The sequence below is a fragment of the Alitibacter langaaensis DSM 22999 genome (genome assembly GCF_003096995.1).
GTDB lineage: Bacteria > Pseudomonadota > Gammaproteobacteria > Enterobacterales > Pasteurellaceae > Exercitatus > Exercitatus langaaensis.
The window spans coordinates 1-57,671 of sequence record NZ_QENU01000001.1 but is presented as its reverse complement, the minus strand read 5'-3'; the positions used below and the strand labels follow the sequence as shown (position 1 = coordinate 57,671).

Annotated in this window: 57 protein-coding genes, 5 tRNA genes and 1 pseudogene (1 of these 63 running past the window's edge); 18 read left to right on the top strand and 45 right to left on the bottom strand. The window is 40.6% G+C overall.

The features are described 5' to 3' along the window. From C8D76_RS00315 to C8D76_RS00280, 8 genes are all read right to left on the bottom strand, one after another. Positions 1 to 715: the 5' portion of a serine hydrolase gene (locus C8D76_RS00315; protein ID WP_423802736.1), read on the bottom strand. Its footprint begins 413 nt before the window's first position; 715 of the gene's 1,128 nt are visible here — the first part of the coding sequence; it begins with the start codon at positions 713 to 715; its stop codon lies off the left edge, out of view. 97 nt (positions 716 to 812) lie between these two features. Then, complete coding sequence (locus C8D76_RS00310; protein ID WP_116630847.1) at positions 813 to 1,310, bottom strand: septal ring lytic transglycosylase RlpA family protein; 498 nt, start codon at positions 1,308 to 1,310, stop codon at positions 813 to 815. Between the two features lie 51 nt (positions 1,311 to 1,361). Continuing rightward, positions 1,362 to 2,480, bottom strand: coding sequence for a rod shape-determining protein RodA (gene rodA, locus C8D76_RS00305; protein WP_116630846.1), 1,119 nt, complete (start codon positions 2,478 to 2,480; stop codon positions 1,362 to 1,364). Next, entirely contained in the window at positions 2,477 to 4,480 is a 2,004-nt protein-coding gene (gene mrdA / locus C8D76_RS00300) for a penicillin-binding protein 2 (protein WP_116630845.1), read from the bottom strand. The genes rodA and mrdA overlap by 4 nt, the downstream gene beginning before the upstream one ends. A 6-nt stretch (positions 4,481 to 4,486) precedes the next feature. Next, the gene (gene rlmH / locus C8D76_RS00295) at positions 4,487 to 4,954 is read right to left on the bottom strand and encodes a 23S rRNA (pseudouridine(1915)-N(3))-methyltransferase RlmH (RefSeq protein ID WP_116630844.1); all 468 of its coding nucleotides are present in this window, start codon (positions 4,952 to 4,954) and stop codon (positions 4,487 to 4,489) included. Between the two features lie 32 nt (positions 4,955 to 4,986). Then, entirely contained in the window at positions 4,987 to 5,295 is a 309-nt protein-coding gene (gene rsfS / locus C8D76_RS00290; RefSeq protein WP_116630843.1) for a ribosome silencing factor, read from the bottom strand. A 74-nt stretch (positions 5,296 to 5,369) separates the two neighbouring features. Next, positions 5,370 to 6,215, bottom strand: a complete 846-nt coding sequence (locus C8D76_RS00285; protein WP_116630842.1) for a 23S rRNA (adenine(2030)-N(6))-methyltransferase RlmJ — start codon at positions 6,213 to 6,215, stop codon at positions 5,370 to 5,372. A 77-nt stretch (positions 6,216 to 6,292) separates the two neighbouring features. Beyond that, positions 6,293 to 8,896 carry a penicillin-binding protein 1A gene (locus C8D76_RS00280; RefSeq protein ID WP_116630841.1) on the bottom strand — a complete coding sequence of 868 codons (2,604 nt, stop codon included), beginning with the start codon at positions 8,894 to 8,896 and terminating at the stop codon, positions 6,293 to 6,295. Positions 8,897 to 9,014: 118 nt separating this feature from the next. On the opposite strand from C8D76_RS00280, the gene C8D76_RS00275 reads away from it, so the two are divergent. The 6 genes from C8D76_RS00275 (at position 9,015) to pfkA (ending at position 13,758) form a co-directional block, all read left to right on the top strand. Next, positions 9,015 to 9,830 (top strand): pilus assembly protein PilM, encoded by an 816-nt coding sequence (locus C8D76_RS00275; RefSeq protein ID WP_116630840.1) that lies wholly within the window; start codon positions 9,015 to 9,017, stop codon positions 9,828 to 9,830. 16 nt (positions 9,831 to 9,846) lie between these two features. Beyond that, complete coding sequence (locus C8D76_RS00270) at positions 9,847 to 10,344, top strand: hypothetical protein (RefSeq protein WP_116630839.1); 498 nt, start codon at positions 9,847 to 9,849, stop codon at positions 10,342 to 10,344. Beyond that, positions 10,341 to 10,871, top strand: coding sequence for a competence protein (locus tag C8D76_RS00265; RefSeq protein ID WP_116630838.1), 531 nt, complete (start codon positions 10,341 to 10,343; stop codon positions 10,869 to 10,871). Before C8D76_RS00270 ends, C8D76_RS00265 begins: the two co-directional genes overlap by 4 nt. Further along, a complete protein-coding gene (locus C8D76_RS00260; RefSeq protein ID WP_116630837.1) occupies positions 10,871 to 11,248 on the top strand; it encodes a pilus assembly protein PilP in 378 nt (125 codons plus the stop codon). The genes C8D76_RS00265 and C8D76_RS00260 overlap by 1 nt, the downstream gene beginning before the upstream one ends. 8 nt (positions 11,249 to 11,256) lie before the next feature. Beyond that, on the top strand, positions 11,257 to 12,675 hold the full coding sequence (locus C8D76_RS00255) for a type IV pilus secretin PilQ (protein WP_116630836.1): 1,419 nt from the start codon (positions 11,257 to 11,259) through the stop codon (positions 12,673 to 12,675). 117 nt (positions 12,676 to 12,792) lie between these two features. Next, a complete protein-coding gene (gene pfkA, locus C8D76_RS00250; protein WP_116630835.1) occupies positions 12,793 to 13,758 on the top strand; it encodes a 6-phosphofructokinase in 966 nt (321 codons plus the stop codon). 139 nt (positions 13,759 to 13,897) lie between these two features. Here the strand turns inward: pfkA and sodA are convergent, their stop codons facing one another. The 11 genes from sodA to C8D76_RS00195 form a co-directional block, all read right to left on the bottom strand. Continuing rightward, complete coding sequence (gene sodA, locus C8D76_RS00245) at positions 13,898 to 14,560, bottom strand: superoxide dismutase [Mn] (protein WP_116630834.1); 663 nt, start codon at positions 14,558 to 14,560, stop codon at positions 13,898 to 13,900. 107 nt (positions 14,561 to 14,667) lie between these two features. After that, positions 14,668 to 15,837 (bottom strand): tRNA 2-thiouridine(34) synthase MnmA, encoded by a 1,170-nt coding sequence (gene mnmA / locus C8D76_RS00240; protein ID WP_116630833.1) that lies wholly within the window; start codon positions 15,835 to 15,837, stop codon positions 14,668 to 14,670. Positions 15,838 to 15,945: 108 nt separating this feature from the next. Next, positions 15,946 to 16,194: a (Na+)-NQR maturation NqrM gene (nqrM, locus tag C8D76_RS00235; RefSeq protein ID WP_116630832.1), complete on the bottom strand. Its 249-nt coding sequence runs from the start codon at positions 16,192 to 16,194 to the stop codon at positions 15,946 to 15,948. 9 nt (positions 16,195 to 16,203) lie between these two features. Further along, positions 16,204 to 17,232 carry an FAD:protein FMN transferase gene (locus tag C8D76_RS00230; protein ID WP_116630831.1) on the bottom strand — a complete coding sequence of 343 codons (1,029 nt, stop codon included), beginning with the start codon at positions 17,230 to 17,232 and terminating at the stop codon, positions 16,204 to 16,206. 155 nt (positions 17,233 to 17,387) lie between these two features. Continuing rightward, on the bottom strand, positions 17,388 to 18,617 hold the full coding sequence (nqrF, locus tag C8D76_RS00225; RefSeq protein WP_116630830.1) for an NADH:ubiquinone reductase (Na(+)-transporting) subunit F: 1,230 nt from the start codon (positions 18,615 to 18,617) through the stop codon (positions 17,388 to 17,390). 10 nt (positions 18,618 to 18,627) lie between these two features. Then, positions 18,628 to 19,224, bottom strand: coding sequence for an NADH:ubiquinone reductase (Na(+)-transporting) subunit E (gene nqrE, locus C8D76_RS00220; protein WP_116630829.1), 597 nt, complete (start codon positions 19,222 to 19,224; stop codon positions 18,628 to 18,630). 3 nt (positions 19,225 to 19,227) lie between these two features. After that, positions 19,228 to 19,851, bottom strand: a complete 624-nt coding sequence (locus C8D76_RS00215) for an NADH:ubiquinone reductase (Na(+)-transporting) subunit D (protein WP_116630828.1) — start codon at positions 19,849 to 19,851, stop codon at positions 19,228 to 19,230. Continuing rightward, positions 19,851 to 20,624 (bottom strand): Na(+)-translocating NADH-quinone reductase subunit C, encoded by a 774-nt coding sequence (locus tag C8D76_RS00210; protein ID WP_116630827.1) that lies wholly within the window; start codon positions 20,622 to 20,624, stop codon positions 19,851 to 19,853. The genes C8D76_RS00215 and C8D76_RS00210 overlap by 1 nt, the downstream gene beginning before the upstream one ends. Next, positions 20,624 to 21,853 carry an NADH:ubiquinone reductase (Na(+)-transporting) subunit B gene (locus C8D76_RS00205; RefSeq protein WP_116630826.1) on the bottom strand — a complete coding sequence of 410 codons (1,230 nt, stop codon included), beginning with the start codon at positions 21,851 to 21,853 and terminating at the stop codon, positions 20,624 to 20,626. Before C8D76_RS00205 ends, C8D76_RS00210 begins: the two co-directional genes overlap by 1 nt. A 2-nt stretch (positions 21,854 to 21,855) precedes the next feature. Further along, positions 21,856 to 23,205 (bottom strand): Na(+)-translocating NADH-quinone reductase subunit A, encoded by a 1,350-nt coding sequence (locus C8D76_RS00200; RefSeq protein WP_116631089.1) that lies wholly within the window; start codon positions 23,203 to 23,205, stop codon positions 21,856 to 21,858. 275 nt (positions 23,206 to 23,480) lie between these two features. Beyond that, positions 23,481 to 23,792, bottom strand: coding sequence for a BolA family protein (locus C8D76_RS00195; RefSeq protein ID WP_116630825.1), 312 nt, complete (start codon positions 23,790 to 23,792; stop codon positions 23,481 to 23,483). Positions 23,793 to 23,904: 112 nt separating this feature from the next. On the opposite strand from C8D76_RS00195, the gene C8D76_RS00190 reads away from it, so the two are divergent. Beyond that, positions 23,905 to 24,498 carry a YajG family lipoprotein gene (locus tag C8D76_RS00190; protein ID WP_116630824.1) on the top strand — a complete coding sequence of 198 codons (594 nt, stop codon included), beginning with the start codon at positions 23,905 to 23,907 and terminating at the stop codon, positions 24,496 to 24,498. Between the two features lie 150 nt (positions 24,499 to 24,648). On the opposite strand, the gene C8D76_RS00185 is transcribed toward C8D76_RS00190, so the two are convergent. The 5 genes from C8D76_RS00185 to mutY all read right to left on the bottom strand — a co-directional run bounded on the left by C8D76_RS00185 (position 24,649) and on the right by mutY (position 27,520). After that, positions 24,649 to 24,724: transfer RNA gene (locus C8D76_RS00185), tRNA-Asn, on the bottom strand. Between the two features lie 2 nt (positions 24,725 to 24,726). Next, a tRNA-Phe gene (locus C8D76_RS00180) sits at positions 24,727 to 24,802 on the bottom strand. 240 nt (positions 24,803 to 25,042) lie between these two features. Next, positions 25,043 to 26,119, bottom strand: coding sequence for a membrane-bound lytic murein transglycosylase MltC (gene mltC, locus C8D76_RS00175; protein WP_116630823.1), 1,077 nt, complete (start codon positions 26,117 to 26,119; stop codon positions 25,043 to 25,045). 14 nt (positions 26,120 to 26,133) lie between these two features. After that, on the bottom strand, positions 26,134 to 26,406 hold the full coding sequence (locus C8D76_RS00170; protein ID WP_116630822.1) for an oxidative damage protection protein: 273 nt from the start codon (positions 26,404 to 26,406) through the stop codon (positions 26,134 to 26,136). Continuing rightward, complete coding sequence (mutY, locus tag C8D76_RS00165; RefSeq protein WP_116630821.1) at positions 26,399 to 27,520, bottom strand: A/G-specific adenine glycosylase; 1,122 nt, start codon at positions 27,518 to 27,520, stop codon at positions 26,399 to 26,401. Before mutY ends, C8D76_RS00170 begins: the two co-directional genes overlap by 8 nt. 100 nt (positions 27,521 to 27,620) lie before the next feature. Between mutY and trmB the strand changes: the two genes are divergently transcribed. Together trmB and C8D76_RS00155 are read left to right on the top strand one after the other, a co-directional pair. Further along, positions 27,621 to 28,379 carry a tRNA (guanosine(46)-N7)-methyltransferase TrmB gene (gene trmB / locus C8D76_RS00160; protein ID WP_116630820.1) on the top strand — a complete coding sequence of 253 codons (759 nt, stop codon included), beginning with the start codon at positions 27,621 to 27,623 and terminating at the stop codon, positions 28,377 to 28,379. A gap of 50 nt (positions 28,380 to 28,429) precedes the next feature. Next, complete coding sequence (locus C8D76_RS00155; protein ID WP_116630819.1) at positions 28,430 to 28,771, top strand: YggL family protein; 342 nt, start codon at positions 28,430 to 28,432, stop codon at positions 28,769 to 28,771. A gap of 40 nt (positions 28,772 to 28,811) precedes the next feature. On the opposite strand, the gene C8D76_RS00150 is transcribed toward C8D76_RS00155, so the two are convergent. From C8D76_RS00150 to C8D76_RS00135, 4 genes are all read right to left on the bottom strand, one after another. Then, positions 28,812 to 30,050 (bottom strand): O-antigen ligase family protein, encoded by a 1,239-nt coding sequence (locus tag C8D76_RS00150; protein ID WP_116630818.1) that lies wholly within the window; start codon positions 30,048 to 30,050, stop codon positions 28,812 to 28,814. Positions 30,051 to 30,118: 68 nt separating this feature from the next. Then, entirely contained in the window at positions 30,119 to 31,198 is a 1,080-nt protein-coding gene (gene fbaA / locus C8D76_RS00145) for a class II fructose-bisphosphate aldolase (RefSeq protein WP_116630817.1), read from the bottom strand. A 103-nt stretch (positions 31,199 to 31,301) separates the two neighbouring features. Continuing rightward, positions 31,302 to 32,471, bottom strand: a complete 1,170-nt coding sequence (locus C8D76_RS00140) for a phosphoglycerate kinase (protein ID WP_116630816.1) — start codon at positions 32,469 to 32,471, stop codon at positions 31,302 to 31,304. A gap of 117 nt (positions 32,472 to 32,588) precedes the next feature. Beyond that, on the bottom strand, positions 32,589 to 33,350 hold the full coding sequence (locus C8D76_RS00135) for a ribonuclease T2 family protein (protein ID WP_116630815.1): 762 nt from the start codon (positions 33,348 to 33,350) through the stop codon (positions 32,589 to 32,591). Positions 33,351 to 33,416: 66 nt separating this feature from the next. Between C8D76_RS00135 and C8D76_RS00130 the strand changes: the two genes are divergently transcribed. Next, positions 33,417 to 33,677, top strand: coding sequence for a YfhL family 4Fe-4S dicluster ferredoxin (locus C8D76_RS00130; RefSeq protein ID WP_116630814.1), 261 nt, complete (start codon positions 33,417 to 33,419; stop codon positions 33,675 to 33,677). Here the strand turns inward: C8D76_RS00130 and C8D76_RS00125 are convergent. Next, positions 33,674 to 33,904, bottom strand: a complete 231-nt coding sequence (locus C8D76_RS00125) for a zinc ribbon domain-containing protein (RefSeq protein ID WP_116630813.1) — start codon at positions 33,902 to 33,904, stop codon at positions 33,674 to 33,676. The two genes, C8D76_RS00130 and C8D76_RS00125, sit on opposite strands and share 4 nt — an antisense overlap. Beyond that, positions 33,905 to 34,960 carry a TrmH family RNA methyltransferase gene (locus C8D76_RS00120; protein ID WP_116630812.1) on the bottom strand — a complete coding sequence of 352 codons (1,056 nt, stop codon included), beginning with the start codon at positions 34,958 to 34,960 and terminating at the stop codon, positions 33,905 to 33,907. A gap of 111 nt (positions 34,961 to 35,071) precedes the next feature. Between C8D76_RS00120 and pssA the strand changes: the two genes are divergently transcribed. Beyond that, a complete protein-coding gene (gene pssA, locus C8D76_RS00115) occupies positions 35,072 to 36,427 on the top strand; it encodes a CDP-diacylglycerol--serine O-phosphatidyltransferase (protein ID WP_116630811.1) in 1,356 nt (451 codons plus the stop codon). 55 nt (positions 36,428 to 36,482) lie between these two features. Here the strand turns inward: pssA and purT are convergent, their stop codons facing one another. The 10 genes from purT to C8D76_RS00065 all read right to left on the bottom strand — a co-directional run bounded on the left by purT (position 36,483) and on the right by C8D76_RS00065 (position 42,490). Then, positions 36,483 to 37,664 (bottom strand): formate-dependent phosphoribosylglycinamide formyltransferase, encoded by a 1,182-nt coding sequence (gene purT / locus C8D76_RS00110; protein WP_116630810.1) that lies wholly within the window; start codon positions 37,662 to 37,664, stop codon positions 36,483 to 36,485. Between the two features lie 11 nt (positions 37,665 to 37,675). Beyond that, positions 37,676 to 38,179: an S-ribosylhomocysteine lyase gene (luxS, locus tag C8D76_RS00105; RefSeq protein WP_116630809.1), complete on the bottom strand. Its 504-nt coding sequence runs from the start codon at positions 38,177 to 38,179 to the stop codon at positions 37,676 to 37,678. A gap of 176 nt (positions 38,180 to 38,355) precedes the next feature. Next, positions 38,356 to 38,844: a YqaA family protein gene (locus tag C8D76_RS00100; RefSeq protein WP_116630808.1), complete on the bottom strand. Its 489-nt coding sequence runs from the start codon at positions 38,842 to 38,844 to the stop codon at positions 38,356 to 38,358. A 14-nt stretch (positions 38,845 to 38,858) separates the two neighbouring features. Continuing rightward, the gene (locus C8D76_RS00095) at positions 38,859 to 39,458 is read right to left on the bottom strand and encodes a beta-phosphoglucomutase family hydrolase (protein ID WP_116630807.1); all 600 of its coding nucleotides are present in this window, start codon (positions 39,456 to 39,458) and stop codon (positions 38,859 to 38,861) included. Between the two features lie 132 nt (positions 39,459 to 39,590). Continuing rightward, a tRNA-Arg gene (locus C8D76_RS00090) sits at positions 39,591 to 39,667 on the bottom strand. Positions 39,668 to 39,728: 61 nt separating this feature from the next. Beyond that, positions 39,729 to 39,805 (bottom strand) — tRNA-Arg (locus tag C8D76_RS00085). A 39-nt stretch (positions 39,806 to 39,844) separates the two neighbouring features. Then, positions 39,845 to 39,938 (bottom strand) — tRNA-Ser (locus C8D76_RS00080). An 85-nt stretch (positions 39,939 to 40,023) separates the two neighbouring features. Continuing rightward, positions 40,024 to 42,051: a DNA helicase Rep gene (gene rep / locus C8D76_RS00075; RefSeq protein WP_116630806.1), complete on the bottom strand. Its 2,028-nt coding sequence runs from the start codon at positions 42,049 to 42,051 to the stop codon at positions 40,024 to 40,026. A gap of 3 nt (positions 42,052 to 42,054) precedes the next feature. Then, positions 42,055 to 42,270: a YceK/YidQ family lipoprotein gene (locus C8D76_RS00070; protein WP_116631088.1), complete on the bottom strand. Its 216-nt coding sequence runs from the start codon at positions 42,268 to 42,270 to the stop codon at positions 42,055 to 42,057. A 7-nt stretch (positions 42,271 to 42,277) separates the two neighbouring features. Continuing rightward, positions 42,278 to 42,490, bottom strand: coding sequence for a SlyX family protein (locus tag C8D76_RS00065; RefSeq protein ID WP_116630805.1), 213 nt, complete (start codon positions 42,488 to 42,490; stop codon positions 42,278 to 42,280). A gap of 84 nt (positions 42,491 to 42,574) precedes the next feature. On the opposite strand from C8D76_RS00065, the gene fkpA reads away from it, so the two are divergent. The 5 genes from fkpA to C8D76_RS00040 all read left to right on the top strand — a co-directional run bounded on the left by fkpA (position 42,575) and on the right by C8D76_RS00040 (position 45,110). Further along, positions 42,575 to 43,354 carry an FKBP-type peptidyl-prolyl cis-trans isomerase gene (gene fkpA / locus C8D76_RS00060; protein WP_116630804.1) on the top strand — a complete coding sequence of 260 codons (780 nt, stop codon included), beginning with the start codon at positions 42,575 to 42,577 and terminating at the stop codon, positions 43,352 to 43,354. Positions 43,355 to 43,421: 67 nt separating this feature from the next. Beyond that, a complete protein-coding gene (locus C8D76_RS00055) occupies positions 43,422 to 44,084 on the top strand; it encodes a helix-turn-helix transcriptional regulator (protein WP_116630803.1) in 663 nt (220 codons plus the stop codon). Beyond that, positions 44,084 to 44,464: a sulfurtransferase complex subunit TusD gene (tusD, locus tag C8D76_RS00050; protein WP_116630802.1), complete on the top strand. Its 381-nt coding sequence runs from the start codon at positions 44,084 to 44,086 to the stop codon at positions 44,462 to 44,464. The genes C8D76_RS00055 and tusD overlap by 1 nt, the downstream gene beginning before the upstream one ends. Then, positions 44,464 to 44,823 carry a sulfurtransferase complex subunit TusC gene (gene tusC / locus C8D76_RS00045; protein WP_207774982.1) on the top strand — a complete coding sequence of 120 codons (360 nt, stop codon included), beginning with the start codon at positions 44,464 to 44,466 and terminating at the stop codon, positions 44,821 to 44,823. Before tusD ends, tusC begins: the two co-directional genes overlap by 1 nt. An 8-nt stretch (positions 44,824 to 44,831) precedes the next feature. Then, positions 44,832 to 45,110: a DsrH/TusB family sulfur relay protein gene (locus C8D76_RS00040; RefSeq protein ID WP_116630800.1), complete on the top strand. Its 279-nt coding sequence runs from the start codon at positions 44,832 to 44,834 to the stop codon at positions 45,108 to 45,110. 239 nt (positions 45,111 to 45,349) lie between these two features. Here C8D76_RS00040 and rpoC read toward each other — a convergent pair whose 3' ends face one another. The 4 genes from rpoC to rplJ all read right to left on the bottom strand — a co-directional run bounded on the left by rpoC (position 45,350) and on the right by rplJ (position 55,219). After that, a complete protein-coding gene (gene rpoC / locus C8D76_RS00035) occupies positions 45,350 to 49,618 on the bottom strand; it encodes a DNA-directed RNA polymerase subunit beta' (protein WP_116630799.1) in 4,269 nt (1,422 codons plus the stop codon). 233 nt (positions 49,619 to 49,851) lie between these two features. Continuing rightward, positions 49,852 to 53,880 (bottom strand): DNA-directed RNA polymerase subunit beta, encoded by a 4,029-nt coding sequence (rpoB, locus tag C8D76_RS00030; protein WP_116630798.1) that lies wholly within the window; start codon positions 53,878 to 53,880, stop codon positions 49,852 to 49,854. Positions 53,881 to 54,301: 421 nt separating this feature from the next. Continuing rightward, positions 54,302 to 54,670 (bottom strand): 50S ribosomal protein L7/L12, encoded by a 369-nt coding sequence (gene rplL, locus C8D76_RS00025; RefSeq protein ID WP_116630797.1) that lies wholly within the window; start codon positions 54,668 to 54,670, stop codon positions 54,302 to 54,304. A gap of 57 nt (positions 54,671 to 54,727) precedes the next feature. Beyond that, positions 54,728 to 55,219, bottom strand: coding sequence for a 50S ribosomal protein L10 (gene rplJ / locus C8D76_RS00020; RefSeq protein ID WP_116630796.1), 492 nt, complete (start codon positions 55,217 to 55,219; stop codon positions 54,728 to 54,730). Positions 55,220 to 55,825: 606 nt separating this feature from the next. Here rplJ and C8D76_RS00015 point away from each other — a divergent pair. Both C8D76_RS00015 and C8D76_RS00010 read left to right on the top strand, forming a co-directional pair. After that, entirely contained in the window at positions 55,826 to 56,848 is a 1,023-nt protein-coding gene (locus tag C8D76_RS00015; RefSeq protein ID WP_116630795.1) for an ABC transporter substrate-binding protein, read from the top strand. 8 nt (positions 56,849 to 56,856) lie between these two features. Continuing rightward, on the top strand, positions 56,857 to 57,588 hold the full coding sequence (locus tag C8D76_RS00010) for a FecCD family ABC transporter permease (RefSeq protein ID WP_243405780.1): 732 nt from the start codon (positions 56,857 to 56,859) through the stop codon (positions 57,586 to 57,588). Positions 57,589 to 57,595: 7 nt separating this feature from the next. On the opposite strand, the pseudogene C8D76_RS00005 reads toward C8D76_RS00010, so the two are convergent. Beyond that, positions 57,596 to 57,671 (bottom strand): annotated as a pseudogene (locus tag C8D76_RS00005) (IS1595 family transposase); the annotation flags it as partial.

Sequence of the window (57,671 nt, the reverse complement as noted above, 5' to 3'; positions counted from 1 at the left end):
CAGAAATTAAACGCATATTACCAGCATTGGTTGCTGAAGCCACTAAGTTATACCCTGCTTGGCTTGTGTGGCCTGTTTTCATGCCGTCCACATTCATGGTTTTATCCCATAATAAGCCATTACGGTTAGGTTGTTTAATTTTGTTAAAGGTGAAGTCTTTTTCTGCGTAGATTTTATATTCATCTGGCAAATCATGAATAATATGACGTCCAATAATTGCCATATCACGTGCAGAAGAATATTGATTTGGATGATCTAAACCATGGGGCGTTTCAAAATTAGTATTTTTCAGACCAAATTGTTGCACATATTTATTCATTAAGGCGACAAATTGCTCTGTTGAACCCGAAATATGCTCTGCCATCGCCACACAAGCATCATTACCAGAGACGATAATAATACCGTGATTTAAATCCGATACTGAAACCTGTTGATTAAGATTCAAGAACATTTTTGAAGAATCGGGGAAATTTTTGCCCCAAGCGCTCTCATCAATCGTGACCATATCATTGGCATGGATTTTACCTTGTTTAATCGCATCTCCGATAACATAGCTTGTCATCATTTTGGTTAATGAGGCAGGATATTGGCGCTGATCCGCATTCATCGCAGCTAACACCGCGCCCGAATTATAATCCATTAAAATATAGGTTTCCGCATTGACCTGTGGAGGCACCATTGTTGGAAATGCGACATCATCTTGTGCATTCGCCATAATTGGAAATGCAGCCATACTTGCTAATGCGACAATTTTTGTTTTTTTGAGAGTTGTTGAGAACATAAATCCTGCTTATTCTTCTACAATGTTATTATTAGTTACGAGCCAGATATAATTTTTCAACTTTTACATATCCAGTTCCATTTGCTACCATGCCTAATTCAGAGGCGGCAGCTTTTGATAAATCAATAATGCGTGAACTATGGAATGGACCACGATCATTAATTTTTACCACCACTTTACGATTATTACGCGTATTGGTTACCAATACGTAACTTCCTAATGGTAAAGTGCGGTGCGCAGCGGTTAATTTATTTGAACGATATATTTCACCACTTGCTGTGCGGCGTCCGTTAAATTTGTTATGGTAATAACTCGCCTGCCCCTTTTTTTCATAATGGTTTGCCTTTTGGCGAGGCTGTGTCGTAAAGGTTTTACCATCCGCACTATAAGTATTACTCTCTAATCTTGTCAAGGCTTGTGTATGTGTTACCGTGGGACGGTTCGTTGTTTTTTTCGCTTCAGCATGCGAAGTGCAAGCTGTTAAATATAAGGCGAAAAGTGCGGTTAAAAAACGCTTTAATTTAGTCATAATTTAATCTCAAGTTTTGTCTTTCGCTTTCTAAGAACTCAGAAAACAAAATTAGTTCCCTTGGGAATAAAGGGTACGTTTGTGGGTGTGAATTGACATAATTAAGCCAAATCCAGCCATAAGCGATACAAATGACGTGCCGCCATAACTAATCATCGGTAATGGTACGCCAACAACAGGCAAAATACCACTCACCATTCCGATGTTCACAAAAATATACACGAAGAAAATCAAGGTTAGCGAGCCTGTTAAAATACGACCAAATGCCGTTGGCGCTTGCACACCGATCATTAATCCGCGAGTAATAATAAAGAAATAGATCGTGAGCAAAATAATCACGCCGATCATTCCGTGTTCTTCACTTAATACAGCAAAAATGAAGTCTGTATGGGGCTCTGGCAAAAATTCTAGCTGCGATTGCGTGCCGTGCATCCAGCCTTTCCCGAGAAGCCCGCCTGAGCCAATCGCAATTTTCGATTGCAAAATATGATAGCCTGCGCCCAAAGGATCTTTTTCAGGATCGAGCAAGGTTAATACCCGAGTACGTTGATAATCATGCATCAAATACAACCACATAATTGGGATAAAGGCTGCTACGCCCACCACAGCAAGACCAATTAGCCACCAATTCATGCCCGCTAAAAATACCACAAATATGCCCGAAGCACTAACTAAAATCGATGTTCCTAAATCAGGCTGAATAGCAACAAGCAATGTTGGGAAAACGATTAATAGCAATGAAATTATGGTGTCTTTCAAACTAGGCGGCAAAGTTCGGTTGCCTAAATAGACAGCGACCATCAATGGCACCGCCAATTTGACAATTTCTGAGGGTTGAAAGCGGATAATCCCTAAATCCAACCAACGCTGAGCCCCTTTACTCGTAGTCCCCACTAGATCAACTAGCACCAACAAAATGATCCCGACAATAAAAAGGTAAGGGCCAATACTCTGATAAAAGCGCGGTGGAAATTGCGCCATTATTATCATGACCGCAAAACCTAATACCACTTGAATAATGCGATTGCGGAACATCACTTCACTGGCACCCGAGGCGCTATAAAGCACAATCAAACCATAACCAGAGATTATGATTAAACCGAGTAACAACCAAAAATCAAGGTGTAATTTTCCCCAAATTGTGGAAACTAATGATTTTTTCTCATTCATCTTTTATCTTCCGTTGGTTGATCTACGGGCATTGGTGCATCTAACGCTTGAGAATTTTCCACAGCCCCACCATTAGGGTTACTAGATGCAGGATTATTTTGCTCTGCAGCCATCAATTTTGGCAAACGTTCATTCAAATAGAAATCCATAATACGCCGAACGACAGGTGCGGCATTACTCGAGCCACCACCCGCATTTTCTAAAATAATGGAAACCACGACTTTAGGATTTTCATAAGGGGCAAAAGCGGTAAACCATGCGTGGTCATGCAAAAATTTCTTCAGATTTGCCGCATTGTATTTTTGCCCTTCTTTTAAGCTAAATACTTGCGCTGTACCTGATTTCCCTGCGGCAATATAAGTGGTTCCAGCAAACGCCTTACGCCCTGTACCGCCAGCAGAATTAATTACCCCAAACATTCCCCGTTTAGCCGCACTCCAAGCCGCTGCATTAGGTTCTTTAATATCATCATATAACAAAGGATCTTTATAAGGTTCTATCGTTGAACCATGGGTTTCCTTCATTAAATGCGGGGTATTCACTTTCCCATTATTCACTAATATCGTGGTTGCTTTCGCCAATTGTAACGGGGTGGCTGTCCAATATCCTTGTCCAATACCAACTGGAATTGTATCCCCCATTACCCACGGTTTTTTATAGCGTTTCTGCTTCCACTCACGGCTCGGCATAATCGCAGAAGTTTCTTCTTGAATATCAATGCCCGTTGGCATACCAAAACCAAAGCGTTTCATCCAAGATGATAGACGATCAATCCCCATTCGATAGGCAACGGTATAGAAATAAGTATCTGAGGATTCCGTAATGGCTTTTTGCAAATTCGTTGGGCCATGCCCTGATTTTTTCCAGTCGCGGAATTTTTTACTGGTATTAGGCAATTGGAAATAACCGGGATCAGAAATCGTCCAATCTGGCGTAATGACCCCTTCTGTTAGCGCCGCGACTGACACAAAAGGCTTAACCGTAGAAGCGGGCGGATAAGCACCTTGCGTAGCACGATTATACAATGGGCGATCTTCATCATTCAGTAAGCGGCGATAATTTTCCCCAGAAATGCCTCCAACAAACAAATTATTGTCATAACTTGGGCTGGACACCATCGCAAGCACACTGCCGTCTTTCGGATCGATCACAACGGCGGAGCCTTTTTGATTGCCAAGTAATTCCGCAATATATTGTTGCAACGGCAGATCAATGGTCAAATACACGCTTTTTCCAGCCACGGGTGGCTGTTCACTCAGTTTGCGAATCACCTTGCCGCGGCTATTGATTTCCACTTGCTCAAAGCCAGCGCTGCCATGTAATTGTTCTTCATAGAAACGCTCAATACCTAGTTTGCCGATATCTGTGGTGCCAGAATAAGCTGCTTCTTTATTTTCATTTTTCAAACGTTCCGCATCTTTATCATTTATTTTCGCCACATAGCCTAAAATATGGGTCATTGGCTCGCCATATAAATAATGACGTTTAAAATAAGGGCGCACATCAAGCCCTTGATAGTTATATTGAATTACCGAAAATTTTGCAATTTGCTCTTCTGTTAAATCGGGTTTCAGCAAAATCGGGGTAAAACGTGTAGAACGGCGGCGTTCCTTTTTGAACTGTTCAATATCTTCGTCTGTTAACCCAACTATCGCGCGTAATTCTTCCAAAGTGCGGTCAAGATTTTCCACTTTTTCCGGCACAATATACAAACCAAAGAAGGTAAGATTTTCTGCTAACAAGGTGCCGTTGCGATCATAAATTAAGCCACGCGTTGGCGGCACAGGGAGCAATTTAATACGATTACCATTAGAACGCGTTTGGTATTTGTCAAACTCGCTTACTTGCAAGTGATACAAATTCATCATAAGAACAGCGGTTAGCACTAAAGTGCCGACGAAGGCAACCAACGCGCGGCGCGCAAATAGGTTCCGCTCCGATTTATTATCTCGGATCGGCTCGTGCTTAGGAGCTGAAAATAATCTTCTTAAGAGCGCCACGTTGGTTTATTCTCGATGATAAGGATGATTGGTTGTGAGCGACCACGCACGATAAAGACTTTCAGCGACCACCACGCGCACCAAAGGATGTGGCAATGTGAGCGGAGATAATGACCAACTTTGCTCCGCTGCGGCTTTACATTCTGGCGATAGCCCTTCAGGCCCGCCAATTAACAAACACACATCACGCCCGTCATTTTTCCAAGACTCTAATTGTTGCGCTAATTGATGGGTTGTCCAAGGCTTGCCCGGAATATCTAAAGTCACAATTTTACCTTTGCCACAAGCAGCCAGCATCGCTTTGCCTTCTTGTTCCAAAATGCGTGCGATATCTGCGTTTTTGCCACGCTTGCCTGCCGCAATTTCGATCAATTCAAAAGGCATATCTTTAGGGAAACGGCGTTGATATTCTTCAAAACCTATTTTCACCCAATCTGGCATTTTTGTACCAACGGCAATAAGTTGTATCTTCATAAAGTGCGGTTAAAATCTTGATAGTTTTTGGGTTATGCCCATAATTTTTCAAGCTGATACATATCACGGCTTTCTTGTTGCAAGATATGAACAATCGCTTGACCAAAATCCACCACAACCCAATCTGCGGTAGTTTTGCCTTCTTCGCCAAAACTTTCAAAACCCGCTTGTTTGCTTTCATCAATCAGTTTTTGCGCTAAAGAGGCAACGTGGCGGCTGGAGGTTCCCGTACAAATAATCATGCTATCGGTGATAGATGATTTACCACGCACATCAATATGTTGAATGTCCGTGGCTTTTAAATCATCTAATTTTTCCATTAAAAAATCGACTAAATTCATTTTCTATACTCTCCCTATTAAAAACGCGAGATTCTATCATAAAAATCCCGCGCTATAAAATTCGCATTAACGCCTTATTCTGGCGTAATCCATTTTACCGAATAACTCCCCGTGCCTTCAGGCACTAATACTTTCACTAAATACGGGAGAATTTTTTTCATCTGAGCTTCTAATTGCCACGGCGGATTAATCACGATCATACCACTTGCCGTCATTCCTCGCTGATCGCTATCTGGGCGTACGGCAAATTCAATTTGCAGAATTTTACGGATTCCCGTCGCTTCTAACCCTTTCACAATCCGTTTAGTTTGTTGGCGTAACACCACGGGATACCAAATCGCATAAACCCCTGTCGCAAAGCGTTTATAGCCTTCTTCAATGGCTTTTACAACCAAATCGTAATCTTCTTTTAGCTCATAAGGTGGATCGATTAATACCAACCCACGGCGCTCTTTAGGCGGTAACGTGGCTTTCAGCTGTTGAAAACCGTCATCACGTTTTGTTTGTATATTGTCAAATCCTTTAAAATTATTACGCAATAAAGGGAAATCCGTTGGGTGCAATTCTGTCAATAACGCACGATCTTGCGGGCGTAACATTTGAGCGGCGATGAGTGGTGAACCTGCATAATAGCGCAATTCTTTTCCGCCATAGTTCACCTTTTTAATTTGCGCAATATAGCGCGCCACTTCTTCGGGCAAATCATCACGTTGCCATAAACACCCAATACCTTCGGCGAACTCGGCTGTTTTTTCCGATTCTTCGCTAAATAAACGATAACGCCCCACGCCCGAATGGGTATCAAGATAATAAAAGCCTTTTTCTTTTTGCTGTAAACTTTCGATGATCAGCATTTGCACAATATGTTTAATCACATCTGCATGATTGCCTGCATGAAAACTATGACGATAACTTAACATTGATATTCCTTAAAAAATTGAGTAAAAATCAACCGCACTTGGGGAAATACAAAAGTGCGGTCAAATTTCAAAAAGTTTTAGAACAATTCTTGTTGCGAGCCATCAGGGGCTTTGCCCAAGCGTTCTTTTAAGCCAGGTGGCACATAATAGCCAGGGCCGGTGACGGCTTTTTCTTGAATATACACACGTTTAGGTTCCGTACCTTTAATGAAATATTCTAACTTGCCGCCGCCATCAGAAGATAACAAACCAGAGCTATAATCGATACGTTTTTCCATAATATTCGCAGGCACTGGCAATTGGCGTTCTGGAATATCGCTTAAGGCTTCTTTCATATAAGCAATCCAGGCTGGCATTGCCGTTGTTGCCCCTGCTTCACCTTTGCCTAAAACATATTTATTGTCATCAAAGCCCACATAAATTGCGGTGGTGATATTGGCGCCAAAACCTGCATACCAAGCGACTTTTGAGCCATTTGTTGTCCCTGTTTTGCCACCAATATCAGCACGTTTAATTTGTTGAGCCATACGCCAACTAGTACCTTTCCAGCCCAAACCTTGTTCGCCATAAATTGCCGTATTTAACGCGCTACGAATTAAAAATGCAAGTTCTCCGCTAATCACACGAGGCGCATATTCGACGGTGGAAGCGGCGGTTTTATCCTTCACCATTAGGCTCACATCATCTTCTTTTAATGCCCCACTTTTCACTTGGAATTCAGGAAGGTCCGCATTTTCTGTTCCTGCATCACTCACTTCTTCGCCATTGGTTTTATCATCGGTTTTCGCTAGATTATCTGTGGATAATCCCTGAGCAGAATCGGGAATTTGGAAACCATCAACTTTCTCATTAGTCGGCCCATAAACTGTTGCGATATCATCACAAGCTGGGCAAGCAATTTTCGGATTAGCCACAAATAATTCCTTGCCGTTGTTATCTACAATTTTATTGATGATATAAGGATCGATTAAGAATCCGCCATTATCAAACACCGCATAAGCACGCGCCATTTCTAATGGTGTAAATGACGCCGCCCCTAACGCCAAGGCTTCACTCGCAAAATATTGATCACGTTTAAAGCCAAAACGTTGCAAGAAATCTGCTGTAAATGAAATTCCTGCCATTTGCATCGCACGAATGGCGATCATATTTTTTGACTGCCCTAATCCCACGCGTAAACGCATTGGTCCGTCATAACGATTTGGCGAGTTTTTCGGCTGCCAGTCTTTTTGCCCTGCTTTTTTAATCAAAATTGGCGAATCTTGCAATACGCTAGAAAGAGTCAAGCCTTTTTCTAAAGCAGCGGCATAAATAAATGGCTTAATCGAAGAACCCACTTGCACCAACGATTGTGTTGCTCGGTTAAATTTACTTTGCTCAAAGCTAAAACCGCCCACAATCGCTTCAATCGCCCCATTATCTGAGTTCAGCGACACTAAAGCCGAATTAACACTTGGGATTTGCCCCAATATCCATTCGCCATTATTACGTTGACGCAGCCAGATTTGCTCGCCGATATGCACGCCTTTTTTGCCAGCAAAGCGAAGTGCGGTCGAATTTAGCGTCATTTTTTCGCCAGAAGCCAATAATACGTCTGCGCCGCCTTTGCTCATTGCGACAATCGCTGCGGGCACAAAAGGCGCGGAATAAGGCAATTTATGCAAGGCATCAATAATTTTTTCTTCATCCCACGCAGTTTCACCTTTTTTCCATAACACCGCGGCACCACGATAACCATGGCGCATATCATAATCAATCAGATTATTAATCACCGCTTTTTGAGCCGCTGCTTGGTCTTTTGAAAGCACGGTAGTATAAACTTGATAGCCGCTGTTATAAGCCACTTCTTCCCCAAAACGTTTCACCATTTCTTGGCGTACCATTTCGGTGATGTAATCAGCACGAAATTCTAATTGCGCGCCGTGATAACTGGCAACAATAGGCTCTTTCAATGCCGCATCATATTCAGCTTTAGTGATGAAATTCATCTCCAACATACGCCCTAACACCACATTACGGCGTTCTTCTGCACGTTTTAATGAATAAAGCGGGTTCATTGTGGAAGGCGCTTTTGGTAAACCTGCAATGACAGCCATTTCAGAAAGGGTTAAGTCTTTCAAATCTTTACCAAAATAGGTTTTAGCCGCTGCGGCGACACCATAGGAACGATAACCTAAATAAATTTTATTGAGATAAAGCTCTAAAATTTCATCTTTATTTAATGTATTTTCAATTTCAATCGCCAATACCGCTTCTTTGGCTTTACGAATAATGGTTTTTTCGGGCGTTAAGAAAAAATTACGGGCTAGCTGTTGAGTAATGGTACTCGCGCCCTGCGATGCGCCGCCTTTTGAAATCGCAATCCCTAACGCACGCACGATACCAATTGGATCTAAACCATGATGCTCATAAAAACGGCTGTCTTCTGTGGCTAAAATAGCGTTGATCAGCTGCTTAGGCACATTTTCTAGTTTAACGGGAATACGGCGTTGTTCGCCCACTTCGCCAATTAACTTTCCGTCAGCCGTATAAATTTGCATCGGCTGTTGCAGTTCAACAGTCTTCAGACTTTCCACATTCGGTAAATCCGATTTCAGGTGGGCATAAAATAATCCAGCAGCCACACAACCTAAAATCACTAAAGTTAATAGGCTACTCAGTATTAATTTTGCGATCTTCATTCCAAAATTCACTCTTTGTTAATGCGATAAATAAAAAAATTAGAAATACTTCAACCCATAAGTATATAGCCTTTAAGGCGATTACGCGAAACAAAAAATCATTCAAAAGGAAAATAATATGAAAAAAACGAACGTAGTTATGCCCATTGGAATTTGGTTACGCGACAACAAAGTCGAAGCTGTTTGGCTCGAAAAACCGCAATGGGCGCGCAATAAGCCACAAATTAATCCCGCGCCAGAAGCGCATTCCGCCACATTGCCGCTGATGCCACAAGTAAATTTGCCACAGCGCATTATGCGTGAAATGACCGTGCCGATTAAGCCACAAAGAACAAATTTGCTGTTTATTTCGGCGATTCTGCCCAATTTTGTATGGGAACGTAGCATTGTGGTGCCACAAAAGTTATCCGATCAAGAATGTGCGCAACAATGCCAACATTTACTGGCTTCGGAATTGCCTGTTTCTCTTGATAAAGTATGGTTTGATTATCACGCCACGCCACTTAAACAGGGCACATTAATTGAGATGTCAGCGGTATTAATTGAACATGCCAAAGCGCATATGGAAAAATTTATGCCGTTCAAAATCCATGTATTAGATAGCGTGAGCCACGCTCTTAGCCGTGCTTTCAACCATATTAAATCCGATTTGCCCAATGATGTGTTATATCTCTATGCAGATGATGATTATTGCATCGCATTTCAACAAAAAGGCTACGATTTCAACATATTACAAAATTCTGGCACAGATTTGACCGCACTTTTTGAGCAATATTGCTCTCGTTTCGATACCAAGCCTGAAAATGTCTGTGCTTATGTTCGTCATGACTCTGAAAAACACCAACAGGAATTTGCCCAACGGGGATGGATACATTGCCAAACGGATTTGCCGATGATCGCCTTGGGGCTTGCCTTGTGGAATGTACATGCTTAGCCAATAGGACAACCCCATGAACTTGCTGCCTTGGCGTCAACAGCAATTTGAATCGAAAAGCCGTGTAATACTGATGAAAACCAGTATTACACTCGGCTTAATTGCCTGCTGTGAGTTCGGGCTTTTTTCGTTAAACCAACAGCTGGCACAAACCGTTAATGAACAAAAAGCACAAGTGCAACAACAGCAAACTGAGCTTAGCCAACTTGCGTTAGAAATCAATAAATTACGAAAAGAAATGCCCGCACAAGAAAAGCAACAACCGATGACCAATGAAAAGGTTTTTAACGCCATAATTGCCTTAAATGAATTTCCGCAGATTCAAGGGGAAATTCATCAATTTGCTTTAACCGAACGCTATACATTGCTGCAAGGAAGCACTACCGACCAACATGAATTTAAACCATTACACCTCTATTTAAGCCAATATTTTCCGCAAATTCAGATTACTGAATTTTTGCCACAACAAAATGGCGCATTATCTTTCACCTTTGAACAGGGAGAAAAACCATGAATTGGGCTTTTTTCAACAATCCTAATAACCTTTGGGGAACATGGGTGAATGCCACTTCATGGCAAAAAAGTGCGGTCATTTTTTGCTTTATTTTACTGTGTTGTAGCACACAATTATTTTCAGCGTTAGAACAATGGCAGCAAAAATCTGAGCTGGAGAAAACCCTTCAACAACAGCTCGAACAAAAACAACACCAGCAACGGATCTTTCAAAGCTTAAAGCAAAAAATATCGCATAATTTAACACCATTGCTGGCTCAACGAGTGGCTGAAATTAATCAGCAAATTCAGCAGCTAGCCAATAAATTAAGCCTTGAAAATCCACAATGGCGATTTCAAACCAATCCTATGCTCACATTGCATATTTATGGGCATTTCCCAGAATTATGTCAATTTTTGACCGCACTTTTACAACTCAATCAATTCAAACTGTTGTCGTGGCAGATTAACCAATTAGAGAGTGAAGAACGTGATGACACGCAATCGATTTATAGCCAATTAATTTTGCAACTAGAAAAGGAAAAATAATGAAAATCTGGATTTATGCGCTGTTATTTTTCGCGCCATTGAGTTTGGCTAACAATGCTGACCCCTTTAATAAAACCAATCGCCAAACCGCCCCAAACGCAGCATTAACCAATCGGGCTTCACTGTGTAATCTCAATCAGTTTGCCATTGCTGAACACAGCCCATTTAAACAACTTCGGTTAATTGGCGTGCTTATCAGTCAAGAGAGTAGTGAAAGTTTATTTATGAATGAACAGCAACAAATTTTCAGCGTAAAAAAAGAAGAATTTATCTCCGAACAAAAACTCCAGCTGATTGAAATAAGCAAACAAAAAGTGGAACTTCTACAATGGAAAGCGAATTGTGAGAAGCCTGAAAAAATCATTCTTAAAATTTAAGGAATGCGATGAAATTTCTACAATACTTAACCAAGTGCGGTCTATTTTTTCTGTGTTTTATGCTAAGCGCGCAGGCAGATAACAAGGTTTTTTCCTTACGTTTAAAGCAAGCACCATTGGTGCCTACATTACAGCATTTAGCCGCAGAGCAACACATCAATCTACTCATTGATGATGAACTGGACAGCACGATCACCTTGCAATTAGAACAAACCGATTTAGATCAGGTATTACGCTCGGTGGCGAAGATCAAACAGTTAAATTTGTGGCAAGAAAACGGCATTTATTACCTGAATAAAATGGATAACAATGCTAAATTTGCGATGCCAATGAATACACCTGAAATAGCAGGAAACTTCGCTGAAGTTAGCCCGATGAGTACGGAATCCAATATAGAAACGGCAACCATTAAACTGCATTATGCGAAAGCCTCTGAAGTGATGAAATCGCTCACCGCAGGAAATGGTGCGTTGGTTTCTGACTTTGGGCGATTAACGTTCGATGATCGCAGCAATGTGCTGATTGTGCAAGATAGCAATAAATCCATTCGTAATATTCGCAAATTAGTTGCCGAATTGGACAAACCCATTGAACAAATTGCGATTGAAGCGCGCATTGTGACGATCAATGATGAAAGTTTGCGAGAACTGGGTGTGCGTTGGGGAATTTTTGAACCTGCGTCAGCAAGTCATCGTGTGGCTGGCAGTCTTGCCGCCAATGGTTTTACTGATATTAGCAATCATCTTAACGTCAATTTTGCAACAACCACAACGCCTGCGGGATCGGTTGCACTGCAAGTCGCTAAAATCAACGGGCGACTTTTAGACCTAGAATTGACCGCACTTGAGCAAGAAAAAAACGTAGAAATTATTGCAAGCCCAAGATTACTCACCACAAATAAAAAAAGCGCCAGTATCAAGCAAGGAACAGAAATTCCTTATGTAGTCACTAATGGCAAAAATGATACCCAGTCAGTGGAATTTCGTGAAGCCGTGCTAGGGCTGGAAGTAACACCGCATATTTCACATAATAATGCCATTCTTTTAGATTTGATCGTGAGCCAAAATTCCCCGGGCAATCGTGTTTCCTATGGCGAAAATAGCGAAGTTGTTTCTATTGATAAACAAGAAATTCAAACGCAAGTTTTTGCCAAAGACGGCGAAACCATTGTGCTTGGCGGCGTGTTCCACGATACGATAACCCAAGGTACGAACAAAGTTCCTGTGCTTGGGGATATTCCTTGGTTAGGCAAATTATTTAGCAATAAGAGTGAGCGCCATCAAAAACGAGAATTGGTCATTTTCGTTACACCTCGCATTCTTAAAAATGGGGAAACCTTAGAGCAATTACAGAAAAAAGAAGGCTTGCAAAAGGGGAAATTTTTAACGCCTCAAAGTGCGGTCAAGAATTCTGCTAAAAAATCATAAGATAGATCAAGTTTTAGCGAATTTACCAAAATTTTTGTAGAGCCTAACCCTTTATTGGTGTAATCTTACCGCGTTAAATTTTATCGGATTTTATTATTTAAATTAAAGGTGATACCAATGCTAAAAAAAATTGCAGTCTTAACCAGTGGTGGTGATGCACCAGGCATGAATGCGGCAATTCGTGCGGTTGTTCGTTCAGCATTAGCTGAAGGTTTAGAAGTATACGGCATTTATGACGGATATCTCGGCTTATATACCAATAAAATCGAAAAGCTAAATCGTTATAGCGTGTCAGACATCATCACAAAAGGTGGCACATTTTTAGGCTCTGCACGTTTCCCAGCGTTTAAAAAACCGGAAGTACGCGCAAAATGTGCGGAAATTTTACGTTCACATGGCATTGATGCTTTAGTAGTCATCGGTGGGGACGGTTCATATACAGGTGCAAAATTATTAACCGAAGAACACGGTTTCCCATGTATCGGCTTGCCAGGCACCATTGATAACGATATTCCCGGCACTGACTATACTATCGGCTATCAAACCGCATTAGAAACGGCGGTAGATGCAATTGACCGTTTGCGTGACACATCTAGCTCACACCATCGTATTTCTATCGTAGAAATTATGGGGCGCCACTGCAGCGATTTAACGGTTTCTGCAGCGATTGCAGGTGGTTGCGAATACGCGATTGTGCCTGAAGTGAATTTTAGTAAAGAAGAGCTCATTCAACAAATTGAACGCAGTTTCCAAGACGGCAAACACCACGCATTAATCGTGATCACTGAGCTGATTACTGATGTCCATCAATTAGCGAAAGATATTGAAGCGCGTGTAGGTAATGAAACTCGCGCAACTGTATTAGGACACGTTCAACGTGGTGGTTCTCCTTGCGCCTTCGACCGTATTCTTGCTTCTCGCATGGGAGCGTACGCAGTGGAATTATTGCTCAAAGGCGAAAAAGGTCGTTGTGTAGGGATTCAACGTGAAGAACTCGTTCACCACGATATTATTGAAGCTATCGACAAAATGCGCCGTCCGTTTAAAGCAGAATTATTAGAAGTATCGAAAAAATTATTCTAATTCAATGTGTTAAATGTATGGTAAAAAATCCACGTTAATACGTGGATTTTTTTATTGGCTCAAACTTACGCTAATAATTGTCATAAAAAAACCGCACAAGGGAGAACCAAAGTGCGGTCAATTTTTGCAAAATTTCTAATTATTTCGCACAGCCACAGCCTGTTGCGGCTAATTTTTTCTCGAAACGTTCTGCAGCAAAATCCCAGTTCACGACATTCCAGAATTCTTTAATGTAATCTGGACGACGGTTTTGGAATTTTAAGTAGTATGCGTGCTCCCATACGTCTAATGCGATTAATGGATAACCTTCGCAACCTGCAATGTCTTTACCCATTAATGGCGAATCTTGGTTAGCTGTTGAAACTACCGCTAATTTGCCATTTTCTTGTAATACTAACCATGCCCAGCCTGAACCGAAACGCGTTGCTGCCGCTTTCTCAAATTCAGCTTGGAATGCTTCAACTGAACCAAAATCACGCACGATCGCATCTTTTAATGCACCTTGTAGCGTCGTGCCTTTTTTCAAGTTTTTCCAGAAGAAAGTGTGGTTTGCGTGGCCACCAACGTTATTGCGTGCTGCAGTTAATTTATCAGCTGGCACTTGGCTCAATTTAGTTAAGAATGAGCCTGGGCAACCTTGCGCTGCTAATTCCGCTAATTCTGGTGAACTTTCTAATAATGCGTTTGCATTATTCACGTAAGTTTGGTGATGTTTGCTGTGGTGAATTTCCATTGTTTGCGCATCGAAATGAGGTTCTAATGCGTCATAGGCATAGCCTAATTCTGGTAATGTGTAAGCCATAAAATTTCCTTTTGTGTGGTAGAAAGAGCATTCAGTTTAGCAGTAAATTTGATTTAGATCATCTTTTTTAACCAAAAACCAGCCATAAAATGCGTCATTTTGCCTATTTATTTAATTTGCGTTTCGATGATACCGCCACCAAGACAAATTTCGCCTTGATAAAAGACCGCACTTTGCCCTGGGGTGACGGCAATTTGTGGTTCATCAAAAATCACTTTGATTGTATCATTGTCAATCGGGATAATTTCGCATGGAATATCCGTTTGGCGATAGCGCGTTTTGACCGTGCAGCGCACAGGTTGGCAAATAGGTTGACGATCCACCCAATGCAATTGGCTTGCAATTAAGCCAGTGGAAAGCAAAGCGGAATTGTCATGTCCTTGAGCAACCACTAACACATTGTTAATCAGGTCCTTTTCCACGACATAAAAAGGTTCTTCACTAAGCCCTTGCACTCCGCCAATGCCTAATCCTTTGCGCTGACCGAGAGTGTGATACATCAAGCCATCATGACGCCCCACTACTTTGCCATCAACGGTGTGAATTTCTCCCGGTTGGGCTGGTAAATAGCGGGCAAGAAAGTCTTTGAATTTGCGTTCGCCAATAAAACAAATACCCGTAGAATCTTTTTTCTTGGCGGTCACTAATCCTAAATCTTCCGCAATCGCACGCACGATAGGTTTCTCAATGTCGCCAACAGGAAATAAACTTTGCCCGACTTGTTTATGGCTTAATGTGTATAAGAAATAGCTTTGATCTTTGTTATTATCCAAACCACGCAATAACTGCGCGTTCTCATCTGAACCACGGCGACGCACATAATGTCCTGTGGCAATATAGTTTGCGCCTAAATCTTCTGCGGCATATTCCAGAAAAGCTTTAAATTTAATTTCTTTATTACATAAAATATCGGGGTTTGGGGTGCGCCCAGCTTTGTATTCAGCGAGAAAATGTTCAAACACATTATCCCAATACTCTGCCGCAAAATTGATTTTGTGTAAGTGGATGCCGAGTTTGTCACATACGGCTTGCGCATCCGCCAAATCCGCTGCCGCAGTGCAATAATCCGTGTCGTCATCTTCTTCCCAGTTTTTCATAAACAGACCTTCAACTTGATAACCTTGCTGTTTCAAAATAAAGGCTGAAACTGAAGAATCCACGCCACCGGACATACCGACAATCACTTTTTTCTTCGCATTCTCTGCAAGTTGTTCTGGTGTGAGTTTAGGGAAGTGTTGCTCATAAGTCTTTGAGCTTAAATTTGTTTGTGTGGTCATCATTCTCCCGTAACTTCGGTTAAGGCGAAGCACTTGTTGATATTAATATAGACGCTAGGAAATCCTGCCCATAAAAATATTGAGCAGAAATTTTCTAATTTTTAGTGATTATTTTACTTCGTAAAATTGATCTGAATCTTTTTTAAAGCGGTCAAGTTCTGAAGCATCCGCTTCGCCTTTTGCCACTTTTTCTTTAAGGTTGTCGCAAGGCTCTTCACAATCGCACACTTTCTTCATGCCGAGTGCAGTAATGCCGCCACAGCTGCCTTTAATGGATTTTTTCTTAATGATATAACCGAGTGACATACCCAAGATCACGAGAATAAAAATACCAAATGTAGCTAAAAATACTTTCATTATTCATCCTTATTTTGCATTGATGATTTTTTCAAATTCTGAAGACATTTTTGTTTCAAAACCATTGTCCGTTTTTTCAATTAAATAGACAGCAAGATGCTCTTTTTCTGCAATTTCAAGCGCCTTTTTTTCGCCTAGCACAAATAACCCTGTGGATAGCCCATCTGCCGTCATCGAACTCGGGTGTAATACTGTAATTGAGGCTAAATGATGCTGAATAGGTTTACCCGTTTTCGGATCGATTTCATGGGAAAAACGCTGGCCATTTTCTTCGAAATAAATGCGGTAATTGCCCGATGTTGCCATGGCAAGATCTCTTAAACCGATCACCTGCTCAATAGAGCGAGAGCCGTCAAAATTAGGTTTTTCAATGGCAATTTGCCAATCCTTGCCTTCGATATTTTTGCCTTTAGCACGGATTTCGCCGCCGATTTCCACCATATAATTTTTAGCACCGATTTGCTCAATGGTATTAGCGACTTGATCGACACCAAAACCTTTCGCAATGGAGGAAAGATCAATGTAGAGTTGAGGCATGCTCTTTTCAAGGCTGAATTTGCCTTTATTGTTAATTAATTTAAGTTTGTCTATGCCAACCCAAGCACGGCGTTCGGCTAATTGTTGTTCTGTTGGCTGTCTTTCTAGGCGTTTTTCGGGTCCAAATCCCCATAAATTCACGACTGGGCCTACGGTCACATCTAATGCGCCTTCAGTCACTTTATTCAGGCGAATAGCTTCTTGCACTACTGTGGCAAGATCGGAAGAAATTTCAAAAGGTTGATTAATGTTGGTAAATTGATTGAAACGGCTAAGTTCTGAATTTTTATCATAGGTGGACATTTTAGCGTTCACATCTTTTAGCACCATTTCAATTTTGGCATGAACTTTTTCTTTATCTATGTCCAAATCGCCATTATCAATATATTTAATGTGATAGGTTGTGCCCATGGTTTTTCCCATAAAAGACACAATTTCAGGATCTTTATTGCAAGCAGTTAAGGCAAAAAGTGCGGTTAAAATTAGAAGAATTTTTTTCATATTGCGTAGCAGCGTAACAGATACGCCCAATTCCTATTTGGTTTCAGAGCGCATATTTTACGCCCCTAAAAATCATTATGTTAATAAGCATAAACGGTCAAATTCACAAATATTTGCAAATTTGACCGCACTTTTAAAGCTGTAGAATGTTAGGATCAACCACCAAAGTCATCTAATAAGATATTTTCGTGTTCAACACCTAAATCTTCTAACATTTTGATTACAGCTGCATTCATCACTGGAGGCCCACACATATAGTATTCACAGTCTTCTGGCGCTTCATGATTTTTCAGATAGTTTTCATAAAGCACGTTGTGAATGAAGCCAGTGTAACCCGTCCAATTATCTTCAGGCAATGCATCTGAAAGCGCTACATGCCATTCAAAGTTATCATTTTCAGCTGCTAATTGGTCAAAGTCTTCTTGATAGAAGATTTCACGTTTAGAACGCGCACCATACCAGAATGACATTTTACGTTTAGATTTCAAACGTTTTAATTGGTCAAAGATATGTGAACGCATTGGCGCCATACCAGCACCACCACCGATGAAGACCATTTCGTTGTCAGTGTCTTTCGCGAAGAATTCACCAAATGGACCCGAAATTGTCACTTTATCACCCGCTTTCAATGACCAAATATAAGATGACATTTGACCCGGTGGAACATCAGGATTACGCGGCGGCGGCGTTGCAATACGCACGTTAAGCATAATGATTCCTTTCTCTTCTGGATATGAAGCCATTGAGTAAGCACGGATAATATGCTCATCCACTTTTGACGTATAACGCCATAAGTCAAATTTATCCCAATCTTCATGATATTCTTCTGGAATATCGAAGTCTTTATAATGAACAGTGTGCGGCTCAGCTTCGATTTGAATATAACCACCAGCGCGGAACGGTACTTCTTCACCTTCAGGGATCGCTAATTTAAGCTCTTTAATGAAAGTGGCTTTATTATCGTTAGAAATAACCGTACATTGCCATTTTTTCACGCCGAAGATTTCTTCAGGAAGTTCAACATCCATTGAAGATTTTACGTTCACTTGGCAAGCTAAACGCCAACCTTCTTTTGCTTCTTTTTTCGAGATATGTGAAAGTTCAGTTGGTAAGATTTCGCCACCGCCTGATTTCACTTGCACGCGACATTGACCACATGAGCCACCACCACCGCAAGCAGAAGAAACGAAAATGCCTTTGCTTGCTAAAGCGCCTAATAATTTACCACCAGCAGGCAACGTAATGCCTTTTTCTGGGTCATTATTAATTGAGATGGTGATGTCACCACTATCCACTAATTTAGATTTGGCAATCAAAATGATCACAGCTAACACAAGGACGATAGCCGTGAATGCGCCAATACCGAAAATAAAATTACTATCCACGATATGCTCCTTATAATTGAATGCCTGAGAATGACATAAAGCCTAATGCCATCAAGCCTACTGTGATGAAAGTAATCCCTAAACCACGTAAACCTGCTGGAACATCAGCATATTTCATTTTCTCTGTTAAACCAGCGAGGGCAACAATTGCCAACATCCAACCTGTACCAGCACCGATACCATATACCACAGATTCTGTGAAATTATATTCACGTTGAACCATGAATGATACCCCACCAAAGATCGCACAGTTTACAGTGATTAATGGCAAGAAAATACCTAATGCGCTGTAAAGTGAAGGTACAAATTTATCAAGGAACATTTCCAAGATTTGGACTAATGCCGCGATAACACCGATGAATGTGATGAAGTTTAAGAAACTTAAATCCACCCCTTTCACTAATGCGCTTTCTTTTAAAATATGCGTATAAACCACTTGGTTGACGGGTACTGCAATTCCCAATACGACGATAACTGCGATACCTAAGCCGAACGCAGTTGAAACTTTCTTAGACACCGCAAGGAATGTACACATACCAAGGAAGAAAGAAAGTGCCATGTTCTCAATGAACACAGACTTCACAAATAAACTAATGTAATGTTCCATTGATTATTTCTCCTGCTGTGCTGGTTTCCACGTTCTTAAGCCCCAGATAAGGAATCCGATGATAAAGAACGCACTTGGTGCTAATAGGAATAAACCATTTGCTTGGTACCAACCGCCATTTTGAATAGTTTCAAATACGGTGACACCAAAGATTTTACCTGAACCAAGAAGCTCACGTAAAAAAGCGACAATAAGTAAAATCGCACCATAACCTAGACCATTACCGATACCATCCACAAAGCTCTCAAGTGGCTCTGATTTCATCGCAAAGGCTTCTGCACGTCCCATTACGATACAGTTAGTAATAATCAAACCAACGAATACCGATAATTGTTTTGAAAGGTCATAAGCATAAGCACGTAAAACTTGGTCAACAAGAATTACCAATGACGCAATAATTGCCATTTGTACAATGATACGAATGCTATTTGGAATATAGTTACGAATCATTGAGATAAACATACTTGCGAATGCAGTAACTAAACTTACTGCAATCGCCATTACTACCGCAGTTTTTAACTGAGTGGTTACCGCAAGCGCAGAACAAATACCAAGGATCTGTAAAGCAATTGGGTTGTTATCAGCAATCGGCGATAACAATAAACTTTTAAGATTGTTGCCAGCCATTAGTTCGCTCCTGCTGTTGCTTTAAATTTTGCTAAGAATGGACCAAAACCATTTTTACCAAACCAATATTTGAATGAGCCATTCACACCATTTGAGGTCAATGTTGCACCAGATAGGGCATCAACACCATGCTCTTTATCTGCAGACGCATTTTTGCCTACAGTCAAAGCCACTTCGTTTTGGTCATTAAATAATTTCTTACCAACAAAGAGTTTTTGCCAGTTAGGGTTTGCAATTTCGCCACCTAAACCTGCTGTTTCACCTTGTTCATAATAAGTAATACCATTAATGGTGTCTGCATCAGGTTGTACCGCAACAAAGCCATACATAATTGACCACAAACCATTACCATACATTGGCAATACAACTTGGGTAATTTTGCCCGCGTCATCTTTTACTAGATAAACTTCAGCAAATTTTGCCCGTACTTTGATACCAGCTTTATCATCTTCAGGTGCAATTGCTACACTTGTCGCAGGATCTTTGGCTGCTGCTTTTGCATCAAAGTTAGTCATACCATCAACGTAATCACCTGTTGCTAAATCAACGATTTTTGGTTCGATGAATTTTGCATAGGTTTCTCGAACATTCGTGCCTTCATGCATTAAGCCTGCTGCGATAAGAATGTTCTTTTGTTTATCAAGCTGTTTTTGAATCTCTTGAGTTGGTTTTAACAACACCGCAGCGCCTGCTACGATTAGAGAACAGATTAAGCTTAACAACACCACGACGGTTAAAGTACCGCCAACGCTATCTTTATTAAATTTAGCCATTATGCAGTTCTCGCTTTTCTACGTTTGATGTTGCCTTGAACGACTAAGTAGTCGAAGACTGGCGCGAATAAGTTAGCGAATAAAATTGCTAACATCATACCTTCTGGATACGCTGGGTTTGCTACGCGAATAATCACCGCCATGACACCAATCAACGCACCATACCACCATTTACCTTTATTGGTGAATGACGCTGAAACAGGATCGGTTGCCATAAAGAACATACCTAATGCGAAACCACCAAGCACTAAGTGCCAATGCCACGGCATAGAGAATAATGGGTTAGTGTCTGAACCGATAAGGTTGAATAGGGTTGATGTAATCACCATACCTAAGAAGACACCGGCGATAATGCGCCATGAAGCAATACGTGCAAACACGATAATCGCTGCACCAATCGCTAACATGAGCGTAGATACTTCGCCCATTGAACCTGGGATATTTCCTAAGAAAGCATCCATCCAAGTAATAGGTTGACCTGTCGCTACATGTCTTAATGCGCTTTCGCCACCTTGCGCCCATTGTGAAAGCGCTGTCGCACCAGAGAAACCATCTGCTGCAGTCCAAACTAAGTCACCTGAGATTTGTCCTGGATAAGCAAAGAATAAAAATGCACGCCCTGCAAGTGCTGGGTTCATAAAGTTTTTACCTACACCACCAAAGACTTCTTTTGCGACAACTAAGCCGAAAGAAATACCCAATGCAGCTTGCCATAATGGCAATGTTGGCGGGACGATTAAAGCAAATAAAATGGTTGTTACAAAGAAACCTTCATTAACTTCGTGACCACGCACGATAGCAAACAATAATTCCCAGAACATACCCACCGCGAATGACACAATATAAATAGGCAAGAAGAATGTTGCACCTAACAACATTTTGCTACCCCAACCGCCATTCTCGAGATCAGCGCCTAATGCCTGCGCTAAAGAATAATGCCAATCATTGGCTACCACTTCAGTTAAGTTACCTAAACTCGCCACAGCAGCAAAAGATTGTCCACCGACATTGTACAAACCATAGAACAATGCTGGGAACAATGCTAACCACACAATGATCATCATACGTTTTGAGTCAATCGCATCACGGACATGTGTTGTTGATTGCGTTGCTGTGCCTGGGGTATACATCAATGTGTAAACAGACTCAAAGAGTGGATACAATTTGGCATACTTACCACCAGGTAAAAACGCGGGCTCCATTTTTTCAAAAAGATTTTTTAAACCCATTTTTAACCTTCCTTCTCAATCTTATCTAACGCTTGACGTAAGAATGAACCGTAATCCGCTTTACCCGGATCCACGAAAGTACAAAGCGCTAAATCTTCTTCATCTAATTCTAAAGCACCTAAATTTTGTGCAGAATCAGTATCCCCGACTTCTAAATCACGAAGTAACAAGGTTGGAAGAATATCTAATGGCATAACACGTTCATAAGAACCAATTGGCACCATTGCACGATGACCGCCATTTTCCGCAGTGGTAAAATTAAATAATTTCTTACCGAAATGACCAAGCACAGTACGCGTGATTGAGAATTTATTAGATTGTGGAGAAATCCAGCCCATAAATTCTTTATTAGTATCTTCACTAATTACCGAAACTTGTAATGCGTAACGTCCTAAATAGTTATGAGCACCTTCCGCTTTCGCTCCATATAACACCGAGCCTGAAATTACACGGTTATCATTGCCGTTGAGCTCATCCGCCGTTAGCTGTGAAAGATTTGCACCAAGTACAGTACGCACTAAGCGTGGATTTTTCACTTGTGGACCCGCCAACGAAACCACACGTTGAGTAAATAATTCACCCGTTGTGAATAATTTACCGATTGCGATCACATCTTGATAGTTCAAATGCCATACTTGTTTATTGATGCTCACAGGATCAATAAAGTGAATATGCGTTCCCACTAAGCCTGCTGGATGTGGACCATTAAAAGATTGAATGGTAACACCTTCAATCGCAGGGCTTGATGGAATATTGCTATCCGCATCTTTACACAAATAAATAGGTCGTTGACCTTCAACTAAACGCGTTAAAACAGTTAAACCATTTTTAAAATCCGCTTCGTACTCTTTTAAAACGACTTCAGGATCTGCCGCCAATGGATTAGTATCCATGGCATTAACAAAAATTGAAGAAGGCATCGCATCCACAGCAGGAACCTTGCTGAACGGACGGGTACGAAGTGCGGTCCACAAACCTGAAGTTTGTAAATTCTCACGCACTTGGCTGCCAGTTAATTGGTTTAATGCAGCAACATCGTATTTAGTGAAAGTCTCTTGCTCGTTACCTTCAACACGAATCACCACTGATTGTAATACACGCTTAGCACCACGATTAATCGCAGTTACAGTACCGCTTGCAGGAGCCGTGAAAACAACGCCAGGGTTCTTTTTATCTTCAAAAAGAACTTGACCTTTTTTCACTGTATCCCCTTCACGCACCTTCATTGAAGGGCGCATACCCACATACTCTTCGCCAAGCATAGCAACTTCAGTCACGGCATTACCGTCACGGATTACTTGTTCTGGTTTTCCTGCAATAGGAAGATCCAAGCCTTTTTTTATCGTAATCATTGTTTGCACTACTTTTCGTTAGGTTGAAAATTAAGTCACTTTTAACAAAACTTTGCTAAAAATGACCGCACATTGAGTAATGATCCTTACGAATCATAAAAATAAAAACTCAAATTCTGGAATTTTGCCGTTTTATTACCTATTTATGATTAGGCACAGCTCAAAAATACTTGTTAAGACAAAAATAAACGCTGTATTTTAACTAAAATACAGCGTTTTCGCTACTTTAAAAGCAAGGATTTTGTGTCTTTTTAGACAAAACGCCTTGAAGAGAATTAATGACCAATCCCCATACAATTCGTTGAAACAGGAATTTGCTTGTCTAATTTATGCCATTCTTCAAGGGTAAAAGTATGCAATGCCAACGCATGAATCCCCGCGTCTAAATCATCATGCAAAAACTGATAAACCAACTGATGACGAGCGACTCGGCGTACATCATTAAATTTATCACTCACAATAGTAACTTTAAAATGGCTTTCGCCACCACGATCTGAACTATGTAAATGACTTTCGTTCTCCACGGACAAAAAGTGCGGTTGAAATTGGGCAAATAATTTTTCTGTTAACTCAGCTTGCTTGCTCATCATAAATCCTATGTTAATTAAAAATGCAGAAATCAGCGTCAAAGGCTATACATTATTGCCGAAGTTTGCAAGAATAGTCTCGCTCATATTTAAAGAAAATAAGGAAAAATATATGAAATTGAAAAAATTCTCATTTGCTGCACTGTTAGCAAGCTCAATGGTATTAGCGGCTTGTTCATCAACCAGCAACACTTTAACTTTTAATCCACAAGCCCCTACTGCCGCCACTGTATTCAACACTAACAATCAAAAAGCGATTGTTTCTGTGGTAACCAAAGACGACCGTGGACAACCCGAAATTTCCAATTATGTTCGTGATGGACAAATTCAAAAATTATACGCATCACCAGATGTTTCTCAATTATTCCAACAAGTTATGCAACAAAACTTAAATGCGAAAGGATTTCGTCTCGCCACAAATGGCGCTAACACCAATGTGTTAATTAGTGTGAAAAATTTCTTTGCAAAAGTTGATCAAGGCAACTTACGCTACGAAATTAACTCTAAAATTCAACTTACCGTCCATGTACAAGGCGCAAAAGGCAACTTCACCAAAAATTTAGGCGCAACCCGCACACAAAAAGGCGCATTTAATGCCAATAATGACGAAATCAAAAATGTATTGGACGCAAATTTAAAAGAAGTGATTACTGCGATTTATCAAGATCAAGAAATCACCAATGCGATCAACCAATATTCAAACTAATAAAATCTAACGAAATTTGACCGCACTTTTAGCGCAGATAATTGATTTGTCTGCGCTTTTTATTTGCTTGTTGTAAAATTTAAGATAAAAAAAGAAAGGTACATATAAAACGAAAACCCCAATAACTTTCGTTATCAGGGCTTCTGAATATGGCTCCTCCTGCTGGACTTGAACCAGCGACATATGGATTAACAGTCCACCGTTCTACCGACTGAACTAAGGAGGAATTGGTGCCTCGAGGCGGAATCGAACCACCGACACGGGGATTTTCAATCCCCTGCTCTACCGACTGAGCTATCGAGGCATTTAACGCGATTAGCGTTGAATACGGGGCGTATTATAAGGATTTCACTTAACAGGTCAACAGTTATTTTCAAAAAAATATAAAATTTCCGTTGTTTGCTTGTTTAATATGCAGAACGAATATAAAACAGGCAAAACTCGTTAAAATTTGACCGCACTTTGTTAAAAACAATATTAAATTTCAGAGGAAATTAGCACAAAAAAATCCCTATGAATTTGCCATAGGGATTTTATTTAATCATTATTTTGCGCCGCGATAACTGCGCTGTGCTTTATCCACTTTCAGCAAGTAATTTCTTGCCTGAGCCGATGGATGGCTCGTTGTTAAAATGCGATAAACTTGTTCTGGTTGCATTTTGTTAATGATATACACGGCTTCATCCAAGTCATTACTGAACACGCGTAATACTGCGCCAGCACCGCTGTTATAAGCTGAAATCATTGCATAACGCATTGAGGTTGGATCTTGAATACCCGCAAGATATTCATTTTTCAACAGCCACAAATAAGATACGCCAGCATCAATATTTTTCTCTGGATCAAACAAGTAGGATTTACTTGGCTGACCGCCACGTCCTTTCATTTTGAATACATCACGTCCAGCCGTTGTTGGCACGATTTGCATCAATCCCATGGCATTCGCATAGCTGATTGCGTATGGGTTGAAACTCGATTCTGTTTGCATAATCCCGAGGATCAAACTCTCATCAATGCCATATTGACGAGAAGCTTTGCGGACATAAGGTAAATATTTACGAGCACGCACATTAACGTGGTTGGCAATCATTTGGATTTCTACAAACTGCACGACTCGTCCATTGGATAAACGGCGTTGCTGTAATTTATTTTGAATCAAATAAGTGGCGAAATTATTGGCAATATTCACATTGCTGATTGCTTGACCGAAATTATCTACGACCTGCCCGACCAAAAATGGACGGCTACTAATAGGTGCATCGCCTGAAGCAAATAAATCAATCCCTCTCGCATCAGATCCCATTAATAAGGTATGCACAATCGCGCTGTGTAAACGGTTGATGTCCGCAAGGGTTTCAACCACAATTTTACCGTCATCGAAGCTAATATGACTACGCGTGTAATAGCTGTCGGTGTATTTCACATAGTCTTTGCGACTGGCAACGAGTAATTCGTTAACCCCCCAAATCTGGTCGATATTTTGTGAGAACTGCCCCGTTAATAAATCTAAGCCATGGGTATCTTTAGCAAAAATATCATCAAAACGTGAATTGTCTGAAGAACAGGCATACAAAAATGGCACAATCGCCAACAGGAATAATTTTCTTAATGTGATTTTCATTCTCTATGACTCAATTAGTTTGCTGGCGGCACATAACCATCAATTTTTACCTCTTTTCCTTCAAATAAAAAATTGACCATTTCTTTTTCAAGCATTTGGCGATGTTCTGCATTCATCATATTTAATTTTTTTTCATTCACTAGCATGGTTTGCTTTTTAAGCCATTCGCTCCATGCTTGTTTGCTGATATTATCAAAAATACGTTTGCCCAATTCTCCTGGGTAAAGCTGAAAATCTAAGCCTTCGGCTTCTTGTTTTAAATATGTGCAAAACACGGTTCTAGCCATGATTCTTTCCTTTTTGAAATTCTAATAATAAATTTTTAACGGGTGTCGCCAAACCTATTTGATCAGGATTGCGCGGATCATACCAATATTTGACCGCACTTTGTACTGAAGATTTGTATTCTGCCGTAATTTCTTCCACTTTTTTCCAGACAGTGCGATCTTCGTCATATTTTTTGCCATTAAGTTCTGCATAAATTGGATAAATATCTAAATGAAAATGGCTGAAAGTATGGCGAAAAGCCGTCCACTCTTGATATTGCTGAACACCTTGTTTCTGTAAATAAGCGAACAATTCAGTTTTAGAATCAAACTGCGGAAAACAATATAAGCCGCCCCAAAGCCCTGAATTCGGGCGTTGTTCTAACGCCACTTTGCCTTGATGAGATAAAATCAGAAAATAACTTTTTCGTTCTGGTAACGCTTTCTTCGGTTTCTTCGCGGGATATTTCGAGCAAGAATCTGTTAAATAAGCGCCACAATGCTGATTTAACGGGCACAGCGTGCATTTAGGTTTTGTACGCGTACAAACGAGTGCACCAATATCCATCATTGCTTGATTGAAATCAGCAGTTCGATCTTGTGGCGTCACTTCTGCGCTCAATGCCCATAATTGATTTTCAACTTTCTTTTCGCCCGCCCAGCCTTCGACACAAAAATAACGCGATAATACCCGTTTCACATTTCCATCTAAAATAGGATAAGGTTGCCCCAAAACAGAGGACAATATTGCCCCAGCGGTGCTGCGCCCAATTCCTGAAAGGGCGACAACCTGCGCAAAATCAGTGGGAAACTGCCCGTCAAACTCATCTCGAATTTGCTGTGCGGCTTTGTGCAAATTACGGGCGCGCGCGTAATAACCTAATCCCGTCCATAAATGCAAGACTTCATCTAACTCGGCGTTTGCAAGTGCGGTCGCTGTTGGGAAAGTTTTGATAAATCGCTCAAAATAAGGGATAACGGTGTTCACTTGGGTTTGCTGCAACATCACTTCAGAAAGCCAAACGCCATATAGGGTTTTATTCTGTTGCCAAGGCAAATGCTTTCGTCCAAACTGTTCAAACCAAGTGAGTACAGCATGGGCAAAAGGCGCATTGGAAAATGATCGAGCTTGCATAAAATTCTAAAGTGCGGCCAAAAAATCAGAAGAAAATGAGCGTGGATTTTAACACAATAACCGCTTATAATTCACGCCGATTTAATTTAACGATGATATTATGACAGAACAAAAACACACTTTTGCTGATCAAAAACGTAAAACCGTAGAAACGGCGGAATTCACCGAAGATGGGCGCTATAAACGTAAAATTCGTAGTTTTGTGTTACGCACAGGGCGATTAAGTGAATTCCAACGCAATATGATGAATGAGAATTGGGCGGATTACGGGCTCGATCATCAAACTGAACCTTTTGATTTTGTGAAAATCTATGGTAATGATAATCCTGTCGTGCTGGAAATTGGTTTCGGCATGGGGAAATCTTTAGTGGAAATGGCAGAGCAAAACCCGAATAAAAACTATTTGGGTATTGAAGTGCATACGCCCGGGGTTGGGGCTTGTCTGGCTTATGCCGTAGAAAAAGGGGTAAAGAACTTGCGTGTTATCTGCCATGATGCCACGGAAATTTTACGCGATAGCATTACAGACGGCTCACTCGGCGGATTGCAGCTTTTCTTTCCCGATCCATGGCATAAAGCCAAACACCATAAACGCCGTATCGTGCAACCCCATTTTGTGGAAACGGTGGTGAAAAAATTGGCGGCAGGCGGTTTTATCCATTTTGCCACAGACTGGGAAAATTACGCCGAACATATGATTGAAGTCTTGCAATCCGTGCAAAGTGCGGGCGGAATTCGTAATATTTCTGAAACCAATGACTACATTCCGCGCCCCGATTTCCGCCCGCTAACTAAATTTGAAGCGCGAGGACATCGATTAGGACATGGCGTTTGGGATTTATATTTCATCAAAAATTAGTTCTGTTTATCTGTTATCAACAGCCTCTCAACACACAATAGGAGAATCTTATGGCTATTAAACGTAATGCTCGCCAACGCAAAAAAATGCATTTAGCGGAGTTCCAAGAATTAGGCTTTTTAGTAAATTGGCAATTTGCTGAAGGCACTGGAATTGATCAAATCGATGCCACTGTTGATCGCTTTATTGCTGAAGTTATCCAGCCAAACGGTTTAGCTTACGAAGGCAGTGGATACCTACATTGGGAAGGCTTAGTATGCCTTGAAAAATTAGGAAAATGCGACGATTCTCACCGCACTTTGGTGAAAAATTGGTTAGAAAGCAACAATCTGCAACAAATTGAAATCAGTGAATTATTCGATATTTGGTGGGATTATCCAACTAAAGACTAATCACAGTCAAAGAGAAAACCGCACCAAAGTGCGGTTTTTTTTAGATAAATTTTCGTTTTCTCAACATCGCAAACAAGACTAAAAGCAGGAAAAAATAGAACATTTGTGTGGTATGTAATGAGAAAAATGCTTCACTCATACCGTACATCATCACTGCTAAAATATGCGTAACGCCAAGAGCCGCAATGGTTTTCGTTTCTAAACTCGCACTGCCAGTCGCTTTAATGAAGCTATATAACGGAATAAAGAAAATAGCTAATAATGACAACAAACCAAACACGCCATTTTTCGCTAAATTATCAAGATACAAATTATGTGCATGCGCATAAATACTGGCTGAACGCGCAATCTTTCCTTCATCTGCATACTTTTTAAAATACTGTTTAAACGCCGCTTCGCCCGTACCTGTTAATGGTCGTTCTTGCGTCATCATTAATGCGCCTTTCCACATTTCAAAGCGTGCACCAATAGAGGTATTTGGATTATTTTTTTGGAAATAATTCACTATGTCACTTTCAGCCTGAGCAATGCGCTGACTGACTTGAGTTTGTGGAATCATGAATAATATTGTTGATAGCGCAACAATGCAGACACAGACACTCATTAAGAATTTTTTAGATACTTGTTGACGGAAAATCCAGAAAATAGCAATGAGCACAACAGGTAGGCTCACCCAACCTCCTCGGGCGGTGGAAAGCACACTTGCCCCCAAGCCTGCTAAAGTCCCAAACACACAAAGTGCGGTGAAAAAGTGCTCTTTTTTATTTAATCCATAAAAAAATAAAACAAAAGATAACCAACCAAGAGATAACGCCATATCACCCGCTTGAATATGGATCATACTGCCAAAGGGCAAAGGCAGACCAAGATAAAGCCGATCATAGGCAGCAATTAGAAAAGCAATAATTGCGCTACAAGGAATTGCGCCAAACAATACTTTTAAATTAGGGGTAAATTGGCGCAATAAAAAGAATGCTGGTAAAAATAACAATAACTGGTTTACCGTATCAATGTGGCGTAAACGGTCGTCATGGAAAGCAAAAGTAATTAAGCGAACAAGAATATAAAACAATATAGCATAACAAAACCATTTATCATTTTGTGTTAAAAACTGCTGGGTTTTATTTTTTAGAACTACAATGCCATAACCAATGCCTAACAATGCCAATACAATAAAAGCAAGATTGTGAACGGGTTTTAAAATAAAAACCGTTAAAATATAAACCGATACGAATGTATTGACCCACAGGGATAAAGTTTCAGATTTGAATAAGCGCATAAAATAACCTATTAAAAAACCGCACTTTTAATGCCAAAGTGCGGTCAATTTTAGCAAAATTTTACAAATTATAATACGTTAACGCAGTTTAAATCTTGGAAAGATTGTTCTAAGCGTTTAGACATAGATTCTTCCATTTTGCGTAACCAAACACGTGGATCGTAGTATTTTTTGTTTGGTGCGTCAGGGCCTTCTGGGTTACCTAATTGACCTTGTAAATACGCTTCGTTTGCTTTGTAGAATTGTAAAATACCATTCCAAGCTGCCCATTGTGTATCTGTATCAATGTTCATTTTGATTGCGCCATAGCTGATCGCTTCACGGATTTCTTCTTGTGAAGAACCTGAACCACCATGGAATACGAAGTTAATTGGTTTGGCAGCAAGACCGCGCTCTTTTGCTACAAATTCTTGTGATGCACCTAAAATTGATGGTTTTAATTTTACGTTACCTGGTTTGTAAACACCGTGTACGTTACCAAATGCTGCAGCAACAGTAAAACGTGGGCTTACTGGGTTTAATTGATCGTAAACGTATAAAACATCTTCAGGTTGAGTATAAAGTTTAGACTCATCAACACCTGAATTATCTACGCCATCTTCTTCACCACCAGTGATACCGATTTCGATTTCAAGGGTCATACCAATTTTGCTCATGCGTGCTAGGTATTCACGGCAAGTTGCCATGTTTTCTTCCATCGGTTCTTCTGAAAGATCTAACATGTGAGAAGAGAATAACGGTTTACCTGTTTCTGCAAAGTGTTTTTCACTTGCTGCTAATAAGCCATCAATCCATGGTAATAATTTTTTCGCCGCGTGGTCTGTGTGAAGAATAACTGGTACGCCGTATTCTTCTGCTAAAGCGTGAACGTGTTTTGCCCCTGCGATTGCGCCAAGCACGTCTGGACGCGCGCCTGAAGCGGGCTTAATGCCTTTACCTGCGATAAATGATGCACCGCCGTTTGAAAATTGAACGATAACTGGTGCTTTAACGCGTGCTGCAGTTTCTAATACTGTGTTCACAGAGTCAGAACCTACACAGTTAACTGCAGGGATTGCGAAACCGTGTTCTTTTGCGAACGCGAAAACTTTTGAAACGTCATCACCAGTTAATACGCCTGGTTTTACGATGTCTAATAATTTAGCCATTTTTTGCTTTTCCTTTATGTAGAGTGCGTTTGCTAACGCACCGTTAAACTAAAACTTGTTTGTAATGGTGCGTTAATTAACGCACCTATAAAATTAACCAAAATTAACCGTTTGCACGTTTTTCTAAAATTTCGACTGCAGGTAATACTTTACCTTCAACGAATTCTAAGAATGCGCCACCACCAGTTGAAATATAAGAAATTTTATCTGCGATACCAAATAAATCAATCGCAGCTAATGTATCACCACCACCAGCAATTGAGAATGCGCCGTTAGCAGTTGCTTCAGCGATCGCATTTGAAATTACTTCAGTTCCTTTACGGAAATTAGGGAATTCAAACACACCAACTGGACCATTCCAAAGAATCGTTTTAGCTGATTTGATGATATTGGCTAATTCTTCAGCTGATTTATCACCGATATCAAAAATAGATTCGTCTGCTGCCACATCATCTACGGATTTATGCGTTGCTGGTGCTGTTTCAGAGAATTCTTTACCAACACGAACATCCACAGGCACTGGAATTTGAGTGGCTTTTGCTAAACGTTGTGCTTCAGGAATTAAATCTTCTTCATATAAAGATTTACCTACGTTTTTGCCTTCAGCTGCGATAAAGGTATTCGCGATACCACCGCCCACGATTAATTGGTCAGCGATTTTTGAAAGGCTGTCTAACACGGTTAATTTTGTTGAAACTTTTGAACCGCCAACAATCGCTAACATCGGACGTTTTGGCTCTTTTAATGCTTTGCCTAACGCATCTAATTCTGCGGCTAACAATGGACCTGCGCAAGCGACTGGAGCAAATTGCGCCACACCGTGAGTTGAAGCTTGTGCGCGGTGAGCTGTACCAAATGCATCCATAACGAATACATCACAAAGTGCGGCATATTTTTTCGATAATTCTTCTTCGTTTTTCTTTTCGCCTTTGTTTACGCGTACATTCTCAAGAACAACGATTTCGCCATCATTCACTTCTACGCCATTTAAGTAATCTTGCACTAAACGCGCTTTGAAACCCGCGTTGTTCAAGTAATCCACAACAGGTTGTAATGAATCTTCAGGTTTGAATTCGCCTTCAGTAGGGCGACCTAAGTGAGAGGTAACCATGACTTTCGCACCTTTTTCCAACGCTAATTTCAAGGTTGGGATCGTTGCACGAATACGCGCATCAGATGTTACTTTGCCGTCTTTTACTGGCACGTTTAAATCCGCACGAATAAAAAGACGTTTACCTGCTAGATCAAGGTCGGTCATTTTGATTACTGACATAATTTATCCTCTTTTGATTAAACTAATAAAATTTTGAACTCGAGCATTATACCCAGTTCTTGTTATCTTGTAACTGTTCCAGATCAAATTTATTTAAGATTAATTGTCTGAATTCCGTTATTTATTATTTGGGCAATCCATAACACGCCAAGCGAGATCATAGCAAATAAAAAGCTCACTACGGCTCGCATTCATATAGGCATTTTTTAGCTGTGGATTATTTTGTTTCATCCAACGAAAGAGTTCTTTACGGCTCATTTCTTGGGTCGGCAACGCTAAAGTGCGGTACAATTCTTGCTGTTTTTGAAAATATTGCTCGGCGGTTTTAAAGGCGCACGCACCATGTTTTTCCCACTCCCCTTGCAATAATTTAGGGCTTGGGCTTTCTGGCAAATATTTTTCAATCAGGTTGTAATCTAGCTGCGGCAAATCGCCTTGGCAGAAACGCGGATGATCCGTTACCGTTCGAGCATGGGCATTTTGCGGCCACAAACCATGAATTACCCAGCCATATTGGCGTTGAGTACCGCATTGCATTTGCGAAGATGCGGGCAAATCATTGCCGAATTTTCGTTCTTGGCTCTCACAGAACGTAGGCGACCAAGATAACGCCAGCATATAATAATCCACAGGCGCATTTTTATTTTGCCCAATCGCATCATCACGCATAATCGTATCGTAATGCTGTAAAACTGAAGAATTTTTGACCGCACTTTGGCTTTGATTTTGAGCAGATTGCGTTGATTTTGTGTGTTTTTGCTGAGAAGAAGTATGCTCTGGCTGCTTTTCATCCCCCAAAAAATAATGGGACAAATAAAAATACCCTGCTAATAGCAGCACGGCGCCAATGCGGATCCATTTTACGTATTTCTGATTCATAAACTTTAATTTTCTCTCTAATTTCTTTATAATCGCCGCCTTTCTATTCACACTCAAGGATTTTTTATGGCGTTACTGATTACTCACAAATGCACAAATTGTGATATGTGCCTGCCCGAATGCCCGAATGAAGCCATTTCCGTGGGTGAGGAAATCTATGTGATTGAGCCCGCGCTTTGCACTGAATGTGTTGGGCATTATGACAGTCCAACTTGCCAAAAAGTTTGCCCGATCAGCAAATGTATTATTGACGATCCTGAACATCGTGAAAGCCAAGAAGAATTGTGGGAACGCTTTGTGTTAATTCACCATGCCGATAAGCTCTAATGATGCCACCAGCTCGCCACCACGATCACCACAATAAAAATCAATAACCAAAACACCTGCACTTTCACATTCTGTCTGTTCATTTCTTGATTGTGTTGGCGGCGTTGTTCTAATTTCTGTTTATAGATTTCTAAATCAGCCGCACGAAATGAAAAGCCGCAGTGCGGACAACTTTCCACACTGTCACTAATTTTCGCACGACATTCTGGGCAACGCTGCAATGCCATTTAGCGCGCCACCCATTTAGCCAATAACACACCTGCGCTCACTGCCACATTAAGCCCCGATTTTAACGGATTAGCTAAACTCAGCGTGACAACCGCATCGCTCTGCTGTGCAAAATTATCATTCGCCAACACAAAAACTACTTTATCCTGTAACGTTAATGCGTTTACAGTTTGCGCGTTTTTATCATTGCTCAAATGCACAATTTGATAGCCCGCTTTGCGTAGCTGATTTAACGCCGTATCCGTTGCTTCACTTTGCAAACAATGCACATATTCCATTCCCCCTTCTGCTACACGAAATGCATTAGGGCTATTCAATAACTCAGGATCGCAACTCAGCACGTTTTTCACGCCATAATAAGCACAAGTGCGGACAATTCCGCCAATATTTTGTGGATTATTCGCCACGCCATCAAGCATCAATAAACAATCCGCTTGGCGCGGAATGTCTAAATAGCCCGTTAACGTAAATGGACGCTGTTTTTTCACTAATAAACAAATGCCGCCATGATGTTCAGAACCGCTCACCAATTCTAATTCTGCACGGTCGACAACGTGATACGCCTTTTTATTTGCCGCCAAATAGCTAAACATTTCACCAAGACGATGCGACATTTCCACCGTTGCCCACGCCCGCACAATGCTTTCGGGGCGTTGTGAAAATAAAGCCAAACAGGCATTTTCACCAAAAACTTTCATTTCTTCCGCGCGATTTTTCTTAATTTTTTCTGGCGCACGTGGGGATAACGCCCCAGTTTTCTTCGCTTTTGGCTTATCGCTAACGCCCGTGCTTTTCACCATCACTTTCACTTTGCCCGAACCGCTAGCGTTGCCGAGCGTTGTTTCGGTGATTTGGGTTTCTAACGGCTGTGAGCGAAAGGTACGATCATCGCTTTTATCATTAAAGTGCGGTCGATTTTTATGTTTTTTTTCAAAACGGTTGAAAGGTTGTTTTTTGTCATTAAATTGGCGTTCCGAACGCTCGCCAACAACACGTTCTTTAAAACGGTTTTCATTATTTGCAGATTGGAATTTAGGCTGTTTAAATTGGCTCATAGCAGTATCTCTGGTCAAAAATTTTAGGTATTATAGCAAAAAATATTGTAAACTAACCCATTAATTGACACTGCACCAATATGAAATAATTTGTGCGAGAAGATAAAAAATATGTTTATTAATCGAACCAAACGCGCGAAACAGCATTTAGAAAACTTGCCTTATCTGCCTCAATCTGCGGCAGATATCACGTTTTTGTCTAGCGCAATCCAATTTAAACAAACCCTTATTGAACTTATTCGCCAAGCGAAAACTCGCATTTATGTGACCGCACTTTATTGGCAATTCGATGAAGCGGGTCAAGAAATTCTTGCTGAAATTTATCGTGCCAAAGCCGCCAATCCTGCATTAGATATTAAAATTTTAGTGGATTGGCATCGTGCGCAGCGTAATTTATTGGGTGCAGCAAAAGGCACGACCAATGCGGATTGGTATTGCGAACAACGCCATATTCACGGCAATGAAAGTATGTTTTTTGGCGTGCCGATTAATACCCGTGAAGTTTTCGGCGTGTTGCATATTAAGGGCTTTGTGTTTGATGATACCGTGCTATATAGCGGTGCTAGCATCAATAATGTGTATTTGCAGCAGCAAGAGAAATACCGTTATGATCGCTACCAAAAAATCCATAATCCTGCATTAGCCGATGCATTCGTTCAGTTTATTAATCAGTATTTGCTGGATCCTACCGCGGTCTTTTCATTGGATGACAGCGCGCGCCCAAATACAAAAGAAATTAAATCAGCGATTAAATCTTTCCGCCGTAATCTGAAAAATGCGCAATATCAGCTGCAAAGTGCGGTCAAATTTGCTGATGAATTAACGATTACACCATTATTCGGCTTAGGCGCGCGAGATAATTTGCTCAATCGCACGATTCAAGATCTATTTGTGTTAGTGGAAGATAAACTCACGATTTGCACGCCTTATTTCAATTTTCCTCGCACCTTGCAAGTGAAAATTCGCGATTTACTCAATGATGGCAAACAGGTGGAAATCATCGTAGGCGACAAAACCGCCAACGATTTCTATATTCCGCCAACAGAACAATTTAAAATGGCAGGCGCATTGCCCTATTTATATGAGAAAAATCTTTACGCTTTCTGCAAAAAATTTGAAGCTGAGATCGCTCAAGGCAATCTACAAATTCGTCTTTGGAAAGACGGCGATAACTCTTATCACTTAAAAGGCATTTGGGTGGATGATCGCTATATTTTGCTCACAGGCAATAATCTCAATCCGCGAGCATGGCGATTGGATGCTGAAAATGGGCTGCTCATTCATGATCCAAAACAAGAGTTGAAAGAACAAGTGCGGTCAGAATTAACAGAAATTCGTAAACATACTAGCGTACTTACCCATTATTCTGAACTTGAACAAATGGAAAACTACCCTGCCCCCGTGCAACGTTTGCTCAAACGTTTCTCTCGGGTAAAAGCCGATCAAATTGTGAAATGGATTTTGTAATAGGCAAGAAAAAGGCTGGATTATTCCAGCCTTTTACATTGACAGATCCTTGCAACTAAAGAATCACTTCTAATTTATCATAAGCGCGCATTGCTTTTTCTAGCGCTTTTTCCACTGAAATATCACGGCTAAGAATCACTGCCATTCGGCGATGCCCGTCCACTTCACCTTTAGCAAAAATACGCAAATCCGTATTCGGTTCTGCTAATACTTCAGCCAAATTAGCAAATTGCACTTGCTGCGACTTGCCTTCTACCACAACGGCTTTTGACGCCGCAGGGCTAATCAAATTGATGGTTGGAATTGGTAACCCCAAAATAGCGCGAGCATGTAAGGCAAATTCCGACAATTCTTGGGAAATTAAGGTGACCATGCCTGTATCATGTGGGCGTGGCGAAACTTCATTAAAAATCACATCATCGCCACAAACAAACATTTCCACCCCGAAGATACCGCGCCCTCCAAGGGCTGTCGTGATTTTCTCCGCAACATGTTGTGCTTTTTGTAACGCAATCTCAGACATAGCCTGCGGCTGCCATGATTCACGATAATCCCCATCTTGCTGGCGATGCCCAATTGGCGCTAAAAAAGACACGCCACCGATATGGCGAACGGTTAATAAGGTGATTTCATAATCGAATTTCACAAATCCTTCGACAATCACGCGCCCAGCCCCTGCTCGACCACCTTCTTGGGCATAATTCCAAGCATGTTGAATATCATTAAAGGACTTAATAATAGATTGTCCATGCCCCGATGAAGACATAATCGGTTTTACTACGCAAGGAACACCAATTTTTTTGACCGCACTTTCAAAATCCTTAAAGTTATCCACAAATTGGTAATTTGAGGTCGGCAAACCTAATTCTTCAGCGGCTAAACGGCGAATGCCTTCACGATTCATGGTTAATTTAGTCGCTTTAGCCGTTGGCACGACAGTAAAGCCCTCTTGCTCTAGTTCGACTAACGTATCCGTAGCAATGGCTTCTACTTCAGGCACAATATAATCTGGTTTTTCCTGCTCCACCAAAGTGCGTAATGCCGCGCCATCTAACATAGAAATCGTATAAGCACGATGTGCCACTTGTTGCGCAGGGGCATTTTCATAACGATCCACCGCAATCACTTCCACGCCTAAACGCATCAGTTCAATCGCCACTTCTTTACCCAATTCCCCCGAGCCGAGTAGCATCACTTTTGTGGCTTTTGCCGTGAGTGCCGTACCAATTTTAGCCATATTAAAATTTCCTACTTGAGTAATGATTCATCTAATGCCAAATCTTCATTTTTATTAACCGTCACGCCACGAGAAAGTACCAAGCGTGCGGTGGCATGAGCGTCAGCGAGTGAATGTTCGGTATAAGTACCGCATTGATAAATATTAAGCTCTGGGATCGCATTTTGATCCGTCACCGTTAAAATATCCTGCATAGAAGCCATCCATGCTTGCGCCACTTGCTGCTCTGTTGGCGTGCCGATTAAGGACATATAAAAGCCCGTACGACAACCCATTGGCGAAATATCAATAATTTCTACACTATCGCTATTTAAATGTTCACGCATAAAACCTGCAAATAAATGCTCAAGGGTGTGAATGCCTTTTGGGGACAAAATTTCTTTATTTGGCACACAAAAACGCAAATCAAAAATCGTCAAAAAATCCCCTTTTGGGGTGGTCATTGTTTTTGCTACTCGCACGGCAGGCGCACGCATTTTTGTGTGGTCAACTTTAAAACTATCAAGTAACGGCATAAATGTTCCTTAAAAAAGTGAAATTATTTTTGAACTTTCAGATTGATTATCGGTCTTAGAATACAAGCAACTTGCAGTTGCGATTAATAATAAAAAAATTGGTTCCTTAGGTTATATTCACCGCCCAATCTCGTAAGAGAAAGGGCGGTTTTTTTAGCTGTTATTCTACCCTGTTCTTACAAAAATGTGTAACCCACGACTAAATAGAGCAAAAATAAATAGCGTAAAAATTTTCCGATGAAGATAAAAAGCAACGTTTGTAGGCTATTTAAACGTAACCAACCCGCCACGGCGCAAAATAGATCGCCTACAATCGGCAACCAACTGAATAATAATGCCCAAGTGCCATATCGCTGAAATTTTGTTAAAACCCACCGCACTTTGTTATCGTTTTTATTTAATGCTGTATTAAACTTTGGCGAGGGAAGCCAACGGCCTAAACAATAGGTAGTGATACTTCCCAAGGTATTACCCAACGTTGCAGAAGAAATAAGCCACGCAATTGGCTCAGAAAAATAGGTTTTGGCTGCTAACTGAATAGTTGTCGCCAAGCCAAGAAAAATCGCCTCTGAATTACCTGGTAAAATCGTCGCACTAAGGAAAGCGCTTATAAACATCAACCAAAGTGGATATTCGTGCCAAAGTGCGGTCAAAAAATCAAACATTTTTAGCTTAAATGCTAAGCTTTAATAATGTGCTTGGTGCGAACATCAAACACATCCATTCCACCATTAAGCGCAGCTTGGACCCCGAGATCTGCATCTTCAAAAACTAAACATTGATTTGGCAAAACACCTAGATTTTCCGCGCATTTTAGAAAGGTTTCAGGGCTAGGTTTATGGGCTGTTACCATATCCGCATCCACAATCGCATCAAAATATTGGCGCAAATCAAATTTATCCAAAAGCATATTGACCATGTTGCTATGCGAACCTGTGCCTAACGCCATTGCACGCTTGCCATAATTATTTTTCAGAATCTGCGAAGCTGGCAGCAAGGTCGCGTTTTGTGACACCATTTCAAAGCCATATTCACGTTTTAAACGAATCACTTCTTCAAGCAATTCCATAGGAATACCATAGCGACGGCAGGTTTCCGTGGCAATTGTGCGCACGCTAGCACCACCAAGCTGATACAGCACATCGCCAGTCACCTGATAACCCAAATGCTCGCCGACTTTTTCCCAAGCCTTGGCATGACTCGGCATGGTATCAATGAGTGTGCCGTCCATATCGAAAATCAGTGCATTGTATTGATTAATAATTGATTGGTCTAACATGATTGAATCTATTTAATAACGGAAAAGTGCGGTCATTTTGCAATAAATTTTAGCAAAAGGCAAAATGTTCACATAAAACCTGAAAGGTTAGGATTAAATAAATGTCAATGGGGAAGAAAGAGATAAGATAAATGGCGCACCCGAAAGGATTCGAACCTTTGACCGCTCGGTTCGTAGCCGAGTACTCTATCCAGCTGAGCTACGGGTGCCCTGTGTTTAATAATTTAATTTTAATCTTTAACATTCAAATCCTAGAGTAAAAGATTTAAATGGCGCACCCGAGAGGATTCGAACCTCTGACCGCTCGGTTCGTAGCCGAGTACTCTATCCAGCTGAGCTACGGGTGCAGAATTAAATTTAAATAATTAAATTGTGATACATCAAAATGGCGGTGAAAGAGGGATTCGAACCCTCGATGGAGTTTTTGACCCCATACTCCCTTAGCAGGGGAGCGCCTTCAGCCAACTCGGCCATCTCACCGCAACTGATGTGGGCGGTATAATACGGTTTTCTGAAAATAAGTCAAACCCTTTTTGCAAAAAAATGGTTTGTTTGGCGGAATATTCTACAATTTTCGACCCGATTGAGCCAAAATAGCACGCAAATTGGCAATATTGGCTGCGGCTTTTTGTTGTTTCTGTTCTTCCGTCATCGGCGGTTTATCACGCTCCCATTGCACATCATCTTGTGGTAATTCCAGTAAGAAACGGCTGGGTTCTGGCTTGACTAATTCACCATATTGGCGGCGTTCTTTGCATAAAGTAAAACGCAAACTTTGTTGCGCTCGTGTAATGCCCACATAAGCCAAACGCCGTTCTTCTTCCACATTATTTTCATCAATGCTGGTTTGATGAGGCAATAACCCCTCTTCCATACCAATTAAAAACACATGCGGAAATTCCAATCCTTTTGAGGCGTGTAGTGTCATCAATTGGACTTGATCACTTTCATCATTATCTTCACCGCGCTCTAACATATCGCGCAATATTAAACGTGTAACAACCTGATCCAAAGTTAATGGCTCATTAAATTCATCGCCTTTCAGCATTCCGCCAACCCATTCAAACAATGTCGCAACATTTTTACTCTGCATTTCTGCGGCTTTAGGGCTGGTGGCATATTCATATAAATATTCTTCATAGTGTAGCTGGCTAAGCATTGAACGCACTGCACGATCAGGCTCTGAACGGGCAATTTCATCGTTTAATTCCACGATCCAGCGCGCAAATTTTTGGAGTGCGTCATAAGCCTTAGGCGTAACGCGTTGAATTAATTCAAAATCGAAAATAGCTTCGAATAAACTAATGTGTTTTTCATTCGCCAGATTGCCTAATTTTTCCAGCGTCACCGCCCCGATTTCACGCTTTGGCGTATTCACAATGCGCAGAAATGCGGCATCGTCATCTTGATTTACGACAAGACGCAAATACGCCATCATATCCTTGATTTCTGCACGGCTGAAAAAGGACGTTCCGCCTGATATTTTATAGGGGATACGGTTTTGCATCAGCATTTTTTCCATCAATCGCGATTGATGATTACCACGGTATAAAATCGCATAATCCTTGTATTTTGTTTTATGGCTAAAACGATGAGCAATTAATTCGCTGACTACACGTTCTGCCTCGTGATCTTCATTTTTAGCTTCGAGAACCTGTAACTTTTCCCCGTCCCCTAAATTTGAAAACAACTTCTTATCAAAAACATGTTCATTGTTATCAATCAAAATATTGGCGCAATGCAAAATACGCTGTGTTGAACGATAATTTTGTTCTAACTTGATCACATTAAGCTGTGGAAAATCATCTCGCAAACGCATCATATTTTGCGGTCGCGCACCACGCCATGAGTAAATAGACTGGTCATCATCGCCCACCACGGTAAAACGCGCACGTTTTCCCACTAATAATTTAATTAATTCATATTGGCTGGTATTGGTATCTTGATATTCATCCACCAACAAATATTTAATTTTCTCTTGCCATTTTGACCGCACTTCTTCGTTTTGTTTAAACAACAAGGTGGGCAACATGATTAAATCATCAAAATCCAAAGCGTTGTAAGCACGAATTTGATTGGCATAACGCTCATAGCATACGGCAAAGGTGCGATATTTATCATCACGCGCCAGTTCCAAAGCATGCTTTGGCATAATTAAATCATTTTTCCAGTTGGAAATAACAGAAACTAATTCTCGCAACAAATCTTTGTCTTCAGCTAATAAATCCGCGGTCAATTCTTTCAACAACGCCAATTGGTCGTGTTCATCAAACAAGGTCATATTGGCTTTAAAGCCCAACTGTTTGTATTCCCGCTTAATAATATCAAAGCCCAAGGTGTGAAAGGTGGATACGATCAGCCCTTTGCTTTGTTCTTTGCCAATAGATTGCGCCACCCGTTCTTTCATTTCACGGGCGGCTTTATTGGTAAAAGTAACGGCAGCAATTTGGCGCGGTAAATAACCGCACTTGCCAATTAAATAGGCGATTTTATTGATGATGACACGCGTTTTGCCCGACCCAGCCCCAGCCAGCACAAGGCAAGCACCATTGACATATTCCACGGCTTGTTGTTGTTGAACATTCAGTTTCATCGGTTATTCCTGTGACCAAACATAAGGCAAAAGTGCGGTATCTAATAAAAAGGATAAGGGCAAATCTAAAATCGGCAATCCCCATCGCTGCGCTTGTTCGAAATCATAAGAAACACCTGCATAAGCGTGATATTTCTCTGTGGGATCAAGCAGTTGCACAATCGTACCGCAGCCATTTAGCATAAAAAGTGCGGTGGAAAAAAGTAAAATTTTCTTCATATTCATATTAATAATGCGGTGGTGGCGTTTCTTCTGCTCGGCTTGCCACATTTGAGGGCTGAACATCTTTTAATTTTGCCGCCAAATAGCGTAATTGCACCTGCATTTTGTCGATGACAAACTGCTGTTCCACCAAAGCTTGATTTAATTCCTCTAGCAAATTGTCCTGAAATGTCAGTTTCATTTCCAATTCTGCCATGCGTTTTTCAAATTTTTCCATAAACTCTCAAATAAATGTTGTATATTTGTTAAATTGGATTTAACCTACCGAAGATTTTTATTTTAACTCATAAAGGAAACGAGGATGCTAAAAATTCAAAAAATTTCAGCTATCGCATTATTAGTTGCTGCAGTATTTGCCACAGCGGCTTGCAATGAAAAAGAAAAAGCACCAGCAACTGACAGCAAAGCGGTTGCACAGGCAGACAGTAATTTAGCCAAAGATCCATCTTATGCTGTCGGCATCTTATTAGGCTCAGATCTTAAAGGTTTAGTCGATTCACAAAAAGAAGTGATGAGCTATGACCAAGAAAAATTACTTTCTGGTGTCAAAGATGCGTTAAGTGGCAAAGTCGATTTATCTCAAAACCAAGAGTTGCAAAAAACTTTAACCGATTTAAACGAGAAATTAAGCAAAGCTGCTGAAGCAAAAGCGAAAGAAGATGCGCAAAAAGCAGCTGAAGCCGCGAAAACAGCAAAAGCTGATGGCGAAAAATTTGCCGCTGAATTTAAAGCGAAAGAAGGCGTGAAACAAACTAAATCGGGTCTTTTATATCGCATTGAAAAAGAAGGCGAAGGCGCACCGATTAAAGCAACAGATATTGTAAAAGTTCACTACACAGGTAAACTACCAAACGGCACGGTATTCGATAGTTCCGTTGAACGTGGACAACCTGCAGAATTTGCCTTAAACCAAGTTATTCCAGGTTGGACTGAAGGTCTACAACTGGTGAAAAAAGGCGGTAAAATCGAACTTGTGATCCCAGCAAGCCTTGCTTATGGTGATCAAGATCTTGGCGCAATTCCTGCTAACTCAACACTGCATTTTGATGTTGAAGTGTTAGATGTAAAACCTGCAAAATAATCAAAAAAACGACCGCACTTTACTAATTTACAAGCCCAAAGTGCGGTCATAAAAATTAGAGTTTTTCATGTTAGAAGATAAACGCCCCTTCACCGATGAAGACCGTGCTATTGTGAATTCTTACCGCGCTGTCGTGGATGGCGTGAGTGCGCTTATTGGTAGCAATTGCGAAATCGTATTGCATTCTTTAGAGAATTTAGAACGCTCTGCAATCTATATCGCAAATGGCCACAATACAAATCGTCAAGAAGGCTCACCAATTACTGACCGCGCACTGCAATCATTACATAATATGAAAACAGACAGTGTATCTAAACCGTACTTTACACGGGCGAAAAGCAATGGTTTAATGAAATCCGTGACCATTGCTATTCGTAACAGTCATCAGCGAATCATTGGGCTATTGTGCATTAATATCAACCTTGAAGTGCCTATTTCTCAGTTTATTCAAGCATTTATGCCAATAAATGAAACCAATGAAACCTCTGCTGTAAATTTTGCTAGCTCTGTGGAAGATTTAGTGGTACAAACTGTTGAGCAAACGATTGAAGAAATTACAGCAGATCGTCATGTGGCGAATAATAATAAAAACCGCCAAATTGTAATGTCATTATTCGAAAAAGGAATTTTTGATATTAAAGATGCCATTAATTTGGTTGCTGATCGACTTAATATTTCGCGTCACACCGTGTATTTATATATTCGTCAAATCAAACAGGAGCAAGATTAATGCGTTACGTTATTGCCGTGAAAAATAGTGTTTATGGTGCGCAAGGTGCATTTTCTGCCTACCAATTGGCGCAAGAAATAGTGGAACGGGGTCATGAAATCAGTCAAATTTTCTTTTGGCAAGATGGGGTAAGCAACGCCAATGACTTTGTTCATCCTGCTAATGATGAATTCAACCTAGTCAAAGCCTGGCAAGAATTCAGCCAGCAATATAATATTCCATTACATTTATGCATTTCAGCCAGTCAGCGCCGCGGAATTGTTGATAATTTGACCGCACTTTTACCTAGTCAAAGGAATTTGGCTGATTACTTTGTCCTTGCGGGCTTAGGCGAATTTATGCAAGCAACCTTAGAAGCAGATCGCGTGGTAACATTATGATTAAATTGGCTTTTGTATTTCGTTCATCTCCTTTTGGTAGTGCTTCTAGTCGTGAAGGATTAGATGCCTTACTCGCTGCCACCGCCTTTTGTAATGAAGATGAAATTGGCGTGTTTTTTATCGAAAATGGCGTTTTTAATCTTGTCGCCAATCAAGAACCAGAAGGCATACTGCAAAAGGATTTTATTCGTACCTTTAAACTCTTAGAATTAAACAATATTCAGCAGCGCTATCTATGCGAAGAAAGCGTGATTGAACGCGATCTTGCGGATCTTGAAATCGTGCTTGAGTGTCACGTTTTAAAACGAGCCGAATTAATCGAAAAATTAAAAAGTGCGGACAAAATTCTGACATTTTAGGAGATCTTATGCTTTATTCTTTCTCACAAGCAAACTATGCTCAGCCTGAACTTATGCGTTATTTCCAATATATTACAGAAAAAGATGTCGTATTGCTCTGGCAAGATGGTGTTTTGTTGGCATTAAGAGATGTGGCACTCTTGGAAAATTGCAAAGCCCCAGTTCGTATCGTTGTCGATGATGTAAAAGCGCGTGGATTAATCAGCAAAATCCCTACAGAATGGCTCATTCCCCAATCGCTTGCCGTTGAACTAACAGAACAAGTTACACCGCATTTCGCAATTTAATCGTTCTTAAATCATCTGCATCTTAAAGGAATATAGCTACTCTTTGCATATATCCTTAATTACATAGCTCCTTAAAGATGCAGCTCCTAAACTCATCACCTTTTCTACGCTAAAACTTTTCATTTCTTCTATACCAAAATAGATCTCATATACAAGATATTTCAACCGTACTTTATAAAAAATATAAATAAAAAAATCCCCTTAAAGTGATTTCAGGGGATTTCGTTTACTGAGATTAATTATTCGTCATCAGCCATGTTTAACATTTCAGCTAAACTTGCCGTTGGATCATCATCAGCTATCACGTTGAACTCAGCTTCAATTTCAGCTTCATCTGCTGCTGAGAATTTCACTTGTTGTTCTTCGTTTACTGTTAACCCTGCTGCACGGTTTTTGATACGATTTTGGTGGTAAGCAAAACCTGTACCTGCTGGGATTAAACGACCTACAATCACGTTTTCTTTCAAGCCACGCAATTCATCACGTTTACCTGCAACCGCAGCTTCTGTTAACACACGAGTTGTTTCTTGGAACGATGCCGCTGAAATAAATGATTCAGTTGCTAATGATGCTTTGGTAATACCAAGCAATTCACGTTCGTATTCAACCAATGGTTTTCCTTCAGCTTCACGTTTGCGGTTAACAATTTTAATACGTGCAACTTCAACTTGCTCACCTTCTAAGAATTCAGAATCTTGAGCGTTGGTGATGATAGCTTTACGCAACATTTGACGTACGATAACTTCGATGTGCTTATCATTAATTTTTACCCCTTGTAAGCGGTAAACTTCTTGCACTTCGTTAACAATGTACTCTGTTACAGCACGCACACCGCGCAGACGTAAAATATCATGCGGTGTTTCTGCACCATCAGAAATCAAATCACCACGTTGTACCATTTCGCCTTCAAATACGTTTAATTGACGCCATTTTGGAATCATTTCTTCGTATGTATCACCGCCGTCAGTTGGGGTGATTAATAAACGGCGTTTACCTTTGGTTTCTTTACCAAATGATACGATACCTGAGATTTCAGCTAAAATTGCTGGTTCTTTCGGTTTACGTGCTTCGAATAAATCAGCAACGCGTGGAAGACCACCAGTAATATCCTTCGTTCCCACGGATTCTTGTGGAATACGTGCTAATGGATCACCAATGTTAATTTCTGCACCATCATCTAATGTAACAATCGCTTTTCCTGGTAGGAAGTATTGTGCTGCAACATCAGTACCTGCGATTAAGATGTCATTGCCTTGAGCATCAACAAGTTTAATTGCTGGACGTAAGTCTTTACCTGCTGTGGCACGTTCACCTACATCTTGTACTAAGATTGATGATAAACCTGTTAATTCATCAGTTTGACGGCTAACAGTTAAGCCATCAACGATATCAACAAATTTCACAAAACCTGCTACTTCAGAGATAACTGGCATTGTATGCGGATCCCAGTTTGCTACTGTTTCACCCGCATTCACTTCCGCGCCATCAGCTTTATTTAAGATTGCACCATAAGGTAATTTATAATGTTCTTTGGTACGACCAAATGTATCAATAACTGTTAATTCAGTATTACGCGAAGTTAATACCAATTTACCTTCGTTATTTGTGACAGATTTAATATTGGCTAAACGAATGGTACCGTTATTTTTCACTTGTACGCTTGATTCTTTCGCTGCCGCAGATGCCGCACCACCGATGTGGAATGTACGCATGGTTAACTGTGTACCTGGCTCACCAATTGATTGTGCTGCAATAACACCAACGGCTTCACCTTGGTTAATCAAGTGACCACGTGCTAAGTCACGGCCATAACATTTCGCACATACACCAAAGTCTGTGTTACAAGTTACAACAGAACGTACTTTAATGCTATCTACAGAATTTGCATCAATAATGTTACACCATTGCTCATCAATTAATGTATTACGTGGAATTAAGACTTCATCTGTACCTGGTTTTAATACATCTTCTGCTGCTACACGACCTAACACTAATTCACGCAATGGTACTTTTTCATCGCCACCTTCAATGAGTGGAGACATTACAAGACCTTCATGGGTGCCACAGTCATCTTCTGTAATCACTAAATCTTGTGCAACATCTACTAAACGACGGGTTAAGTAACCTGAGTTCGCCGTTTTTAATGCCGTATCCGCAAGACCTTTACGCGCACCATGGGTTGAAATAAAGTATTGTAATACGTTCAAACCTTCACGGAAGTTCGCTGTAATTGGCGTTTCAATGATCGAACCATCTGGACGCGCCATCAAACCACGCATACCTGCTAACTGACGAATCTGTGCTGCAGAACCACGCGCACCAGAGTCAGCCATCATAAAGATACTGTTGAATGATGCTTGTTTTTCTGGGTTACCTTCACGGTTAATCACTTCTTCCGTTGAAAGGTTTTCCATCATCACTTTCGCTACACGTTCATTGGCAGCTGCCCAAATATCGATAACTTTGTTATAGCGTTCACCAGCAGTAACAAGACCTGATTGGAACTGTTCTTGAATTTCAGCAACTTCTTCTTCTGCGGCAGAGATAATTTCATATTTTTTCTCTGGGATAACCATGTCATCAATACCAACAGATGAGCCAGAACGTGCTGCGTACGCAAAACCAGTGTACATAATTTGGTCTGCAAACATAACGCTCGGTTTCATACCAAGGCGGCGATAGCTTTCATTGATTAATTTAGAAATCGCTTTTTTGCCTAATGTTTGGTTGAACAAACTAAATGGCATACCTTTTGGTGCGATCATCCATAAAATAGCACGACCAATAGTGGTATCTGTTAAGGTCGTTTTAGCAACCCATTCACCCGCTTCATTTTTCTCATGTTCAGTGATACGCACTTTAACGCGAGAATGTAATTCTGCTTGACCTGTACGATAAGCTTTTTCAGCTTCACGCGGGTCTTGCAACAACATGCCTTCACCTTTACCGTTCACTTTGTCGCGTGTCATATAGTAAAGACCTAATACCACGTCTTGCGATGGAACGATAATCGGATCACCACTTGCTGGAGATAAGATGTTGTTAGTTGACATCATCAACGCACGAGCTTCTAGCTGTGCTTCTAATGTCAATGGAACGTGAACCGCCATTTGGTCACCATCGAAGTCCGCATTGAACGCCGCACAAACAAGTGGGTGTAATTGGATTGCTTTCCCTTCGATTAAAATCGGTTCAAATGCTTGGATCCCCAAACGGTGCAATGTTGGTGCACGGTTTAATAAAATTGGGTGTTCACGAATTACTTCTGCCAAGATATCCCATACGATAGCGTCTTCACGCTCAACCATTTTCTTCGCCGCTTTAATGGTTGTTGCATAGCCACGGCTTTCTAATTTCGCATAGATGAATGGACGGAATAATTCCAATGCCATTTTTTTCGGTAAACCACATTGGTGTAGATGCAAGTATGGACCTACGGTGATTACTGAACGACCTGAATAGTCAACACGTTTACCTAATAGGTTTTGACGGAAACGACCTTGTTTACCTTTGATCATATCCGCTAATGATTTCAGTGGACGACGATTTGAGCCAGTAATAGCACGACCGCGACGACCATTATCTAATAACGCATCAACAGATTCTTGTAACATACGTTTTTCGTTACGCACAATAATATCTGGGGCAATTAAATCCAATAAACGTTTTAAACGGTTATTACGGTTAATCACACGACGATATAAATCGTTTAAGTCTGAAGTGGCAAAACGACCACCATCCAATGGGACTAATGGACGTAAATCTGGCGGAAGAACAGGTAACACTGTCATCACCATCCATTCTGGTTTATTACCAGATTGAATGAATGCTTCTAATAATTTCAAACGTTTAGTGATTTTTTTACGTTTTGTTTCAGAGTTAGTTTCTTGTAACTCTTCACGCAATGTTTCACATTCATGCTCTAAATCCATATCGCGTAAAATAGCTTGGATGGCTTCTGCACCCATTTTCGCATCGAATTCATCAGCCCAACGTTCTTCAGCGTCTAAATATTGTTCTTCGGTTAATAACTGACCTTTTTCTAAATCAGTCATACCTGGTTCAATCACAATGTATGATTCGAAATAAAGAACACGTTCGATATCACGCAATGGCATATCTAATAATAAACCGATACGGGATGGAAGTGATTTTAAGAACCAAATATGTGCCACTGGTGATGCCAATTCGATATGACCCATACGTTCACGACGAACTTTAGTTTGAGTCACTTCAACACCACATTTTTCACAGATGACACCACGGTGTTTTAAACGTTTGTACTTACCACATAAACATTCATAATCTTTCACAGGCCCGAAGATACGTGCACAGAAAAGACCATCACGTTCAGGTTTGAAGGTACGGTAGTTAATGGTTTCTGGTTTTTTCACTTCACCAAAAGACCATGAACGGATCATATCTGGTGAGGCTAAACCGATTTTAATCACATCAAAATCTTCTGCTGTTTTTGATTGTACTTTTAAAAAATTAACTAAATCTTTCACAGATTTTGCTCCTGTCGGAGTTAAACGTATTCAAAGTGCGGTTAAAAATATCAAAATTTTGACCGCACTTTGCGCGGATTTTTTCGCATTGTTGACGAAAAGGGCATTGGCTAAATCTACGATGTATTCAATTCATCTCAGCGCTCAAGCTTAAGCCCTTTGAACACAGTCGGCGGTTGTTTTATTTATGATTGAAATCTCTCCAAATTCAGACAACTCGCCAACGATTCAAATTATTCTTCGTCTAAGTCAATGTTAAGACCAAGCGAGCGAATTTCTTTCATAATTACATTGAAAGATTCAGGTGTGCCTGGTTCCATGTAGTGAGTGCCACCAACGATGTTTTTATACATCTTCGTACGGCCGTTCACATCATCAGATTTCACAGTTAACATTTCTTGTAAGGTGTATGCTGCACCGTATGCTTCTAGTGCCCATACCTCCATTTCACCGAAACGTTGACCACCGAATTGTGCTTTACCACCCAATGGTTGCTGTGTAACAAGACTATAAGAACCTGTTGAACGAGCGTGCATTTTGTCATCAACTAAGTGGTTCAATTTGAGCATATACATATAACCTACGGTTACTGGACGCTCAAATTTTTCACCTGTACGACCATCGAACAAGGTGATTTGACCCGAAGTTGGCAAGCCGCCTAATTCTAACAAGCCTTTAATTTCGCTTTCGTGCGCACCATCAAATACAGGTGTTGCAAGCGGTAAACCTTTGCGTAAGTTTTCAGCTAAACGCATGACTTCTTCATCAGTGAAGGTGCTGAGATCGACTTTTTGCGAACCACCACCTAAGTCATAGGCTTTTTGAATGTATTCACGCAATTTCGCAACAGATTGTTGTTGTTTGATCATTGCGTTGATTTGGTCACCAATACCTTTTGCCGCTAAACCTAAATGCGTTTCAAGGATCTGACCGATGTTCATACGAGAAGGTACGCCCAATGGGTTCAATACGATTTCAACTGGTTGACCGTTTTCATCGTACGGCATATCTTCAACTGGGTTAATTTTCGAGATAACACCTTTGTTACCATGGCGACCCGCCATTTTATCACCCGGTTGAATTTGACGTTTCACCGCCAAATACACTTTAACCACTTTTTGAACACCTGGTGCTAAATCATCACCTTGGATAATTTTGCCACGTTTTACTTCTAGTTTGTGTTCAAAGTCTTTGCGTAATTCTTCGTATTGCTCTGCAAGTTGTTCTAATTGGTTTTGTTTTGATTCGTCACTTAAGGTTTGCTCTAACCATTTAGTGCGGTCTAATTTATCCAATTCTTTCTCACTCACACCGCCATCAATTAATAGATTGCGTACACGAGAGAACAAGCCTGCTTCTAAGATTTCTAATTCTTCAACAAGGTCTTTTTTCGCTTGTTTTAATTGCATTTCTTCAATTTCAAGCGCACGTTTATCTTTCTCTACACCATCACGGGTAAATACTTGAACGTCAATAACCGTACCAGAGGTACCATTTGGCACGCGCAATGAAGAATCTTTCACATCTGACGCTTTTTCCCCGAAGATCGCACGTAATAATTTTTCTTCTGGGGTTAATTGTGTTTCACCTTTTGGTGTCACTTTACCCACAAGAATATCACCACCTTTCACTTCTGCACCAACGTAAACGATACCTGATTCATCAAGTTTGCTTAACGCTGCTTCGCCTACATTAGGAATGTCGGCAGTAATTTCTTCCGCGCCTAATTTGGTATCACGCGCCACACAAGAAAGCTCTTGAATGTGAATAGTTGTGAAACGATCTTGTTGAACAACACGTTCTGAAACTAACATTGAGTCTTCGAAGTTATAACCATTCCAAGGCATGAATGCCACACGGATATTTTGACCTAATGCTAATTCACCTAAATCTGTTGATGGACCATCAGCTAAGATTTCACCACGACCTACGGGCTCACCTAAATTCACGCAAGGAATTTGGTTGATACAAGTATTTTGGTTTGAACGGGTATATTTAATTAAATTATAGATGTCGATACCTGCTTCACCTGGGATCGTTTCATCTTCGTTGACTTTCACCACGATACGAGATGCATCAACATATTGAATTGTACCGCCACGTTTTGCGATCACCGCCACACCCGAGTCAAGTGCGATTGGTTTTTCCATCCCTGTACCAACGAGTGGTTTATCCGCACGTAATGTAGGAACTGCTTGACGTTGCATGTTCGCCCCCATTAATGCACGGTTCGCATCGTCATGCTCTAAGAATGGGATTAATGCTGCCGCAACAGAAACAACTTGCTGAGTGGAAACGTCCATATAATGAATATCTTCTGGACGATATAAACCAGACTCACCATGTTCACCACGCGCAGTAACAAAAGTATCGGTAAAACGCAAGTTCTCATCTAAGTTCGAGTTTGCTTGCGCAATAATATATTTACCTTCTTCAATTGCCGATAAATACTCGATTTCTTCTGTAACTTGGCCGTCCACAACTTTACGATATGGTGTTTCTAAGAAACCATAGTCATTAGTACGTGCATAGACAGATAATGAGTTAATCAAACCGATGTTTGGACCTTCAGGGGTTTCAATCGGACACACACGACCATAGTGAGTGGTATGTACGTCACGCACTTCAAAGCCTGCTCGTTCACGGGTTAAACCACCTGGACCTAATGCAGAAATACGACGTTTATGCGTCACTTCTGATAATGGGTTATTTTGGTCCATAAATTGCGATAATTGTGAAGAACCAAAGAATTCACGCACTGCCGCAGAAATCGGTTTTGCATTAATTAGATCCTGTGGAGTCACTGCATCAAGATCGCCTAAAGAAAGACGTTCTTTAACGGCACGTTCAACACGCACTAAACCGATACGGAATTGGTTTTCAGCCATTTCACCAACAGAACGAATACGACGGTTACCTAAGTGGTCAATATCATCGACTTCACCACGGCCATTACGGATATCGATAAGTTTTTTCATCACACTAACGATATCTTCTTTGCTTAATACGCCGCTGCCCGTTTCTTCTTCAACGCCGATTGAACGGTTGAATTTCATACGACCTACCGCAGATAAATCATAGCGTTCTTGAGAGAAGAATAAATTATCGAATAAACCTTCCGCAGCCTCTTTTGTTGGTGGCTCGCCTGGGCGCATCATACGATAAATTTCAACTAATGCTGACAAACGATCGTAAGATGGATCAACACGTAAGGTTTCTGAAATATATGGACCGAAATCTAAGTCATTGGTAAATAAAGTTTCAATGGTGGTGTAACCTGCCTGAGCCAACTTAGCTAATAACTCTAAAGAGAGTTCCATATTTGCAGGGCAAACCACTTCACCCGTTTCTAAATCCACATAATCTTTCGCTGCAACTTTGCCAATGATATATTCAGTCGGCACTTCAACTTGTGATACTTTATCTTTTTCTAAGGCACGAATATGGCGCGCTGTAATACGGCGACCACGTTCTACATAAACTTTACCATTTGCTTCAATATCAAAAGTTGCAGTTTCGCCACGTAAACGTTCAGGCACAAGTTCCATTAAAAGTTTGTTATCTTTGAGCTCGAAAACAACTTTATCAAAGAATAAATCCAAGATTTCTTCTGTGCTGTAATTTAAAGCACGCAAAATAATGGTTGCTGGCAATTTACGACGACGGTCAATACGCGCAAATAAATTGTCTTTCGGGTCAAATTCAAAATCTAACCAAGAACCACGGTAAGGAATAATACGTGCGTTATAAAGCACTTTACCCGATGAATGTGTTTTACCTTTATCTGAATCAAAGAACACACCAGGGCTGCGATGTAATTGCGATACGATAACACGCTCTGTACCGTTAATCACAAAGGTACCATTTTCTGTCATTAATGGGATTTCGCCCATGTAAACATCTTGTTCTTTAATATCTTTAATTGTGCCTGGTGCAGCATCTCTGTCATAGCTCACCAAACGTAATTTCACACGTAATGGCGCAGCAAATGTTGTGCCGCGAATTTGACATTCACGCACATCAAACACAGGTTCACCAAGTTTATAGCTAACATATTGCAATTCTGTTGAACCATTGTTGCTAACAATTGGAAACACAGAACGGAATGCAGCTTCTAAACCTTGCTGACCGTCAGGATCACGTTGAATAAATTTGTCAAAAGAATCTAACTGAATGGTTAATAAATAAGGTACATTTAAAACTTGCGGACGTTTGCCGAAGTCTTTACGAATACGTTTTTTCTCAGTATAGGAGTAACCCATTGGTTTTCCTCAGTAATTTTTAGTGAGACCGAGTTGAAATGAAAATTGCTTAACCGAAATATACAAAGTGCGGTCAAAATCTTGATAATTTTCAAATCAATGATTGAACCCGTTTTCAGATCCCGCACTCTGAACCTTACTTCTGATGAGCGGATTGCATTAAGCTAACAGCTTGATTTAACTTAATTTTTCTGCAATAAAACGGAGAGTTTTCACGTTATCTCGATAACGCAAAAAAGCTGACAGCAAAACTGCCAGCCGCATTTCTTTAAAAATGGTCGTAAATTATAGTGAATTTTTGGCTATTTAGCAACCTAAAAACAGTTATTTTGTTTAAGTTTATTTTTAGAAATAAATAAAAACCCCAACGCTTCCGTCAGGGTTTCTTTAAACCAGAATTGGTTAAAAGTTTTAATCAAAATTATTTGATTTCTACTTTCGCGCCAGCTTCTTCTAAGTCTTTTTTCAATGCTTCAGCTTCAGCTTTAGCTACGCCTTCTTTCAATGTAGCTGGAGCAGATTCAACTAAATCTTTAGCTTCTTTTAAGCCTAAACCTGTTGCACCACGTACTGCTTTGATTACAGCAACTTTGTTTGCACCAGCTTCAGCTAATACTACGTCGAATTCTGTTTTTTCTTCTGCTGCTGCGCCGCCAGCTGCTGGAGCTGCTGCCGCTACTGCCGCTGCTGAAACACCGAATTTTTCTTCCATCGCTGCGATTAATTCAACGATTTCTGATACTGATTTAGAAGCGATCGCTTCAATGATTTGTTCGTTAGTTAATGACATAACAATCAATTCCTAAAGTAAATAAGTTGTTAAACGATTTAAGAATACGGCTTAAAATTAAGCTGCTTCTTGTAATTTGTCGCGTAATGCTGCAAAAGTGCGTACAAGTTTTCCTGCCGCAGCTTCTTTCATTGTACCCATTAAACGTGCAATCGCTTCTTCGTAAGTTGGTAATGTTGCCAAGAATTCAACATCTTGGATTTTACCTTCAAAGGCTGCACCTTTAATTTCAAACTCTTTGTTTGCTTTCGCAAATTCATTGAACAAACGTGCTGCTGCACCTGGGTGTTCATTAGAGAATGCGATAAGAGTTGGACCAGTAAACGTATCTTTTAAGCACTCGAATTCTGTACCTTCAACCGCACGACGTAATAATGTATTACGAACAACACGCATTGAAACGCCAGCTTCACGAGCTGCTTTACGCAAATCAGTCATTTTATCAACAGTTACACCACGAGAATCCGCGATAACTGCTGAAAGGGCACCTTTGGCTGCTTCATTTACTTCAGCAACAATTGCTTGTTTGTCTTGAAGATTTAATGCCATTGGCTTTTAGCTCCTGAATACACTCCGATTTCTCGGAATTAAATTACCCAATACAAACAACGTATTAGGACGACTTCGGTGTACAGAAGCAGAAAAATTCTTTTTCTGTTCACCATCTACGTAGGCAATTAAGAAAATTTTGTCATTTCTGACCGCACTTTTGTGCATTTTCTCCTACGGTCTTGGACGGGGCTTGATAGGCAAGCACCATCAATTTCACGGTCACCCGCAAACAGGTGCGCTATATTACTGACTTTCCTTTTGCTTGTAAAGGGAAAAGATCGGTTTTTAACCATTTTTACAAGTTAGCCACATTGAAGCAAACACCCCGATAGTCACACTCAAGCCAAAGCTTGCAAAAAACTAAGCTAACAGTAAATAACAACAGTCTGAATATAGTAAATATAGATAAGCTATGCCCACCCAAACACTACGGGGAAATAGTGCTAAACAATATCAATAAACATAAGACCTAACGTGTATCTCAAATTTTATATTTGAGATATCGATCATAATTTATTCATTTTCTTATTAATATTTGTAGAAAGATTAGTATAGAATACGATTTGTTATATAGTTATCAATATAATTAGTAAGGAGTTGTTTATGTCATATTCTCGTCGCCATTTTATTAAAACAATTTTTCTTGGCTTATCTGCTGTGAGCTTTCCCTCGTTGGTTTTATCGCAACAGGCTCAGTCTTTAATTGTGCGAAGAGGGCTCTTAAACAAGATTCCAACGCGTATTTTAAGTGCTGGTTTTGTTTCAGATTTAATGTTGATCGCGTTATGTCCTGAAAAAATGGTCGGTATTGCAACAGAAATTAAAGAAAAATCTAAGCCTTATTTAGCTCAAAACATTCTCGCTTTACCGCATATCGGGCTGATTGCAGGGCGTGGTTCAACCGCACCATTGGAGAAAATCATCAGTCTTAACGCCGATTTAATTTTAGATGTCGGCAATGTAAGTGCGACGTTTTTGTCCACTGCAGAGAAAATTTCACAACAAACTCAATTAGCCTATTTTATCGTTGCAGGCAATTTGGCGGAAAGTGCGCAACAATTTTTAGAATTAGGAGAGTTGTTGCAGGTGCAGCCTAAAGCCAAAAAATTGGCTAATTTAGCACAACAAATTCTGCATTTAACCCATAATATTTGTCGAGAGGATAAAATTTCTGTTTATCTTGCTCGCAGTGCGGACGGTTTAGAAACCGCATCTCAAGGTGCGATTCATACTGAAGTGCTCGATTGGCTGGGGTTAAAAAATGTTGCAACGGGGCTGGGCGAGAAAAAATTAGGGCGCGTATCTATGGAGCAATTATTGCAATGGCAGCCTGATTTGATTGTGACTCAAGATCAGAATTTTTATCAACTCGCTCAGCAAAATGTATTGTGGAAAAATCTAAGTGCGGTCAAAAATCAGCGAGTTTTTTTAGCACCAGATGTGCCGTTCAATTGGCTTGATTCGCCACCAGGTATTAATCGGTTATTAGGTTGTATTTGGCTCGCTAACAAACTAAAACCTAACCAAATAACTCGAAGTGAAAGTGCAGCTTTAGTGCAAGAGTATTTTCAATTGTGTTATGGCTATTCACTCTCCGAACAACAAGTCAATCGTTTCTTGGCTTAAATTGAGAAGTGAAGAGGTTTATTTTGCGTTTACTATTCCCTCTTATTTTATTGATTGTCAGTATTCTATTTGCGGTAAGTTCAGGGCAGTTTTCGCTATCCATTACACAAATTTGGGATACGCTTTGGCATTGGGGAAGCAATATGACTTCCTCTGATATCGTGTTGTGGAATATTCGACTTCCCCGTATTGCCACCGCAATTTTGGTGGGAATTGCATTATCCACCGCTGGCGTAACCTATCAAGGCATGTTTAAAAATCCTCTCGTTTCTCCTGATATTTTAGGCGTAACTGCAGGTGCAGGATTAGGCGCAGTGGTTGCCATTTATTTTGATTTTCCTTTAATGTTAATTCAATGTTTCGCTTTTATTGGAGGTTTAACTGCGGTGAGTTTGGTCTATTTTATTGCCAGCACAGTACGCCGTCAAAATCCCATTCTTGCCTTGGTGTTATCTGGTGTCGCCATTTCTACTTTACTCGGTGCGGGCATTTCCTTGCTTAAAATTCTTGCAGATCCTTACAGTCAATTAAGCACCATTACTTTTTGGTTATTAGGCGGGCTAAATATGACATCTTTTGAGGATTTAAAATTTGTCGCCCCCTTAGTGCTAATCGCGATGTTACCTTTAATTTTATTACGCTGGCGTATGAATGTGTTAAGCCTTGATGATGAAGAAGCACAAGCCTTAGGCATAAATTTGACCCGCACGCGTTTAATTTTTATTTTGGGGCTGACGTAGATTAGCCCTAAATTTCACACCATTTTCGCAATGTTTTTAGCTGCATTTTGGGTGTTCCAAAGTTAAACCGAAATTCACATTCC

Coding starts and splice junctions, on each gene's coding strand:
- rpoB (WP_116630798.1), bottom strand. CDS start 53,880: ATGGGTTACTCCTATACTGAGAAAAAACGTATTCGTAAAGACTTCGGC.
- C8D76_RS00255 (WP_116630836.1), top strand. CDS start 11,257: ATGAAATTTCTACAATACTTAACCAAGTGCGGTCTATTTTTTCTGTGT.
- C8D76_RS00190 (WP_116630824.1), top strand. CDS start 23,905: ATGAAATTGAAAAAATTCTCATTTGCTGCACTGTTAGCAAGCTCAATG.
- luxS (WP_116630809.1), bottom strand. CDS start 38,179: ATGCCGTTACTTGATAGTTTTAAAGTTGACCACACAAAAATGCGTGCG.
- sodA (WP_116630834.1), bottom strand. CDS start 14,560: ATGGCTTACACATTACCAGAATTAGGCTATGCCTATGACGCATTAGAA.
- C8D76_RS00130 (WP_116630814.1), top strand. CDS start 33,417: ATGGCGTTACTGATTACTCACAAATGCACAAATTGTGATATGTGCCTG.
- C8D76_RS00205 (WP_116630826.1), bottom strand. CDS start 21,853: ATGGGTTTAAAAAATCTTTTTGAAAAAATGGAGCCCGCGTTTTTACCT.
- pssA (WP_116630811.1), top strand. CDS start 35,072: ATGTTTATTAATCGAACCAAACGCGCGAAACAGCATTTAGAAAACTTG.
- C8D76_RS00055 (WP_116630803.1), top strand. CDS start 43,422: ATGTTAGAAGATAAACGCCCCTTCACCGATGAAGACCGTGCTATTGTG.
- mnmA (WP_116630833.1), bottom strand. CDS start 15,837: ATGACCACACAAACAAATTTAAGCTCAAAGACTTATGAGCAACACTTC.
- C8D76_RS00195 (WP_116630825.1), bottom strand. CDS start 23,792: ATGAGCAAGCAAGCTGAGTTAACAGAAAAATTATTTGCCCAATTTCAA.
- C8D76_RS00210 (WP_116630827.1), bottom strand. CDS start 20,624: ATGGCTAAATTTAATAAAGATAGCGTTGGCGGTACTTTAACCGTCGTG.
- mltC (WP_116630823.1), bottom strand. CDS start 26,119: ATGAAAATCACATTAAGAAAATTATTCCTGTTGGCGATTGTGCCATTT.
- nqrE (WP_116630829.1), bottom strand. CDS start 19,224: ATGGAACATTACATTAGTTTATTTGTGAAGTCTGTGTTCATTGAGAAC.
- C8D76_RS00100 (WP_116630808.1), bottom strand. CDS start 38,844: ATGTTTGATTTTTTGACCGCACTTTGGCACGAATATCCACTTTGGTTG.
- C8D76_RS00095 (WP_116630807.1), bottom strand. CDS start 39,458: ATGTTAGACCAATCAATTATTAATCAATACAATGCACTGATTTTCGAT.
- C8D76_RS00230 (WP_116630831.1), bottom strand. CDS start 17,232: ATGAAAAAAATTCTTCTAATTTTAACCGCACTTTTTGCCTTAACTGCT.
- purT (WP_116630810.1), bottom strand. CDS start 37,664: ATGGCTAAAATTGGTACGGCACTCACGGCAAAAGCCACAAAAGTGATG.
- C8D76_RS00155 (WP_116630819.1), top strand. CDS start 28,430: ATGGCTATTAAACGTAATGCTCGCCAACGCAAAAAAATGCATTTAGCG.
- C8D76_RS00170 (WP_116630822.1), bottom strand. CDS start 26,406: ATGGCTAGAACCGTGTTTTGCACATATTTAAAACAAGAAGCCGAAGGC.
- C8D76_RS00200 (WP_116631089.1), bottom strand. CDS start 23,205: ATGATTACGATAAAAAAAGGCTTGGATCTTCCTATTGCAGGAAAACCA.
- C8D76_RS00070 (WP_116631088.1), bottom strand. CDS start 42,270: ATGAAGAAAATTTTACTTTTTTCCACCGCACTTTTTATGCTAAATGGC.
- C8D76_RS00120 (WP_116630812.1), bottom strand. CDS start 34,960: ATGAGCCAATTTAAACAGCCTAAATTCCAATCTGCAAATAATGAAAAC.
- C8D76_RS00015 (WP_116630795.1), top strand. CDS start 55,826: ATGTCATATTCTCGTCGCCATTTTATTAAAACAATTTTTCTTGGCTTA.
- fbaA (WP_116630817.1), bottom strand. CDS start 31,198: ATGGCTAAATTATTAGACATCGTAAAACCAGGCGTATTAACTGGTGAT.
- C8D76_RS00270 (WP_116630839.1), top strand. CDS start 9,847: ATGAACTTGCTGCCTTGGCGTCAACAGCAATTTGAATCGAAAAGCCGT.
- C8D76_RS00125 (WP_116630813.1), bottom strand. CDS start 33,904: ATGGCATTGCAGCGTTGCCCAGAATGTCGTGCGAAAATTAGTGACAGT.
- rep (WP_116630806.1), bottom strand. CDS start 42,051: ATGAAACTGAATGTTCAACAACAACAAGCCGTGGAATATGTCAATGGT.
- rsfS (WP_116630843.1), bottom strand. CDS start 5,295: ATGAATTTAGTCGATTTTTTAATGGAAAAATTAGATGATTTAAAAGCC.
- C8D76_RS00140 (WP_116630816.1), bottom strand. CDS start 32,471: ATGTCAGTAATCAAAATGACCGACCTTGATCTAGCAGGTAAACGTCTT.
- C8D76_RS00275 (WP_116630840.1), top strand. CDS start 9,015: ATGAAAAAAACGAACGTAGTTATGCCCATTGGAATTTGGTTACGCGAC.
- nqrM (WP_116630832.1), bottom strand. CDS start 16,194: ATGAAAGTATTTTTAGCTACATTTGGTATTTTTATTCTCGTGATCTTG.
- tusD (WP_116630802.1), top strand. CDS start 44,084: ATGCGTTACGTTATTGCCGTGAAAAATAGTGTTTATGGTGCGCAAGGT.
- trmB (WP_116630820.1), top strand. CDS start 27,621: ATGACAGAACAAAAACACACTTTTGCTGATCAAAAACGTAAAACCGTA.
- rlmH (WP_116630844.1), bottom strand. CDS start 4,954: ATGAAGATACAACTTATTGCCGTTGGTACAAAAATGCCAGATTGGGTG.
- C8D76_RS00285 (WP_116630842.1), bottom strand. CDS start 6,215: ATGTTAAGTTATCGTCATAGTTTTCATGCAGGCAATCATGCAGATGTG.
- rplL (WP_116630797.1), bottom strand. CDS start 54,670: ATGTCATTAACTAACGAACAAATCATTGAAGCGATCGCTTCTAAATCA.
- rodA (WP_116630846.1), bottom strand. CDS start 2,480: ATGAATGAGAAAAAATCATTAGTTTCCACAATTTGGGGAAAATTACAC.
- rplJ (WP_116630796.1), bottom strand. CDS start 55,219: ATGGCATTAAATCTTCAAGACAAACAAGCAATTGTTGCTGAAGTAAAT.
- pfkA (WP_116630835.1), top strand. CDS start 12,793: ATGCTAAAAAAAATTGCAGTCTTAACCAGTGGTGGTGATGCACCAGGC.
- C8D76_RS00280 (WP_116630841.1), bottom strand. CDS start 8,896: ATGAAGATCGCAAAATTAATACTGAGTAGCCTATTAACTTTAGTGATT.
- C8D76_RS00310 (WP_116630847.1), bottom strand. CDS start 1,310: ATGACTAAATTAAAGCGTTTTTTAACCGCACTTTTCGCCTTATATTTA.
- C8D76_RS00215 (WP_116630828.1), bottom strand. CDS start 19,851: ATGGCTGGCAACAATCTTAAAAGTTTATTGTTATCGCCGATTGCTGAT.
- mutY (WP_116630821.1), bottom strand. CDS start 27,520: ATGCAAGCTCGATCATTTTCCAATGCGCCTTTTGCCCATGCTGTACTC.
- C8D76_RS00040 (WP_116630800.1), top strand. CDS start 44,832: ATGCTTTATTCTTTCTCACAAGCAAACTATGCTCAGCCTGAACTTATG.
- C8D76_RS00260 (WP_116630837.1), top strand. CDS start 10,871: ATGAAAATCTGGATTTATGCGCTGTTATTTTTCGCGCCATTGAGTTTG.
- fkpA (WP_116630804.1), top strand. CDS start 42,575: ATGCTAAAAATTCAAAAAATTTCAGCTATCGCATTATTAGTTGCTGCA.
- C8D76_RS00265 (WP_116630838.1), top strand. CDS start 10,341: ATGAATTGGGCTTTTTTCAACAATCCTAATAACCTTTGGGGAACATGG.
- C8D76_RS00150 (WP_116630818.1), bottom strand. CDS start 30,050: ATGCGCTTATTCAAATCTGAAACTTTATCCCTGTGGGTCAATACATTC.
- C8D76_RS00135 (WP_116630815.1), bottom strand. CDS start 33,350: ATGAATCAGAAATACGTAAAATGGATCCGCATTGGCGCCGTGCTGCTA.
- C8D76_RS00065 (WP_116630805.1), bottom strand. CDS start 42,490: ATGGAAAAATTTGAAAAACGCATGGCAGAATTGGAAATGAAACTGACA.